We start from the raw sequence: 57,671 nt of genomic DNA on the forward strand, positions 1-57,671 counted from the left end.
GTGAACGCGTAGGCGGCCGCGACGAGCAGCAGCACCAGCAACGTGTCCGGGTTGTTGTCGCGGTTGATCGCCACGGTGATCGGCGTCAGCGCGAGGATCAACGCCGCGAGCAGCGCCACCTTCTCGTCCGACCACAGCCGGACCGTGCGGTGCAACAGGAACACCGCCGCGACGCCCTCGATCACCTGCGGCAGCAACACCGCCCAGCCGTGGAACCCGAAGATCCACACGGCGATCGCCTGCGGCCACAACGACATCGGCGGCTTGTCGACCGTCACGACGCCATAAGGGTCGAACGAGCCGAACAGGAAGTTGGTGAACGACGTGGACATCGACTTCGCGGCGGCCGCGTAGTACGAGTTGCCGACCTGGCCGGCGCCGATCGCCCACACGTACAGAGCTCCGGCCAGCACGCAGATCGCCACCAGGGCCCACGCGGGCCAGCGAGATGGCCGCGCTTCGATCGGTGGGTCAGCCGGAGCTGCCACTTCGGCAGTGGCGGTCATTCGTCGTCCTTTCGGTCGTCCCGGCGGAACACCCAGCTCCGCAACAGGAAGAAACGTCCCACGGTGCCCAGGGCCGACGAGCCGAGCAGCACCACCAGCTCCAGCGAGCGGGAGGGATTGGAGGAGGCCGCTTGAAACAGGAGCAGCGCGGCCGATGTGAACGCGTAGTAGAGCCCGAACACCACGAGGCCCTGCAGATGCGACTTGCCCCTGCCGGTGTTGCGGGCGGTGAAGGTGAAGCGGCGGTTGGCCTCCGTGTTGAACAACGTCGTGATCACCAGCGCGGCCAGGTTCGCCACCAGTACGGGCCACCACGTCCGAAAAACGCCGTACAGAGCCAGGTTCGCGAGCGTGGAGATCACGCCGATCACCGCGAACGACAGCATCTGCCAGGAAAGCCCGCCCTCGCTGCGGCTCAGCACGGCGTCGGGGTGGATGGCCTTGGGTTTTGGCCGTTTCGGCAGCCCGTTGACCAGTGCGGTGCCGTTGGCCTTGGCTCGTGCCACCCGGATCAACCCCTTGATGTCGTCGATCGCCGTGCCGACCACGTCGACCCGGCTGTCCACGTCCTCGACCCAGTCAACCGGCACCTCGTGCACGCGCAAACCGTTGTGCTCGGCCAGGAGCAGCAGTTCGGTGTCGAAGAACCACGCCTCGTCGCGCGCCTGGCCGAGCAACGGCCGGACGACCTCGGTGCGCGCGGCCTTGAAACCGCACTGCGCATCGCTGAACCGCGCGCCGTGCGTGAGCCTGATCAACGCGTTGTAAGCGCGTGAGACCAATTCTCGCCGTGGCCCGCGAACCGTCCGCGAACCCGGTGCGAGCCGCGAGCCGATCGCCAGGTCCGAGTGCCCGTTGAGCAGCGGTGCGACCAGCGGCAGCAGTCCGTCCAGCCCGGTGGAGAGGTCGACGTCCATGTAGACGACGACGGCTGCTTCGCTGGCACCCCAAGACTCTCTCAGTGCGAGCCCGCGACCCTTGCGGTCCAGGTGGTGCACGCGCACCCGTTCGTACTTCGCGGCCAGCTCCTCCGCGACTTCCAGGGTCCTGTCGGTGCTGGCGTTGTCCACGACCACGATCGACCAGTCGAACGGGAACTGCTCGCTCAGGAACCCGTGCAGCACCTCGACGCAGCCGGGCAGCGCGCGTTCCTCGTTGTAGACGGGGATCATGATGTCCACCGTCCCCGTTGCCTGTGCGGTGCTCACCGCCATGTCATCTCCGTTCCACTGTGGACACAGCAAGTGACCGTGTGAAACCGAGCCTGCTGAGGTCGTCGTGAGAACGTCCTTGGCTTCTGCTGAGAGAATCGTGAGAGCGGCGATGCACAGCTGGCTCACAGGATTCGGCCCTACCGTCGCCCGCATGCGACTGCTCGTGGTGGACGACGACCCGGACGTCCGGGACAGTCTGCGGCGCAGCCTCGAGTTCGAGGGTTACGAGGTCACCACCGCCGCGGACGGCGCCGAGGCACTGCCCCTCGTCAGCCGTGCCGACCTGGCCATCCTCGACCTGATGATGCCGAACGTCGACGGTTCGGAGGCCTGCCGCCGGTTGCGTGCGGCAGGGGAGCGCCTGCCGGTGCTGATGCTCACCGCCCGGGACGCGCTCGGCGACAAGGTCACCGGTCTGGACGCCGGCGCCGACGACTACCTGGTCAAACCCTTCGCACTGGAAGAACTCCTCGCCCGCGTCCGCGCTCTGCTCAAGCAGAACCGGCACCGCGCGACGCCACAACTGCTCCAGTTCGCCGACCTCAGGATGGACCCGCGGGCTCGCGAAGTCCTGCGCGGTTCCGATCGTCTTGATCTGACCCCGACCGAGTTCGATCTGCTGGCCGTGTTCCTGGGCGACCCCGAGCGGTTGCTGACGAAGAAGCACCTCAAACACGCCGTGTGGGGTCAGGACCAGGGCACCAACCTGCTCGACGTGTACATCGGCTACCTGCGCCGCAAAACCGAGGCCGGCGCCCGTCCTCGGCTGCTGCACACCGTGCGCGGCATGGGTTACATCCTGCGTGAGGGACCGTGACTGGCCCGGTGCTGCTGCGCCGCAAGATCGCGCTGATCACGGCCTGCGTGGTGGCGCTGGCGATCGCGGGCATCAGCGTCGTCACCTGGCTCGTCACCGAGCACAACCTGCGTTCGCAGCTCGACAAGTCCCTGCTGGCGAGCCTGCCACCGCGGTTGGACCGGATGCCGATGCCGGGCGAGCACCGGGTGTTGAAGATCATCTGTGACGAAGGGCTGCCCAACGAGGGGCTTCAGCAGGTGCTCCAAGGCATCCAGACGCTGAGCACGGCTGGCCGCACCTGCGCCCCGCCCGGCGTCGATCCCGTCGTCACCAGCACCGCGGACTTCGTGCGGACGACCACGTACCGGGACGGCGTGACCAAGTCCGGCGTGTCGGCGCGCGTTCTGCTGCAGCCACTGGACAACGGCGACGTCCTGATCCTCAGCCGCAGCCTCGCGGAGATCGACGACACCCTGGCCGCGCTGGCCGGTGTCCTGGTCAGCGTGTCGATCTTCGGCGCCCTGCTGGTCGCCGGCGTGGGCCTGTGGCTGACCCGCCGCGCCCTGGCTCCGATGGAACGCCTGACCGAAACCGTCGAACACATCGCGCGCACCGAGGACCTCACCACCCCGGTCACCGTCGCGGGCCAGGACGAGGTGGGCCGGTTGGGCCGTGCCTTCACGTCGATGACCGCCGCCCTGGCCGAATCCCGCCGCCGCCAACGAGATCTGGTCAACGACGCCGCGCACGAGCTGCGGACGCCGTTGACGTCGTTGCGCACCAACATCGACCTGTTGGTCCGAGCCGAACGCGCCGGCCGCCCGTTGCCCCAGCGGTCCGAGGTCCTCGACCGCGTGCAGGCCCAGAGCCAGGAGTTCAGCGATCTCGTCACCGAACTCGTCGTGCTTGCCCGCGACGATCGCGAACTCGCCAGCGACCCCGTCGACGTGTCCGCCGTGATCGACCGGGCCGTCAGACGCGCCCGCAGCCGTGCGCACGACCACGTCTTCGACGTCGACCGCGCGGACTGGTCGATCATCGGCGACGCCGGCGCGCTGGAACGCAGCGTGCTCAACCTGCTGGACAACGCCGTGAAGTTCTCCCCGGCGAGCTCCACCATCACCGTCCGCTCCCGGCCGGGCTGGCTCACCGTCAGCGACGAGGGTCCCGGCGTGCCGTTCGAGCACCGGCGGTCGGCGTTCGAACGGTTCTGGCGCGCCCCCGACGCCCGTGGCCTGCCCGGATCCGGTCTGGGACTGGCGATCGTGGCGGACATCGTGGCGGTGCACGGCGGTTCGGTGCGGTTCGTGCCGAGACCGCGCGGTGCGTCCGTTCGCGTTGATCTGCCCGAATTCCGTTAACCAGCAGACGATCGACGGTAGTTCGCACGGGCGGCTCTGCACCACGGTGGTGGTATGGACCGCAGACACCGGCGCCCTGCCCTGCTGATCACCGCGTTCCTCTCGGTCGCGATGTTCACCGCCGGCAACTCAGCCGCAGCCCCTCCGGACGAACCGTTGCACCATTGGCAGTACGACCACTGGCCCCAGCAGCAGCCGTGGCAGCAGTCCCGCGACACCGCCCGCGTGCTCGCGCAGAACGGGTTCCCCGGGCCCATCGACCCGCAGAACTGGGTCAACCCCGACCACATGACCTGGGAACGGGACTACAAGAAGATCCCCGGCACGAACTGGGCCGACCCGGCGGTCAAGGGATCGGTGCGCAACTTCAAGGGCGCGCTGGTCCTGCTGGACTACCCGAACCAGCCGTTCGTCGTCACGCAGGCCAGGAACTCCACGGTGTTCGGCAACCCGAGCGCCGAGGCGAGCAACGTGCCGCGGGCCCAGGTCGGGCAGTTCTACCAGGACTTCCTCAACAAGCCGAACGGTCTCAACCGCGGCCACACCGTGCACGAGTACTGGATGGAGACCTCCGGCGGGCGGTACGGCGTCGAGCTGAAGGCGTTCGGGCCGTACACGATGCCGGGCAAGGACCACGAGTACGCCATGGAGTTCCAGGGCGGTACCGGTTGCCCGGCCGGTGACACGTGCACCCGCAACATCCGCACGGACGGCCGTGCCGCGTGGGTGGCGGACGTCGGCGCGGAAGTGCCCGCGGGCTACGACTTCACCTACTACCTGTCGGCGGGCCAGGACGAGTCCGGCACGTGGCAGGAGTTCGGGATGATGAAGTTCCGGACCAAGGAGGACGTGACCGACGACTTCGGCCCGCCGGACCCAGCGCTGCCGAACTGGTCGAAGACCCGGTACGTGGACTGGACTTCGTGGGCCGCGGGCTCGTCGATCTGGCCCAACGCGGGCGGCGGTTCGTCGACGCAGGCGGAGAGTTCCGGCCAGGGCGTGTACGCGCACGAGCTGAGCCACATCCTCGGCATCGGCGACAACTACAACAACCCGTACGGCAGCCCGCCGCGCCGTGACTACAGCGGTCCGTGGGACATGTTGTCGCGCGGTTCGTTCAACGGCCCCGGCGGCCCGCACTCGCGCTGGACGATCCCGGCCACCGGCGGCGCGTCGCTCGGCGCCCAGCAGACGTTCCGCAACAAGATCAAGCTCGGCATCATCGACGAGAAGAACGTCCTGCGGTTGTCGCGCGAGGCCCTGGCCGGGTCCGGCACGGTGATCGCGAAGATCACCGCCCGCGAGGTCAACCCAGGCTCGAACGGCCTGACCGGCATCAACCTCGCGTTGGGCACCGGCGACAAGACGCCCGCGTGCAACGTGGCCACCAACCCGTTCTGCGACGGCGGCGGCTACAACAACTACACGCTCGAGGTCGTCGACCGGATGGGCGCCGACTCGTTCACCCCGGACTCCGGCGTGATGCTCGCCAAGACCAAGAACGCCGACGCGGCACCGTTCACGTGGCTGATCGACGCCAACCCGCAGGACATCGGCATGACCGACTACGTCCTGCCCGACGGCACCAAGGTCCCGATCACCATCGGCGACTACCGCCAGCTGTCGGACGCGCTGTTCCACGCGGGCACGAACTCGGGCAGCGAGTACGAGTTCGTCGACACGGCCAACCGGCTGCACTTCTACGTGCTGGACCTGCAACGGGACGCACGCGGTGTGTTGTCCTACACGGTCGCCGTCCGATCGCTCGACGGCGCGGGCCCGCAGCAGCGGGGCGTGCGGGTCAACCCGACCGCGGCGCACGCGGGTGCCGACGGCGTGGCGACGTGCCGCTTCCCGCTGACCAACACCGGCCGCACCGCGCCGCCGGGAGGCCAGCACCCGGAGCCCGTCGACCAGTACCTCGACGGTGACGTCTACCGCGTGACGGCGAAGGCGGAGAACGGCTGGACCGTCTCGGTGCCGAACGCGTTGGCCACGGCCAAGTTCGGCGGCCGCGTCGACGTTCCGGTGCACGCCCAGCGCACAGGTGGCCCGATCATGTCGAAGGTGACGCTGACGGCCGTGTCGGAGAGCAACCCCGGCAAGTCCGCGACCGCCACCTGCACGGTGACGGGCCGCTAGCCGGATTCCGTCAGACGGACTCGTCCAGGTGCGCGTCCCACACCGCATGGGCTTCGGTGTGGGACGCGGCACCGACGAAGAACGCCTCGGCCGTCGCGTCGAAGGCCGGGTCCCCGCACCGTGCGTTCATGAACTTGGGCCGGTGCACCGCGAATCCGCGCGGGTCGCCGGCCAGCCGGTACGGCACGGCCAACTGCAACGACTGCCGATAGGCGCCGTACTGGACGGCCTCGACGAGCAACGCGTCGGTCTTGCCCTGCTCCAGGTCGATGTACCCGTCGGCCACCAGGACGGCGCCCACCCAGCTGGGGTCGCCGTCGGCCAGCGCGTCCTGACCGGCGCGGGCACCTTCGGCGTAGTCGTCGTACATCAACCGGTTCATGCCGTACTCGCCGTCGGCGTGCTCGTACCCGAGCAGCGGAACCAGCGTTTCTCCTTCGGACACGCACCAGATCCCGTGAGCGGTGAAGAACCCGGCCAGCCGGGCTGTCTCGATCATGGCGGACACCATGCCAGGCGCGCGCCGCTCGAGTGTCCGGAATGGAACAATCAGCGAACCCGTGTGGAGCGGCCGCGTTGTGGCCGGCGCCGCTGCTGTGGTTGCGGCGCAACAGGTCCGGAGGTCAGCATCACGAAACCCGCGAGCAGCAGGACGGCACCGCAGGCCACCCACGTCCACGTCCGGACCGACGAAACCGGCGCGGACACACCGATGCCGAACAACAACAACGGCATGCCCAGCGCGTAACAGACCCCGGCCGCGAACGTCCGGCCCGTTCCGTTGACGAGCAGCGGGACCGCGGCCACCCCGGCCAGCACCGCGAACGCCAGCCAGCCCCACGTCAGCCCTGAGTGCAGCCCGACGGTGATGTCCAGCCCGTCCTTCGCGCGGATCGCCTGCTCCACCTCCGCCGAGTAGCCGAACCCCACGGCGGCGCGTGTCCCCGCGGCCGCGGCTGTGACCACCAGTGACGCGCCCAGAATCGTGCGTCCACGCCGGACCGGATCGACTCGTTTCCTGGTGTCCACGAACCCCAGTCTGTTGGCAGACGGCCGCAACACCACGGCGCACACGCCAAGGTGCACTCAGTCGTGGTACGGGACGCGCCCACGAGCTCACGCTCCTCATAGGACACGTCCGGAAGTCGTCTGCGCAATTTTATGTAAATACGCGCCCTGACCGGCAGAAATGCGACTCCGGTGGCGTATTGGCAACTTTCAAAACGAAACCGCGGGGTCTCTTTTCGGCTGCCACGAATGTGTCCATTTTTTGTCAACTTTGGACCTGAGTTGGCCAGAAAATGGTGTGGTTCGGGCCGTAACGGTTCGCGGCCGGATGCCGATTGACCACGCATAGCGCCTCTGGCCAGGCCGGTTGTGGGGCGTGACAGCTGAGGAGGACGACCGGCAGTTGACAGATGGTGGTCAAACTGCACCAACAGCCGCACCTGCGGTTGTCGTCAGTTTACCTTTCCCGTGTCCATTGCCTGCCCGCCAAATGTCGTCATCTCGCACTAGGAGAGGCAAACGTGGAGAAATCCTCGTCTGGCATCACCATGTCCATTGCACCTGGTGACCTCGGAACACCAGGCCAGCAGCTGGGCAGAGGTGGCCAGGCGGTCGTCATCGACCTGCCGGACCTGAAACTGCCGGACGTGGCGGGTCAGCTGGTCTACAAGAAGTACCGCGAGCCGCACAGCGACCCGCAGAGCCTGCGCCGGATCGTCGACGCTCGCCACAACCTCGACCTGCCCACCCGCAAGCGGCTCGACGCCGTCACCGTGTGGCCCGTCCGGGTGGTCGAGGAGAACGGCCAGGCGCTGGGCATCGTCATGCCCAAGATCCCGGCGGCGTACTTCGATCAGGTGGTCCTGCCCGGCACGGGCAGCAAGAAGCGGGTGCTGCGCGAGGTGCAGAACCTCTTCATCCCGCCGGAGCGGGCGGCCGAGCTGGGCAGACCGAAGCCGAGCGACGAGCAGCGGTTGCGGATCTGCCGCGACTTCGCCGGCGTGCTGACGCTGATGCACGACACCTTGGGTGTGGTGTTCGGGGACATCAACGCGATGAACGAGCTCTTCCGGCTGGACGACACCCCGATGGTGATGTTCCTCGACTGCGACGGCGTGCGCCCCAAGGGTTCGGTGGCGTCGGTGAAGCAGCTCAACGCGCCGGACTGGGTCCCGCCGGGCAACGAGGTGCTGAGCCGGGCGAGCGACCTCTACAAGCTGGGGCTGTTCGTGTTGCGCTGCCTCACCCCCGGACCCGGCACGTCGGTGTGCACGGACCCGGACACGATCGGTGGCGCGCTCGACTCGCAGGGTCTCGCGATGGTGCGCCGCGCGCTGGGGCCCGACCTCGCCGCCCGTCCGCTCGCCCGCGAGTGGGAGGTGTACCTGCGCCGCACGCTCGGCGAGCCGGTCGCCCCGCCGCGAGTCGGCGCGGTGTCGCTCGACCGCACGATCGTCCTCAAGGGACAGTCGGTGGTGGTCGAGTGGGAGGCGTTCGAGGCCACCGAGATCCGGATCTCCGCCGGACCCGGCCGCACCGAGGTCGTCAAGGCCCGCGGCGCGCACGAGCGCGGGTCGACGCCCATCGCGCCGCTCGAGGCCGCGGTGATCGAGGTGTCGGCGATCAACGCGCTGGGTGCCGACCACCGTTCCGCCGGCCCGGTCGACGTGTTCGAACCGCCGGTGCAGCAACCACTTCCGGTCCCGATCCCCGACCTGCCGTCGCTGCGGGTCGACGTACCCGTCCCGGACGGGATCGACCGGATGCCACCGCTGCCGGTCATCGGGATTCCCCAGCCGCGGCTGGACCTGAGACCGCCCGCCCCGCAGGTGTTCGAGTGGCCGGCGATCCCGGACACCGGCGTGGCGCACTTCCCGATCGACTTCGGCGGCTTCTTCGCCGACGCCCCGCGGTACCCGTTCGATGAGGAGTCAGGACGATGAGCGTGACGCGCTGGCTTGCGCGTGTGTCGGGAGCACGGGCCGACATCCTTCAGAAGGCGCCGGGTGACGTGGTCAAGCACGCCACGATGGGCGGCGTGCTGCTGAGCACCGCCGCGGTCGCCGCCGCCTCGGCGTACTTCGCCATGACCTCGCAGCTCGGCCTGCCGATCGCGATCGCGGCACCGGTGGCGCTCGGCTGGGGCGTGATCATCTTCAACCTCGACCGCATGCTCGTCGTGACGATGACGCGCGGCAACACCAAGTTGCTCAACTTCCTCGTCGCGTTGCCCCGGCTCGGTCTCGCGATCGTCATCGGCACGGTGATCTCCGTCCCGCTGGTGCTGAAGATCTTCGAACCGGAGATCCGCAACGAGCTGGTGGTGATGCAGGTCGAGTCGGTGCAGCGCAACCAGGTGAAGACCGACGAGGCGCTGAAGAAGATCAAGGAGCTGGAGACCGAGGAGAAGGGCCTGCTGGAGATCCTCTCCGGCCGTGCCGTCACCACGGCCGCCGACGACCCGGACGTCAAGGCGGCGAAGACCACGCTCGACAACGCCGAGAAGGTCTACCAGGAGGCGAGCCGCCTGGCGCAGTGCGAGTTCGACGGCAGCTGCGGCACCGGCAAGGAGGGCGACGGCGAGGCGTACCGGCAGAAGAAGGCCGTTGCGGACGAGGCCCGCGGCAAGCGCGACAAGGCGGCGCGGGAACTGGAGGCCACCACCGCTCGCGTCGACAAGCGCATCGCCGACGGCTCGTCCACCGCCAGCACCGCCGCGAGCCAGCGGCTTCCCGGTGTGCAGGCCGAACTGGAGGTGCTGCGCAAGCAGGCGGAGAACTTGCGCAAGCAGGGCTTCGAGGCCGCGGCGGGGGACACCGGTCTGCTCGCCAGGCTCGAGGCGCTCGACCGCATCACCGCCGGCCGCGACAGCGGTGGCAAGGCGGACTTCATGCTGTTCCTGCTGTTCCTCTGCATCGAGCTGCTGCCGGTGATCGTCAAGCTGCTCAGCCTGTTCGGCAAGGAGACGCTCTACGACAGCCTCCTGCGCCGCTCCGACGAGGGTGCGGACGTCGACGACGAGGCGTGGGCCGACCGGGACCGCGATCTCGCGCTGTTGCAGGCGAAGCACAAGTTCGACGAGGAGGAACAGCGGCTGCTCAGCCACGCGGCGATGCAGAAGCAGACCACGCAGGCGGTCGCCGACGAGCAGCTCAAGATCGCGATGAACGCGATCAAGACGTGGAGCGGCGTCGCGCAGCTGCGGGCGGACGAGGCCCTCAACGACTGGTACCAGGCGAACGTCGCCCACTGCGGCGGTCCCACGAGCAGCGGTCCGAAGATCGGCCAGCAGGTCATGCACGGACCGCAGCACACACCCCAGCACACACCCCAGCACGCCCCGCGGCACGCAGCGCAGCCGCCGCACGGACCGGCCAGGACCGTGCAGCTCCCCGCCCACGGTGACCCGAGCGCCACCACGCCGATTCCCCGCTACAACAACGGTTCGAACCACACCCCCAACCCCTGACAGGAGAACTCCGCGTGGAGAGCGAGAAAGCCAAGATCCTGCCCTTCTACGTCCTGATCGACGTCTCGGCGTCGATGTCGGGGCAGAAGCTGGACCAGGCGAACAAGATCATGCCGAAGGTGGTCGACGCGCTCGCGGAAGCGCCGATCCTCGCCGACAAGGTGCGGTTCTGCGTGATCGACTTCGGATCGGACGCCCAGGTGCGCCTGCCGCTGTGCGACGTGCTCGACCAGCACAGTTCGTTGCCCTCGCTGACGATCCGCGGCGCCACCTCGTACGGTGCGGCGTTCCGGACGCTGAAGTCGGAGATCGAGATCAACGTCAAGCAGCTCAAGGCCGACGGGTACCTCGTGCACCGGCCCGCGGTGTTCTTCATCAGCGACGGCGAGCCGACCGACCCCGAACACGAGTGGCGCTCGGCGTTCCAGGAGCTGACCAGCTTCGCGACCTACCCGAACTTCGTGCCGTGCGGTGTGGACTCGGCGAACCCGCGCACGCTCGCGACGCTGATCCACCCGGCGACCGGGCCGAAGCAGATGCAGATGTACCTGATGGAGCAGGGCCAGAACCCGGCGGACGCGATCGCGGCCATCGCGGAGATCCTCATCTCCAGCATGCTCGCGTCCGGGCAGAGCATGGCGCAGGGCAGCTCGGGCATGATCCTGCCGGGCAAGCAGGACCTCCCGTCGGGTATCAACGCCCACTCGTCGGACGACTTCGTCTGATGGCCGCGGCGACGGAGACCGGCCCGGTGGAACCGGCGCCGGAAGCGAAGTGGCAGGGGTTCGTCGAACCGTACGTGGTCGGCGACCCCGGCCGGGCCGCCGCGGGCGTGGTGCCGCTGCCGGACGAGACCGCGTGGGACCGCAAGGACACCGTGCTCGACGCGTTCACGCTGCGCGACGGGCGGACGAAGATCGTCGAGGTGCGCGCGGCGAGCGTGCGCGGGCTGGCACACCGGGCCTACGGGCGGGTGCGCCAGGACGAGTACGCGTGCCGCCGCACCACCGATGGCCGGTACCTGGTGATCTGTGTCGCCGACGGGGTTTCGTCGGGCGAGCTGTCGCACAAGGCGGCCATGATCGCCACGCGGTGGGGTGCGAAGGCGCTCGCGGGCATTCTCGACCGCTCGGAACCGGCCGCCCTGCCGTGGGGACCGTTCGTGCACAGCGTCGCGACGCAGATCGAGCGGTACGGCCGGAAGTTGTTGCGGGGCAGGGAGGACATCGACGCCGAGAAGTGCGATCTGCGCGATGTCGCGCAGAAGCTCGCGACCACGGTGCTGTACGCCGTCGTCGACCTGCGGCCCGCCGACGGAGTGCACGTCGCGCACGTCGTGACGGTGGGCGACACCTCGGCGTGGGTGCTGCGCGAGGGCGGCCGCTGGGAACCGCAGGAGGCCGTCAAGAACGAGGGCGCCGAGGTGTACTCGGCGAGCGTGCAGGCACTGCCGCTGCCGCCCGCCGCCGATCCGGTGCCGGTGCGGACGACCATCCGCGCGGGCGAGGCGTTGGTGCTCATGACCGACGGCGTCGGTGACCCGCTCGGGCAGGGCACCGGGCCGGTCGGCCGGTTCCTCGCGGACGCCTGGACGCGGCCGCCCGCGTCCGGTGTCGAGTTCGCGGCGCAGATCGGCTTCGCGCGCAAGAGCTTCGACGACGACCGCACGGTGGTGGCGGTGTGGCCGGTGAGCCAGCGGTGAGCTCGCACACCATCGGTCTGTCCGCGCTGGGCCCGCTCGGGCCGCAGATCGGCGCGGGTGGCCAGGCGAAGGTCTTCCTGGCACCGGCCATCACGCTCGACGACGTGGCCGGACCGTTGGTGTACAAGCAGTACAAGCCGGACCACGTGCCACCGCACGGGTTGAGCGCAGTCGTCGACAAACGGCTGCGGATGGACGTCGCGACGCGGCAACGACTGGACCGCTGCACCGCGTGGCCGGTGCGGATCGTGGAGCAGGCCGGGGCGGTGAGCGGTGTGCTGATGCCGCTCATCCCCGGCGAGTTCTTCGAGGACAGGGTGTTGCCGAGCGGACAGCCGAAGAACAGCCTGCGGGAGGTGCAGCACCTCTTCATCGACCCGGACCGCGCCCGGCGGCTCGGCATGCCCGCACCGACCCCCGCCCAGCGGCTGCTCATCTGCCGCGACCTCGCCGCCGCGCTGCACCTGTTGCACCGCAACGACCTCGTGATGGGTGACATCAACGCGAAGAACGAGGTGTTCAGGATCGACGGCCGGCCGTGCGTGATGCTCGTCGACTGCGACGCCATCCGGATCAAGGGTTCGTCGGCGGTCGTCAAGCAGCTCAACGCTCCCGACTGGGATCCGCCGGAGGACACGCTCAGCCAGTCGACCGACATCTACAAGTTCGGCCTGTTCGTGTTGCGGTGCCTCGTTCCCGCGTCGATGGGATCGGTGTCGCGCGACCCGGCCAGGGCCAACGCGGTGCTGGCGCCGGAAGGCAGGACGTTGTTGCGCGCGTCGTTGAGCCGCCGTCCGGCAGACCGGCCGACCGCGCAGGACTGGGGTCGTTTCTTCGACGGCCAGCAACCCGTGGTGCGGCGGCAGAGCGCGCCCGCTCCGCCGCCCGCCACGTCCACGCCCGGCTGGAAGCGTGACCCGAAGACCAAGAGGTGGGTGCAGGCCACATGACGTCCTGCACGGTCTGCGGCCTGCCGCCGATGGCCAGCTACGAGATCTCGCTGCACGGCGAGGCGACCTGCGCCACGCACCCGGTCCTGGACAGGTGTGCGCTGTGCGTGCGGCCGCGGCACGCCGGTGAACGGAACTGGTCCCGGTTCACCTCCACGACCGTGCGCTGCCCGACCTGCGTGAGCGTTGCCGTGGACACACAACAACAGGCCAGGAAGCACATCCCGCAGGTGCGCGCGGACATGGCGGCGCTCGGAATCGAGCTGCCGCAACGGGTTCGCGTGACCCTGGTGGACCCGGACGTGATGAACCCCGACACGCGGTCGTTGTGCCTCGGCCGCACGCTGCAACGCGTCTGGGTGGACACCGCGGTGACCGACGTGCTCGGGATCGAGATCGCCGGCGGCCTCACCGAGACCCACTTCTGCGCCACGGTCGTGCACGAGATCGGCCACGCGTGGCTCGCCCAGCGCGGTGCGGTCGACCTCGACCAAACCCTCGAAGAAGGCGTCTGCGAGCTGTTCGCCGGCGCCTGGCTCAAACGCCGGCGCACGCCGTTCGCCGACACCTTGCGGCGGTCCGCGCTGGAGAACCCCGATCCGGTCTACGGCGGTGGCTACCGCCTGGTGCGCGAAGCCGTGGTGCGGCACGGGATCGCCGTTGTGCTCGACCACGTCTGTGCACGAGGAGTGTTGCCGTGAGAGGAAACGACATGAACGAGCCGGTCACCAGGACGTTCCTGGTGGTGGACGTCGAGAAGTCCAGCGACCGGGAGAACGAGGAGCTGCCGCAGCTGCGCCGTGAGCTCTACTCCATGCTGCACAAGGCGATGGAGAAGGCCGGCCTGCTCGGCGGCAGGTGCGTCACCGAGGACAGGGGCGACGGCGTGCTGCTCATCGCCGACGCGGGTGTGCTCGAAGTGACACCGATGGCCCAGATGCTGATCGACGAGCTGGCGCGCTACAACGCGACGATCGAGTCGGAGACGTGGCTGCGGCTGCGCATCGCCGTCCACTGTGGATTCGTGCACCGCGACGCCCGCGGCTGGAGCAGTGAGGAACTGACTCGGACGTTCCGCGTCTGCGACCTCGCCGAGGCGAAGGCGGCGCTCGGTGCCGCACAGCGGGCGCAGGCCATCGTGATCGTCTCGGACCACGTCTACAACACGGTGGTCAAGCACGGCTACGGCAAGCTCCCGCGGGAGAAGTTCGGCGAGCTCAAGAGCAACGTCGCCTGGGCGTGGGTGCCTGGCTACACGACCCCGCCGGTGCCGCAGCCCGTCGCCACGGAAGAGCACGAACCGGAGACGCCCTCGCGGCCGTCGGGCGTGCACAACAGCGTGACCGGCACCGTCGGCGGCAACGTCGTCCAGGCCCGTGACATCGGGCGGGTCGACGCGCGCAACTACTTCCGGGATCCCAAATGAGCGATGCCGACCAGGCCAAGCCCGCGGAGCCGGTCGAGCCGAAACCGGACCCGCCGCCCGCTCCCGACGCGCAGGCGAAACCCGAGACCGAGAAGGCGGAGAAGGCCGAGAAGCAGGAGAAGGAAGAGCAGCCGAACAAAGCGCGCGGCGAGGAGGAACTGCCCGACGCCAAGCGGAACGCCTCCGACCCGCGCAACGCCCGCAAGCTGTTCCAGGACGCCCGCGCGCTGGACCGCTCGGTCGCCGCGATCCTCGGTGACCGCTCGATCGGCAACATCTTCCTGACCAGCTCGATCGGCCTCGTCGACGCGGGCACGCTCGGCCAGCCCGGTGGCGGAACCCATCACGCGGTGCCCAGCGGCCCGATCTCGGCCGAGGTGATCCGGTCGGTCACCGCCACCTTCGTCGCGCCGACGAGCTACGAGACGCTGCGGGAACGGTTGCGCAGTCAGTGGATCGTGCTGCTGCGAGGGCCGGCCGGTTCGGGACGCACGGCGACCGCGCTGCACCTGTTGGGCAGCGAGTGCGCCGAGGGCGTGGACAAGCTCAGCCCGGACACGAGCCTGCGGTCGCCGTCCAGCGCGCTCGACCTGGCCGACGACCACGGGTACCTGCTCGAGTCGCTGGAGGTCGACCAGGCGGCCGCGCTGAGCGAGTACACGCTCGGGCTGTGGCAGCGGCAGCTCGAAAGCGCTCGGGCTCGCATGATCGTGCTGGTCGACGCGGGCACGGCGATGCGCGAGCACGAGCTCGCGCACTTCCTCGTCGACACAGCGCAGCTCGCGGACGGCCGGGCGTTGGTGGCGAGCCACTTCCAGGTGCAGCTGAAGGTCTCCGGCAAGCCCGACCAGGAACTCGGCGACTACCCCGAGTTCGGCGAACTGGTCGAGGAGGTCGTCGGCGCCACTCCGCGTGCCCAGGAACTGGCCGAGTTCGGCCGCGGCCTCTCGCAGATCGTGCTGGGCCAGCGGGACGTGGAAGACCTGCGGCAGAGCTACACCCGCGCCGCGGAGTCGGGGTTCCGCGAATGGTTCGACGGGCTGACCGACAACGAGGAGCGCGCGTTCGCGATCAGCCTCGCGGTGTTCGACGGCATGCCGGTGCAGGTCGTGTCGGAGAACGCGACCAAGCTCGCGAAAGCGTTCCAGGCGGCCGAGATACCGGATCGGCGGGCGCGGGTGCGTGACGTGTTCGCCATGCGCCGGATGAGCCTCGTCGAGCGGGTGCACGCCGAGATCACCACGTCGGTGGAGGAGAGCGACCTCGGCAGCCTGGCCGTCGAGGTCGTCCGGTACCGCGATCGGCGCCGGCCGCGCCGGATGCTCGAACACGTCTGGGGCGAGTACCCGGAGGCGCACCAGGTGGTGCGCGAGTGGTTGTGCGGGCTGGGCAGCTCGCGGGACCGGCAGGTGCGCACCCGAGCGGGTGTCGCGGTGGGGCTGCTGAGCCTCGCCGAGTTCGACTACGTCCGCCAGCACGTGTTGGAACGGTGGGCCGACGAACGCCACGACTGGGAACGTCAGGCCGTGATCGGCGCGCTGCGGCTGGCGATGATGGAGCCGCAACTCCAGCCGTTGATCAACCGCATGCTCACGTGGTGGTTGCGGGGCAAGGAGGCGACCGGTCGCCGGATGGCCGCGGTCGCCGTCCTCGGCACGTTGCCGATCATGGAACCGGCGCGGGTGCTCAAGCTGCTGCGCAAGGCCGCGGACACCGACCAGCCCGCGATGATCATCGCGCTCGCCGACTCGATCACCAACCTGGCGCTCGACCTCGACCGGCTGGGCCTGGTGCTGGACGCGCTGCTGAAGTGGACGGTCGCCCGGTCGCTCCAGGTGCGCATGGTCGGGCTGAACTGCGTGCTGCAGCTGTGCACGTTCCTCGAAGCGGAGGTCGAGGGCAGCGCGGAACCGTGGCCCGGCCTGCTGCGGGTCGCGGAGGGCGAGCACCGGGACGCCGTCGTGACGTTGATCGGCCGGGCGATCCAGGCCCAGTTCTTCATGCCGGAGACCTACGAGGTCGTCCGGCGCTGGGTGAACGTCGCCCAGCGCGATGAGGCGCAACGCGAGCCGTTGGGCGCGCTGCTCGCCGACGTCGCCCGGGCCGCCGGGAACCGGACGTCCCTGCGCCAGAACCTGATCCGCTGGGCGAGAGGCCGCAACGGCCCGGTCGAAGCCGCCGTCGAGCTGATCGCCGTACTCGATCGTGAGGACAACCTTCCGTGACCAACCAGAACCCCGCCGCTCAGCCGCTCATCACCAAGCTGGAGCCGAGCCGCAGCGACCTGTTCCGCGACCGCCCGATGCCGGGCGGCGAACGTGCGACCGTCTACCTGGACCGGCGCGGTCAGCTCTACCAGTCCGACCGGCCGCTGACCGCCAGCGAGATCGCGATCAACCGGCCGCGCTCGGTCTACCTGGTGGACACCTCCGTGCACCCGTACACCCTCGCGCTCGACCTGCCAGCGCAGGAGGACGCGTTCCCGTTCCACGCCGAGGTGACGGCGCGGTGGCGGGTCGGCGACCCGTGCGAGGCGGTGAAGACCAGCCTGGCCGAGGCCGGTCACGTGCTCGCGCCCTACCTGCGGCAGACGTTGCGCGAGATCAGCAACTCCTACGCCATCGAGGAACGGCCCGCCGCGGAACGGGCCATGATCCGGTACTTCTCCGACCAGGGCCCGTTGATGCTCCCGCAGGGCGTGTTGCTGGTGCACTGTTCGGTGTCGTTGTCGTTGGACGGCCCCGCGCTCGAAGAGCTGCAGAACCGCAAACGGCACGAGTGGATCGCGCACCAGCACGCCCGTGAGACCACCAGCATGCGGCAGACAGCCGAGATCGAGAGAGAACAGGAAACGAACCGGCAGGCGCTCGAACGGGCCGAGGCCGAGCACCAGCTGCGCCTCACCCAGCGGCGGATGGACTTCTACCACCGGGCGCTCGAAGGCGGTCAGGAGTCGCTCGTGGCGCTGCAGCTCGCGAGCAGCCCGGCGGAGGTCAACAACGTGCTGGCGTTGTTCATGCAGCGCGACCGGCTGGACTTCGAGACGGCGAAGGAGCTGCTGAGCTCCTTGCTGGACAACGGGTTGGTCACCCACGGCGACGTGCAGGGCATCATGAGCCAGGCGTCGTCCGTCATCGCCAACCAGCTGTCGAGGGCGTCGCTCGGCCTGCCCGCACCCTCGGGCGGGCTCCCGATCGCGGCGCCGCCCCCGCCGCGGCCGCGGATGACGGCGGAGCAGATCTCGTCGGTGCCGATCACCGCGGAGATCCTCCTCGACCTGCCCCCGGACTACGGGGACGACGATGACGACGACTGACGCGCTCGGCGGGCTGCCGTTGTTCGGCTGGCTCGTCGAGCTGCTCCACCAGGCGTTGCTGGACGCGGGGATGAACGCGTGGCTCGCCCAGACCTGCCTGAAGCGGCCGAAACCTTTCGTGATCGCGCTGGTGTTCCTGTTCTTCTTGCTGTGGAACGTGAACACCTGCTTGCCTGGACCCACCGGATGTGTGACCCCCGTGTCCCGGTGGACGACCGACGCGGGCGCGTGGCTCGACGAGCAGAAGGTCAAGGGGGCCTGATGATTCGGCCGTGGGTGCCAGGGTCGATCTTCGACCACCTGTCCGCCGGCGACCGCGAGGTCGTGACGGGTGCAGGGGTTCGGCGCGCGTTCTCGGCCGATGAAGTGCTTCTGCGCCAAGGGGATCCCACCGATCACGTGTTCGTGCTGCTGAGCGGGTGGGTGCGCGTGTCGCTCGCCACCGACGACGGCCGCGATCTGCTGCTGGCGTTCCGCGGCCCCGGTGACGTCGTCGGCGACCTCGCCGCCGTGCACGGCTCGGACCGCACGGCCAGCGTCCGCGCGCTGGAGGAGGTGACGGTCGCCCAACTGCTCCGCGAACAGTTCATCGACCTGCTGCGAACCCAGCCGGCCATCTCGATGGCGATGATCAAACAGCTGGCCGGCCGCCTCGTCGAACTGAGCGAGGAGCGGGCGCTCTTCGCGTCGCTCGACGTGACCCGCCGGGTGGCCGCTTGCCTGTTGCGGCTGGTGGACCTGCACGGAGTGATGACGGACAGGGGCATCATGTTGCGCATCAAGCTCAGTCAGCAGGACGTGGCGAGCCAGGTCGACGCCTCGCCGCGGTCGGTCGCCAGGGCGTTCGCGGTGTTGCGCGATCGCGGTATCGTCACCAGCTCCAGGGCCCGCGTGACGATCGGCCGTCCGGACGTGCTGCGCGCCCTCGTCGGCTACCTGCCAAATGTCAGGTAGCGACCCCGTCATCCGTCGATGCCCCGGCCCAGCGGCCGGGGCATTCTTGTCTTCGAGGTAACCGAGGGGGGAGACCGCGATGACACTCTGGATGTCGATCAGAACATTGCTGAAGGTGGGTGTCCTGATGTTCATCGCGGGCCTTCTCTTCGGCCTTTTCGTCGTTTCCACTTTCTAGTTCTTCTCTTTTTTCGTGAAAGGGGGTGTGGAACGTGGAGAGTCATTCAATCGTTGAGGTTGTTTTGTGTCTGTTGGTTCTGCTCATCTGAAGGCGAGAGAGGCGTGGTGGCCGTGGACGGTCAGCAGATGTTCAACGAGCTCAAGGAGATCCGCAGGGGCCGCGGCCTGCGGGCCGACGATCTGCATGAGCGCGTTGGCCTGTCGCTGCGCACCGCATGCGGCGTGACCGACCTCGACCACCCCGCCCTGGTCAGGCGCAAGATAGTCCTCCAGCTGACCAAGCTGAGCGCGAAGCTGCCGAGCGACCTGCACCTGGCCGCCACGGTGGCGCTGGGCCTGCACCCGGACGCCGCCGGCGAGTTCCTCGACCAGCGCGTCGCCTGGCTCGCCAACACCTACGACCGCGATCCGCGCACCGCGAGACGACGCGTCGACAACGCGTTCAAAATCCTCGCGGAACTGCTCCACGACGCCGGGATGCGTGACCGGAAATCAGGCTCGTACTCCCCGGACGGCTGGTACGTGGAATCACTGCGGGGATTCCTCCGGCTGGACCAGGATCTGCCGACGCTGACCGAGGAACGCCGCATCATCGCCGCCGTCGACGACCTGGACGAACTCATCCTCTCGATGAGCGCGCCACGCGACCCCGAAATCGGCGACGAGTTCAAAATTCGCGCCGAGATGGTCTACGGCGGCGAGATCGTGGCCGAGGAACGGGTGTCGTCGTCGCACTCCCGGTTCATCGTGCGCCTGCCCGCCCCGCTGACCCTCGGCCAGGCGCACAACTACAGCATCGAGTTCAGCGCGTACCCAAGGCGCTGGATGCGCCCGTACTACGTCTTCACGCCGTTGCGCCGGTGCGAGGAGTTCTCGGTCCGCGTGCGCTACGGCTCGCACGCAACCCCAAAACACGTGTGGCGCATCGGCGGCCTGCCGGCCAAGGCCTACGAGGACTTCGTGCCGGGCGACGACTCGCTGACCGTCGACCGGCTGGGCGACATCTCGCTGGAGTTCCACGACCTGCAGCAGGGCCTGAGCTACGGCCTGCAGTGGCTGGAGGAGTGACCGAGGGCCGACCCGCGCGCCGAGCAGTCGGGGACAGGGGGGTCTGCTCGGCGCGCATCCCGGCGTTGATCACGACCCGATGGCGACCACCCGCGCCCACGCTGGTGGCGTGTCCGGCACGTAGTCGGGATTGTTCTCACCCGATCGGCGCGGCCGGGAGAACAGACCCACCACCGCCCGGCAGGGTGGCCGCGCATCGGGCCAGGGCGTCTGGCCGTCGGTCAACACGACGACGACGTCGGGCCGGGGATTGGCGCGCAACGCCTTGGCGAAGCCGGCGCGCAGATCCGTGCCGCCACCGCCCACCAGCGGGATGCCTTCCGCCTGGCACAACGGATGTGTGACGTGAGCGGCGGCGTCGCACGACAGCACCGAGACGAGATCACGCCGGCCCCCGACAGCGCGGACGATCGCGGCGATCTCGATGAGCGCGCTGCCCAGTTCGGCGTCGCTCACCGACCCGGAGGTGTCGACGATGACGACGGTGCGCGGCGGCCGGCGCCGCAGGCTCGGCAGGACCACCCCTGGCAGTCCGGCCGACCTGCGCGCGGGCCGTCCGTAGGTGTAGTCCTCGCTCACCCCGGAGCTGGAAACTGCCGAGCGGACCGCCGCTCCCAGCAGCTCCCGCCACGGTTGCGGCGGGTGGAACGCCTCGTCCGCCCACCGTCGCCAGCCCTTCGGGACGTCGCCAGGGTTGCCGGTGATGCCCTGCGCCACCCGGAACCGGACGGCGTCCCGTTCCTGCTCGGTCAGCCCGTGCGCGCCGTCGGGGCCGAGGTCCCATTCACGCCCCAGCCCGTCGGCGCCGCTGCCGCAGTCCAGCCAGCCGAACGCGTCGGTGTACGGCCCGAGCCGGAACTGGCGCAGGTAGTCCTCCATCAGCTGCCCGGCGTCCAGCCTGAGCAGCGATGGTTGGACGGCGCCCGCAGGGGTCACCAACCCCTCGCCGAACACGTCGTCGTTGATCTCGCAGTCCGCTGCGATGTTCATCCGCAGCCGCTCGCCCCGTCCGGTCAGCTCGTGCTTCGCCGCGAACCGGTCGCTGCGTCCGTGGTGATCGCGGAGCAGGTGCGAGACCTCGTGCACCCAGACCGCGGCCAGTTCCTCCAACGGAGTGCGGTCCACGAACGCCGCAGACACGTAGCAACGCCAGTGCCGGTCCACGGCCATCGTCGGCACCTGCCGCGATTCCACTGTGTGCAAGGCGAACAACGCCGTCGCGAGATACGGCCGGCTCCGGACCGCGTGCAACCGGGCCGCGAACAGCTTCTCCTCGTCGAGGCTCATCTGCCCGCACTCGTGCCGGCCACGGCGCGATCCGCCCGCCGCGACACCGACACCGCCCCGGCCAGCCGCTTGATCGCGGCGGGCACCTGCCAGTCGTCGCGGCGCAGCGCGGCGAGGGTGGACGCCGGTACGACCACGAGATCCGGGGCACCGGTTTCCAGAGCCAGCACCAGCAACGACCACGCCGCGTCCCAGCGGGACTGCTCCGGCCGCTTGCGCACCGCCGCCACCACGCCGTCGAGCACCACCTGGCGCAGGTCGCCGCGTTCGGGCAGAACGGCCGCCGCCGGGTCCGCGAGCAGCACCTCGGGGTCCGGCAGATCCATCCGGTCCATGCTGGACAACAACTCGAGCCCCGGACCGTCACCCACCGTGCCCCGCACCAGCATCGACAGCACCTCCCGCGAGGCGTCCGCCGCGGTCGCGAAAGCGGTCAGCCGCAGCGCCATCTCCCAACTGCGTGGTGAGGGCCAAGGACCGCCGCGGCGAGCTTCGTTCTTCGGCAGTTGATGCACGAGTCCTGGCCGAACCGCCAGGAGTCCGCACACGGCCCGGCGGGCGAACGCCACCGCGTCGGCCAGCCGTCCCGCGGCCAGCCGTGGCAACGTCGCCGTCGGCCACGTCCCACCGAGCCCGCGCACCACGACGTCGTGGTCGTAAGTCCACTGCAGGTGGACGAACCGGTTGGCCAGCGGCGGGCTCAGCTCCCAGCCGTCGGCGGCGGAGGAGCGCGGGTTGGCGGCGGCCACGATCCGCACCCCCGGCGGCAACCGCAGTGCGCCGATCCGACGTTCCAGCACGACGCGCAGCAGTGCGGCCTGAACCGCCGGAGGAGCGGTGGACAACTCGTCCAGGAACAGGAGTCCGCGACCTGCCCGGACCAGGCGCACGGCCCAGTCGGGCGGGGCCATCGGAACGCCCTGGGTAGCGGGATCATCGCCGACCACCGGCAGTCCGGCGAAGTCGGAGGGTTCGTGCACGCTCGCGATCACCGTGGTCAACGGCAGTTCGAGCGCCTCGGCGAGTTGGTTCAGGGCCGCGGTCTTACCGATCCCCGGTTCGCCCCACAACAACACCGGGAGGTCGGCGGACACGGCCAGCGTCAGGGCCTCCAACTGCATGTCGGCACGTGGCTCGGTGGTGGTGTTCTGCAGCAGGGCAAGCAATTCCGCGGCAGCGTCCAGCGCGGTACCAGGCATGTCTTCGATCACCTTTTGGTCAAGTAGGGGCCCCGGCGGGCGCGACGACGTGAGTCCCGAACAGCCGGAGCCGGACCAGTTCCGACGAGTCCGGCGCGGTACAGCCCGTGCACCACCTGGCGTTCCACCGCCGTTTCCAACTCATCGCGCAACGCCCCACTGCGCAGCAGCACGTCCGGCCCGAGCAGGCCTTCGACGACGGCGAGAGCAGCGGCGGTGTCGCCGTGGTCCAGATAGGCACGAACGTCCACAAGGCTTTCCGGGCGCCTGTGTGCCGCGTCGATAGCTTGCAGGCAAGGCAAAGGAGTACCGCCCAACGCGCCCAGCAGCTCCTCGCGGCGGATCTCGTCGGCGTCGTGGTCCAGCGGGACGAGCACCCCGTCCACCACACCGATCCGGTGCGTGACACCACGACACTCCACGAGCCGCGAATTCCCTGAACTGTCAGGACTTCGCGACTTGCCGGCTCGACGTTCGAGCAGCAGCGCCGACGCGACGAGCGGGTGCAACCGATCAGCGTCGATCAACCCGGCGTGCAGCAGCTCCAAGTCCGGCAACACCCAGGTCGCCGCGTCAGGCAGCACCGGCAACGCACTGACATGCCCTCTGGGCACCTCACCCAGGTTCAGCACGAGCCGGCGCCGGGAACCGAGCCGCACGGTGACGGCATCCTCCGCCCGTTCGTCCGCGCGGAGCAGCAGCGCCGCCTCACCCGCCCACCGGTGCACGGCGCAGCTGTTGTGCGGCCCGGAATTCTCGCCAGAGAGCCACTGCGCGGCACCAGCCCGTTCCCGCAGCTCAGCGGTCCGGCGCGCGTCCCACAGGTGCCGGTGCAGATCGAGACGAAACCGCCGGTCAGGCCGAGGATGAGGATGCGCGCCCGCCGACCACGACGGCTCCCAGAGCGCGAGACTGATCCGCTGCCCGGCATCCGCCCAAGCGGGCGGTGTGCGCGCCACGAGATGTGTCGCGGGTGGGTACCGCGCGAGGGAAACGGTGAGGCCCGGCCGCAACAGGCCGTCCGGCCCGGTCCGCGGAAAGTGCCAGCGCAGCAGGTCAGGAGCCAAATGCCGTAGATCGGTACGGACCTGTGCCGCGAACTGCCGGCCATGGCTGCGACCCACCGCGCGCAGGTTCAGATCAACGTCGACACGTGCGGCCGCGCAGGCCCCGGACCAGTCGCCCACGGCACGGCGGGCGGTCGCGGACTCGATCATCGACGGCGGCACGGCGAACTCGCGCACGCGCGCCCACAAGGAAAGGCGGGAGTTCTCGTTCACGCTCAAGGGGTGCATCAGCACTCACCTTTGGTGAACGGGACCCCCGATCTGCTCAAGTTGGTGATCATCGCTCCGAGCGTACCGAGACGGGCAAGAGATTTCGCGGCGCACAAGGAAACCCGGCTTCGTGTTGGTCGTCACGGGTGGTTCTGGGCAGCGGTGAGCACAAAACGCCGTACGGTCGTCATGTTGCGCAGGTGCGAGTGCACAGCGGGGGTGCCATGGGCGCGGGCGTACACAACGAGATGTCAGGCTCGGTTCAGGGGGGTGCGGTACAGGCTGGCGCCATCCACGGCGACGTCCACTTCCACTCGGACGCCACCACGGTGCCGGTTCCGCAGCAGCTGCTCCCGGCACCGGCGCACTTCACCGATCGTGCGTCGGATCTGGCGGAGCTCGACACGATGCTCGTGCCGGGTGAGCGGATGCTCGCCGTGCTGGCCGGGCCGGGTGGCATCGGCAAGACGGCGCTCGCGATCCAGTGGGCACACCGGATGCACGACCGTTTCCCCGACGGGCAGATCTACGTGGACCTCGGTGGGTTCAGCGGCGAAACTCCGATGAGTTCGGAAGAGGCGCTCGGGCTCTTCCTGCGCAGTCTCGGCGTCGCACCGCAGCGGGTCCCCGCGGACCTCGCCGAGCAGTCGGCGCTGTACCGCTCGCTCACTGCGGGCAAGTCGCTCCTCGTCCTCCTCGACAACGCGGGTGCGGCGACGCAAGTGCGCCCGTTGCTGCCGAACTCGTCCTCCAGCGCCGTTGTCGTGACGAGCCGCGCCCGCCTGACCGATCTGGTGGTCGACGGGGGCCGGTTGCTGGACATCCGGCCGCTCATGGCTTCGTCGGCGGTGACGTTGCTGGCGAAGACGCTGGGTGGCAACCGGATCGCGGACGAACAGGATTCCGCGGAAGCCCTGGTCGACCTGTGCGGCGGCCTGCCGATCGCGGTGCGGGTCGCGGCGGCACGCCTCGCCGCGCGGCCGAAGTGGTCGGTGGGGCGGGTGGTCTCCGAACTGGCTGACGAGCAGTTGCGGCTGGCGATGTTGTCACCGTCGCGGGAACTCTCGGTCCAGACGACGTTCGACCTGTCGTACCGCGCGTTGAACGAGCGAACCGCCGTCGTGTACCGCCGGCTGGCGTTGCATCCGGGCCAGACGTTCGGGCCGGCGGTGGCGGCGTCGTTGCTCGGTCATGGACTTGCCGAGGCCCGCAGTCTCGTCGAGGAACTGGTCGACAGCAGCCTGCTCGAAGAGGTCGGGGAGGACCGCTACCGGTTCCACGACCTGTTGAAGCTCCATGCCAGGCAACAAGCCGGCAAGCAGGACCAGCGCGAGGACACGGACGCCGCACTGCGGCACGTGCTCGAGTGGTACCTGGCAGGTGCGATGGTGGCGGACAAGATCGTGACGCCGCACCGGCGCCGGCTGGACTACGCCTTCCGGGCCAACCCGACCGAGCAGCCGCGGTTCGCCGATCGGGACGAAGCTCTCTCCTGGCTGGAACTGGAGCGCGCGAACCTCATCAAGGCGGGGCAGGTGAGCCTGACCAGGGGATGGCCGGACCTTGCCTGGCAACTCTCGGACGTGCTGTGGCCCTTGTTGTTGCACCGCAAGCACTATCACGACAGGGTCGAGATCGACCTGCGAGGCGTCGAGGCCGCCCGCCGGTGGGGGAACGCGTTCGCCGAAGCCGACATGCTGAAGCGACTTGGTCGCGTCTGCACGACGCTCGGCAGGTATCGCGAGGCAGAGGAGCACCTGCGCGGTTCGGTGGCGATCGCGGCAGCCGGTGGCGACCAGCGTGGCGTTGCCGACGCGCGTGAAGGATTGGCACTGCTCTACGCGGACACCGATCGAGTGGCCGAAGCAGCCGCGGAGTTCACGGAACTGGTGGCGCTCAACCGTGCGTTGAGCGCGGACAGGAGTCTCGCACTCAGCTTGATCCATCTCGGCACGGCTTTGAGCCGCATCGGTCGCAACGCCGAGGCCCTGACGCACCTGTCCGAGTCGAGGGTCATCTTCGACCGCCTGCCCGAGCCGGATCCGTACAACAGCGGGCGGGTGCTCGTGGCCCAGGCGTGGGTGCACTGTCGCGCGCAGGACTTCGTGCGCGCGGAAGAAGTGGCTGAAGAGGCACTGGGTGTGATGCGCTACGTCGGTTCGCACGAGGGGCTTGCCCACGCGCACGAAGTGATCGCGGAAGTCGCGCGACATCGCGGTGACACCGTGAACGCGGTGGACCACCTGCAGCAGGCGGTCCACCTTCTCATCTCCCTGGGATCCTCCAGGGCGAGGGTCGTGTCCGATCGTCTGCGTTCATGGGCCGGCGACGACTTCTAACCGCCCGCAGGGGCTTTCTGTTCCGGCTGCCCGATGCCGCGCGCACCACACGGGCAAACCGTTGCGGACGAGCAGGTTCAGATTGAGGCCGGTGCTGAACCACGTGTGCAGCGAGATCGTCACCGACTCGGCGAGCTCGTCCCACGTGACGCAGTCCATCAGCGGCCTGTCGAGGGACAGGTCCAGCGTCCGGCCGTCCTCGGCCACCGCCATCATCATCGGCACTCCTCTGGTGTGATCGTCACTGGTGGCGGCGCACGGTGTTTGCCCTGCACCGGAACGCCCAGGAGCCGGTACATGGCCTCCTTGATCAGGGAGGTCGAGCGGCCGGGCCGCGATGTCAGTCGCTCCACGACCCTGTCCCGCAGCTGTTCCGATCGTGCGCGCGCCTCGTCGAACATGCCGGGCAGGGAGGAATCGTGGCTGTAGATCACGGCGTTGTGCCGCAGGAGGTCCTGTGGTGATCCGCTCGCGGTCACGGCCTGCAGCCCCGGATCCACCAACAGGACCGGCTTCCCGATCGCGGAGGAGTACACCGCGACCGAACCGTGGTCGCCGATGACGAGGTCGGCGGCGACCACGGCAGCCCGCCAGTCGATGTGCGGACCGATCATGACGAGTCCGGCGTCCACGCAGTCGGCGAGCCATGACCTGATCTGGCGCGGCGCGTGGCCGAACCACACAGCCGGATGCATCAGCGCGGCAACGCGGTACCGAGAAGGCAGCTCCTCGAGCAAGCGGGGGAAGAGATCGGCGAACCGCCCGAACAGCGACTGCCCTCCCCAGGTCGAGCTGACCACGACGAGGTCCTGCCCCTCCCGGATGCCCAGGTCCGCCCGGTAGCGGTCGCGGTGCGGCAGGCTCGCGATCATCCGGTCGTAGCCGGGATCGCCTGCGACGACCGCGACGTCGACAGCCGGCGGACACTGGTCGCGAAGCACCTTCAGCTGGTCCTCGTGCGACAACATGATGGCGTCAGGAAGAACCCGGCCGTTGTGGATCAACCGTTGCGCGTCCAGGCCGTAGACGGCGGATGTGCCCGCGTGCGTCTTGCCGAAGCCGGCGCCGTGCGGCACCACGAGCAGCGGCGCGTGCAGGTGCTGGAGCCCTCCGTACCCCGCCGCGACCGCGAGGTCGAACCGCTCGCGGATCACCTGTTCCCACGGCAGGACAAGACCTCCGGTGCTGCGCAGGAAGTCGTCGACGCCGTTGCTGAACACGTCAGGCGCCCTGCTGAAGGCCACCTGCACCCTGGAGTCCCGTTCCACCAGCTCGATCAGCTCCAGCAGCCTCTGGCCACTGGTGACCGTGTGCACGACGACCAGCACGTTCAGCAGGCCGTGCCGTGTCACCCACTGGTGCGCGTCCAGCCCGACCGGCACCTGTAACCAATCCGCACCCGTCATGAAGCCCCCTTGAACAGCAGTCATCCCCGTTGACATCAAGGATGCGGATCGCACTTGTCAGTCGACTTGCTGCGAACTTGCCCCTCCATATGCCTGCTCCCCGCCTCACCGATTCGGAGCAATTGCGAACATTTGCCCTGCTGAAAATCCGGCACAAAGGGCACACTGGAACGCCTGGAGTGCAGGTGGACCAGCGAGGGGTGAGACGCTGGTGGAATTCAAGATCCTCGGGAAGACATCCTTGCTGACGGGTGACGACAGCATCCACCTCGGCACGGCGAAACAACGTGGCGTTTTGGCTTTGCTGCTCCACGACGTCGGTCGTCCCGTGTCCATAGACCTGATCATCAGCGAACTGTGGCTCGGAGAGACTCTGGCGGTCTCAAAAGGACGACTTCATCCCATCATAAGCAGGCTGCGCAAGGTCCTCGCCGAGTCCGGTTCCGGAGGTCAGCTGTACAAGGAAGGCGCTGCTTACCGGCTTGAACTCGATCCGATGCTGGTCGACCTCCACCGCTTCCGGCAATTGGTGACAAAAGCTAGACAAGCTTCCGGAAACGATGACCACTTTTTGTCTAAAACTCTGATTCAGGAAGCACTGGAATTGTGGCAGGGCAAGGCGCTCGCCGATCTCACCGGAACCTGGTCGGATCACTGCCGTGCCCAGATGGAGCAATTCGACCGCCTGCCCGCCTACTACGTGTTGTTCGACAGTCAGCTGCAGTTGGGCGAATACGGCGAAGTGATGAGTGCCGTCGGCCGTTTGGTGTACGAGCACGACACTGAGGAGATGTTCGCCCGCCACTACATGCGGTCGCTCGACGGTATGGGCAAGTACTCGAAAGCACTGGAGTTCTACGCCGACTTCTGCTCCCACCTGGAATACGCGATCGGAGCCGAGCCGGGTCCGGAAATGCGTTCGCTCTACCGGGCCGTCCTCCAGAAACAGGCGGGCACCGCGATCGTCAGCAAGATCGTCCCGGAGCCACCGCAGCAACTCGAGAGGGACATCCACAACTTCACCGGCCGCAAGCAACTCCTCGTCCGGCTGGATGCCCTGCTCGCGACAGCGCAGGGCCAGGTCGTCGCATTGCACGGCATGCCGGCCGCGGGCAAGACGAGTCTCGCAACCCGATGGGCCCACAACCGGAAGTCCCGCTTCCCGGACGGTCAGCTGTTCGTCAACCTGAGCGGCCACGGCCCCACCTCACCCATGGCGCCAGACGACGCGATAGCCATCCTGTTGGCGTCGCTGGGCATCCCGCTCGACAAGCTGACCGTCGACGAACGGCGTGTCCGGCTGCGCAGGTCGCTGAGCGGCAAGAAGATCATTTTGATCCTCGACAACGCTCGCGACACCGCTCAGGTCCGCCCGATCCTCGCCGCGACGGTCGACTGCTGTTGCATCGTGACCAGCCGGGTGGAGCTCAAAGGGCTCACCATCCGCGACGGCGTGCAGACGGTGGAGGTTCCGCCGCTGACGCCGGACGAGTCCACCGGTCTGCTGCTGGCCGAACTGGAGGGAAGAGGCCGGTCGAGCGAGGACGAAGGACTGGCCGCGCTGGTCCGGCTCGCGCAAGGGCTTCCGCTCTGTCTGCGGATCATCGCTCAGCACGCCGTCGACCGGCCCTACACCTCACTGCTCGACCTGGCGCACGAGTTGCGGCAGCACGAGGGCCTGGGCCTGTTGGACTCCGCGGACAGCGATGACGAGTACACGACGCTGTCCACCGCGTTCTCCTGGTCCTACGGAGCGTTGCCGGCCGCCGTCGCGCTGAGCTTCCGCCGCCTGGGCCTGCATCCGGGCCCCGAGTTCGACACGTCGGCCGCCTGCGCCGTCCTGGGTGACGACAAGTCTGTGGTCGTCGAACACCTGAGGATCCTGGTGAAGGCGAACCTGGTCCGGCAGATCTCGGCCAGCAGGTACCGGCTGCACGACCTCCTCTACGGCTACGCCGCCGACCTGGCGCGCCGCGAGGAAGCTGCCAGCGAGCGAGAATTGGTTCTCCGCAGACTCTTTGATTGGTACTTGGTATCTACGTGGAACGCGGCGCAGTGCGTCACGCCTGGGCGGAGCGCCGTACCCATGTTGGAAGGAATTTCCTGGCGCGGCGCGCTGGAGTTCGAGACGGTGGATGCCGCCCTTGATTGGTTTGCTCGCGAGCAGACCAATCTCGCTTCTGCTGTTTCCCATGCGGCTCGACAGGGATTTCATCAGCATGTCTGGCGTCTAGCCGCGAACATGAATGAAACCTATGATCGTCTCGGGTTCTACACGGACATGAGGCTCAGTCACGAGATCGCATTGTCTTCGACGCGTGAGGTGGGCCACAAAGAAGGTGAGTGCGGCACGCTCATCAACCTTGGTGTCATGTTGTACAAGCTTGGCCGATACGACGAGGCGCGACAGCTGCTGTCCGCCGCCGCGGCGCTCGCCGACGAACTCGGACACCGCGAACTGAGTGTCGTGAGCAGGCAGAACCTGGGAAGCGTGCACCTCAAGATCGGCCAGGCTCGTATCGCCGTCGCGATTTACGAGAAGGTACTCGAACTTCTCGGGGGGATGGGTGCCCGAATCATCGAGGCGTGCGCCCTGGATCAACTCGCGAATGCGCATCACCAAATGGAGCTTGATGATATCGCGTTAGATTACCACGAGCAGGCGCTGGTAATCCGGGAGGAAGTCGGTGACACCCGCGGGCAGGGTGCAACTCTCACGGAACTGGCCAAGATATACCACGAACACGGGGAAAGTGACGATGCGCTGAGATGCAGTGAGCGGGCTCTGGAGGCTCATCTGCGCAGCGGCGACAGGTCGGGTATGGGCGAGGCATTTCTCGTGATGTCCGAAACTCTCTACGACCGCGGTTGTTTCGTGCAGTCTGCTGACGCTGCGGAAAAAGCGACCAGCCTTTGCCATCGTCCCAATGCCCAAGCCCGTGCGTGGCACGTGCTTGGCCACGTCCGTGCGGTCGAGAACGACCTCGGCTCGGCGGAGAGTTGCTGGAGTCAGGCCGTTGACCTGCTCCTCAGTGCACCTGATCATGGTGATGACCACCTGCTGGCGCATCTGAGGGGACACAGTGACGCGCAGAGGTTCATCCCGGATCCCCGGACCGAAGGCGTGATTACGTCGAGCGAGTCCGATTTATCCGTGCGTAACCAACCCGGTAGTGATCACTCGATCGAGTGAACGCGGGCACTGATTTGCCGTATGGTGACCGGTTGAGTGTGCAGACCCTAGCGTTTCAGGCACCCCAAGGGCTTGTCCGCCACTCATGAGTGTTATGTTGTCGATCATGCTAAAACTTGCGGCGGCGGCCGCTCTGGCTATGACTATGGTTCTGGCTCCGGTGTCATTGCGGCCGGATTGGGCGGGCATCATTTACGGATCGCCTGCCGCCATCTCGCAGGTATTTCAGGCCTGAGGCTCGCCTTCGGTCGAGCGGGCTCGATTGAGACGCTCGGATGGCACTCGTCGTGCCATCGCAAAAGAACTCACTCGTTCTTTTGGGGAAGACAAATTCGGTTCCGAACGAGGATCTGACCAGTTGCTCCCTGGGCGGCCGCCTGTGGCGGCCGCCCAGTGCTGTACGGGTCGGCTGTCGTCCGGGTCACCTTGCGACTCGGTCAGCCGGCACTTGCGCTCCGATTGAATTATGGTCATACTTCAATCGGGACGCAGGCCGCCGCAGCAGTCGCTGAGCGCGGAACCCGACACGCGGAAGGAACCGCCATGAGCGACACGCAGGAAGCAGGACTGTCCTATCGGGACTCGCAGACCCGCACCATCTCAGCGGGCGGGGTGGACTTCGCCTACCGCGAGCTGGGCCCGAAGACCGGGGTTCCGGTGGTCTTCCTGACCCATCTGGCCGCGGTCCTGGACAACTGGGACCCGAGGGTGGTCGACGGTGTCGCCGCGGAGCGCCGGGTCATCACGTTCGACAATCGCGGCGTGGGTGCGTCCACCGGCTCGACGCCGGACACCATCGAGGCGATGGCCGCGGACGCCGTGACGTTCATCAGGGCGTTGGGGCTGACCGAGGTCGACCTGCTCGGCTTCTCGATGGGCGGCATGATCGCCCAGGTGATCGCGCGGGACGAGCCGCAGCTCGTGCGCAGGATGATCATCGCCGGTACGGGGCCCGCCGGCGGCGAGGGCATCGAGAACGTCACCAGGCTTTCGCACCTGGACACCGTCCGAGGGTTGCTCACGCTTCAGGATCCGAAGCAGTTCCTCTTCTTCACCAGGACCCCGAACGGGCGCAGGGCGGGCAAGGAATTCCTGGCACGAATCAAGGAACGCACCGGCAACCGGGACAGGCCGATCTCCCTCAAGTCCTACTTCACCCAGCTCAAGGCCATCCACCGGTGGGGTCTGGCGCGTCCGGCCGACCTGTCGGTGATCCACCAGCCGGTGCTCGTCGCCAACGGCGAGAGCGACAGGATGGTGCCGACGAAGAACTCGGTCGACCTGGCGCGCCGCCTGCCGAACAGCGAGCTGGTGATCTACCCCGACGCCGGCCACGGCGGCATCTTCCAGTATCACGACCAGTTCGTCGCCAAGGCTCGCGAGTTCCTCGCCCGCTAGCCGGGCGTCAGCCCATGAACGTGAGGGCGTTCTGGACGCCCTCCTCGAGAACCCGGTCGGCGAAAGCCGGATCGGACAGGGCGCGGGACAGCTGGAGTGTCCCCACCATCATGGTGAAGAGCCCGATCGCCTTGCCTCGTGCGGATTCTGGATCAGTGGGAGCCAACCGGGTGGCGATCTCGTCCACAATGGACCGTGCTCCGTCGGTGTAGGCGTGCCTGGTCTCGTTCGCGCAGCGCCCCAGCTCCTCGAGCAGGGCGGCGGAGGGGCATCCCACACCGGGCTGGTCCCGGTGCTCGGGTGTGAGGTATGCGCGGATGAACTCTTCCAGGCCCGCACGGCCGGGCCGCAACTCGCTGAACGTCGTGGCCTGTGCCTTGAGTTGATCGGCGACGACGCTGGCGACAAGGTCCTCTTTGGACTCGAAGTGGGCGTAGAACGCGCCGTTGGTCAGCCCCGCGTCGGCCATCAGCGTGGCGACACCGGAACCGTCGATGCCGTCCTGCTTGAACCGGCGCCCGGCCGCCTCGATGATCCGCTGCCGCGTCACCTGCTTGTGTTCCTTGCCGTAGCGCGCCACAGGGCGCCTCCCTTCACTCCCCGTTCCAGCCTAATCCATGACCTGACGTATGTAATATTATGATCGTAAGTCAAAGGAGTCTTCGATGGACCTCTCCACCAGCACCGTCCTCGTGAGCGGAGCGAATCGCGGGTTCGGCCGGGCACTCGCCGCCGAACTGCTCGAGCGCGGCGCCACCGTCTACGCCGGTGCCCGCGATCCCGGCTCGGTCGACCTGCCGGGCGCCAAGCCGATCGCGCTCGACATCACCGATGCCGCCTCCGTCCAGGCCGCCGCGCAGGCCACCGGTGACGTCACCGTCCTGATCAACAACGCCGGCGCGTCCACCGGTGCCGACCTGCTCGCGGCCGAACTGGACGACATCCGGCTGGAGATGGACACCCACTACTTCGGCACCCTGTCGATGGTCCGGGCCTTCGCCCCGCAGATCGCCGCCAACGGTGGTGGCGCGGTGCTGAACGTCCTGTCGGGACTGTCCTGGATCAGCTTCCCGGAGATCGGGGCCTACTGCGCCGCCAAGTCGGCGGCGTGGTCGCTCACCAACTCCCTGCGCGTGCAGCTCGCCGGCCAGCGCATCCGGGTGTCAAGCCTGCACGTCGGCTACATGGACACCGACATGGCGGCCGGGGTCACCGCTGAGAAGTCCGACCCCGCCGACATCGCCCGGATCGCCCTGGACGGCATCGCCGCCGGCGACTACGAGATCCTCGCGGACAACGTCTCCCGTCAGGCGCAGGCCGCGCTGGCCGCGGGCGTCTCGGCGATCTACCCGCAGCTGCCGTGAAGGCGTTCATCGTCGACCGCTACGGCAGCGGAGACAACGTGCGGTTCGGTGACATGCCGGAACCGGAAGTGCGGCCTGACGACGTACTCGTCCAGGTGCACGCCGCGGGGGTCAACCTCCTGGATTCCCGCATCAGGGACGGGGCCTTCAAACTGATCCTGCCGTTCCGGCTGCCGATCGTCCTGGGCAACGACGTCGCCGGTGTCGTCGTTCGCGTCGGATCGCGGGTGCGGCGGTTCAAGCCCGGTGACGAGGTCTACGCGCGACCGGACCAGAACCGGATCGGCACCTTCGCCGAGCTCATCTCGATGAAGGAGGACGACCTCGCGCTCAAGCCGGAGACGCTCCCGATGGTGGCAGCGGCCTCCGTTCCGCTGGCCGCCCTGACCGCCTGGCAGGCCCTGGTCGAGAAGGCGAACCTGAAGAAGGGGCAGAAGGTCTTCGTCCAGGCGGGTTCCGGCGGCGTCGGCACGTTCGCGATCCAGTTGGCGAAGCACCTCGGCGCGACCGTGGCCACGACCACCGGACCGACGAACGTCGAACTGGTGAAGGGCCTCGGTGCCGATGTCGTGATCGACTATCGGAAGGAGGACTTCGAGAACGTCCTGCGCGACTACGACGTGGTCCTCCACAGCCAGGACGAGAAGACGCTCAGGAAGTCCCTGCGGGTGCTCAAACCCGGCGGAAAGCTCATCTCGATCACCGGCCCGCCCGACCCCGCGTTCGCGAAGGAACTCGGCTCGCCGTGGATCCTCCGGCCGGTCACTCGGATGCTCAGCTTCCGGGCCAGGCGAGCGGCGAAACGACGCCAGGTGGACTACTCGTTCCTCTTCATGCGGGCGAGCGGTGATCAGCTGCGCGAGATCACCGCGCTCATCGACTCCGGAGCCATGCGTCCGGTGCTCGACCGGGTCTTCCCGTTCGAGTCGGCCAAGGAAGCCATGGCCCACGTCGAAAGCGGTCGCGCCAAGGGCAAGGTCGTCGTCGAGGTGGTGTGAAACTTGAGGTACGCCAAGGAACACAAGCAGGTGACGCGGCAGCGGATCATCGAGGCGGCCGGGCGCCGGTTCAAGCAGGACGGCATCGACGGTTCCGGTGTCGCCACGCTGATGGCCGACGCGGGACTGACCAACGGCGCGTTCTACGCCCACTTCGAGTCCAAAGAGGACCTTGTCGCCAGCGTCGTCGCCGACCAGTTGCACGGTCAGTGCGAAGGTCTGCGTGCGTCCGGTGGAGTCGAGCAGATCGTGCGGCAGTACCTCTCGGTCGAGCACCGCGACAACCCTGGGCACGGCTGCCCGTCCGCCGCCCTGCTCGACGAGATCAGCCGAAGCGCCGACGCCACCAGACACGCCTACACCGACGGTGTGCTGGCCGTCATCGACGAGGTCGCCGCTCTCCTGGCCCCGCACGACCCCGCGTCGGCCCGCCTGAGAACACTGACGATCTACGCCGGAATGGCCGGGACACTGCAACTCTCCCGTGCCCTGACCGACCCGCGGCTCGCCGACGCGGTGCTCGGCCAGGGCATCGAGAACGCTCTGGCGCTGCTGGACGCCGGTTAGCTGTCCGAGCAACCGTTAGGAGTGCGCTCTGTCACGATGGCCGGTCGTGGTCGTGAGCAAGAACGTCGTACGGATGACGGCGGACGCGAACGAGGAGGCCAGGTGACGGCACGCGCACTGAAGCGGGCGTCTCGCCTGCCGCCGTGGCGTGCCACAGCTCAACGGTGACCTTGTCTCGGTCGACCTCGATGACGACGTAGTCCGCGGCGGTCAGCTGGCCAGTCCCGTCATCGCGTGCGGCCCTACCGCCGGTTCGAGCAGCGACAACGTCCGCTGCTGCGCATCGAGACCGACGCGGATGCCGACCGGCATCGGCAGATTCGGGCCGGCATGCCCGAACTCGACGTTGCCCAGGACCGGGATGTCACGGTCGCCGAGGACGTCGAGGACTATCTCGGGCAGGGTCGGGGAAGCGCCGGGCTCGAGTCCACTGATCTCGCGCGGAACGCCAACGACCATGCCGGAGATCCGATCGAGGATGCCGCAGTGTCGCATCACCTGCAGATAGCTCCACACGTGCGATGCCAGGCCGCCCATCTCCTCCCAGAACAGCACCGCACCATCGAACCATTCGAGCGGCAGCGCGAAAGGCGTCGCCTGCGCCAGCACGATGCGATTGATCACCCCGCCGATCAGCCGACCTTCGACACGACCAGGACGCCAGCACTCCCACGACGGGCTCGCAGGCAGCGCACCGATCGCCGCGGTACCGGTCAGCAACCTGGAGTAGAGCTTCTCGAGTTCCGCTTGGCGCGCCACGGGCGCAGACTGCCAGTGCCCGCCGAAGCCAGGGACCGCCATGTCGGCGTGGAACCCGACTAGACCCGTGCGCGCATAGAGCACCAGATGCAGCAGCGAGATGTCGCTGTAGCCCAGGATCGGCTTGGGGTCGGCCCTGATCGCCTCAACGTCGATCAGGTCGAGGTAGCCGAGCGCCGTCTGGCCACCGTCACTCGCGATGATCGCGCGCACCTCGGGATCACGCAGAAGACCGTTGAGCTCCCCGGCGATCTCCGCCGGCGTAGCCGCGCTCCACCAATGGCGCCGCCCTACTTCGAGTAGCGGAGCCCGACGCACGCGGAATCCCAACCGCTCGAGCACAACCACCGTCCGCTCGACGTTGGGCTCGTAAGCGGCCGGCAGCGGACCGGACAGCGATGCGATGACAACGAGATCTCCTGGCCTCAGGGCACGCGGTCGAAGCAGTTGAGGCAGTGCAGAACCGGTCATGGCGTCAGTGTCGCCAGTGCCCTTTGGCAGGGTCACGCGATTTTCGCCGGCCTTTGAGGAACGATCGTTCTTGACTGATCGTTCCTCAAAAGGCTACCGTCGTGGCATGGGCAGGAAAAGGGCGTTCGACGAGGACGAGGCGGTGCGCGCCGCCGTGGGGCTGTTCGGTGGCCGCGCGTACGACGGGGTGTCCATCGACGACCTCGTCAACCACCTCGGCGTGCACCGCAACAGCCTGTACAAGACGTTCGGCAGCAAGCGCGGCCTCTACCTGGTCGCCTTGCGCCGCCACCTCGCCGACGACGTCCGCCCCTTGGCCGAAGCACTCGCCTCGGCACCGGATGCCGCGACCGCGCTACGGCTCATCACGTCGGCCGACCTCGGTCTGCTGCTGCTCGCCGCGGTCGAACGGGCACCGGCCGACGAGGAGGTGGCCGCCGAGGTGGCCACGGCGTTGGCCGCCGTCGACCAGGCGATCGCCGACGCGCTCGACATTTCCACCGACCTGGCCGCCGCCCTCACGGCTGCCGCACTGGGCATTCTCCTGCGCGGCAACCCCGACGGTGCCGGCACCGCGCTGACCCAACGCCTCGATTCCCTTCACTGACAGGAAACCCGACATGGCACTGGTCCACATCGACGGCGACGACCTCGTTGTCGTGATCGAAGGTCTCGACAAGCTCTGGGCCTTCAAGAGCAGCCTGACCATCCCACTGGCCAACGTCCGCGGCGCGACCGCGGACCCCGGCATCGCCGCCGATCCCAAGGGAATCCGCGCGCCGGGCGCCCACCTGCCCGGCGTGATCACGGCCGGCACGTTCCACCTCGACGGCGAAAAGGTCTTCTGGGACGTCAAGGACGCGTCGAAGGCCGTCGTGATCGAACTCGCCGACGAGCGCTACGCCCGCCTGGTCCTCCAGGTCGACGACCCGCGCGCGACCGTCGCGCTGGTCGAGAACGCCCTGCGCTGAAAGAGGTGAGCCGATGTTCTCCCGCCTCTGCGCGGCCGTGATGGCGTTGGCCGCCGTGACCGCCACCCCGGCCGAGGCGACGCCCGGCCTCGTGCCCGCCGCCGACCGCGAGGTCGTCTTCACCGTCGAAGGAACGACGACCTACGGCACCCTGCACGTTCCCGCGCACCGTGCCGGGCAACGGTTGCGCGCCGCACTGCTGCTGCCAGGCAGCGGACCCACCGACCGCGACGGCAACCAACCACTGATGTCCCCGAACACCCTGGCGCAGGTGGCCGACGCGCTCGACAGCGACCGGGTCGCCACGCTGCGGTTCGACAAGTACGGCACCGGCCGCACCGGGCTCGGCGCCTACCGCGACCACCCGGAGACACTCGACTACCCGGCGTTCGTCCGTCAGGCGAAGGCCGCCTACGAGTCGTTGCGCGATCAGCCGGAGACCGACCCGCACGCGCTGATGGTCGTCGGGCACAGCGAGGGCGCGATGACCGCGCTGCTGCTCGGTGGCACCGTCCGCCCACGCCCGACCGGCCTGGCACTGCTGCAACCGCAGGCGATCCGCCTGCTGGACCTGGTCGCGCTCCAACTGCACGCCCAGATCGCCGAGGCGACCCGGCAGGGTCAGTTCACCCCGGACCAGCAGCGCGCGATTGACGCGGCGATCGACGCCGCCGTCACCGCCCTGCGCGAACACCGGCCGGTCGACACCACCGACCTGCCGTCCGCCATCGCCCAGCTCTTCACCGCCTTGCAAGGGCAGAGCAGCCGGTTCGTGCACAGCGACGACGCCATCTATCCGCCGGCCACCGCCGTGGCTCTGCGGCAGGGGACCAGGGTGCTGCTGACCTGCGGCACGAACGACGCCCAGGTCCCTTGCGCCACAACGGACGCCCTGACCGCCGCCCTGCGACGCGCGCACGTCGGCGAACCGGGCCGGGTGCCACTGCTCGGAGTGGACCACCTGCTGCACGACGCCGACCACCCGAATACCCCCGCCCTGGCCGTGCTCGATGCCCTGCACCGGTTCGCGGGGCGCTGAGGTAGACCGACGCCGAACCCCGAACCCGTGCGAGACGGGACCAACCGGCGGACAGGCGGCGATCACGGGCGGTGCCGTCCGTGCCCCGGCAGGGCGTTGCACAGACGGTTCCGACCCACGACAGGTCCGGGGGCGAAGCCCCGGCTGGGGTCTGGGGGCGTCTGGTCGTCGAGCACGTGAACGGTCGTGATCGGCTGGAGACGGCCATGAACGGCCGGACACACGAGTAAGGCCCTTGACCGCGTTCGCGCTGGTCAAGGGCCTCTTGGTGCTGGTCGACCTTGGTGCCCCCGGCAGGATTCGAACCTGCGCACCCGCCTCCGGAGGGCGGTGCTCTATCCCCTGAGCTACGGGGGCCGTAGCTATGTGGAAGATCCTAGCGCACGTTCGAGCCCTGTTTGACACGGACCCCAGCGGGACGGCCGAAGGTGGGATTCGTCACCTCCGCCGCAGGTCAGGAATAGCGTCGATTGCACTCATGCGCATGTCGCTATATGTTCCAAGTCATGGGTCACGGGCATGGGCACGGATCGGCGTCGGCGAGCGGGCAGCACGCCGGCAAGCTGTGGATCGCGTTCGGGATCGGCGCGGCCTTCATGGTGGTCGAGTTCGTCGTGGGGTTCGCGACGTCCTCGCTCGCGCTGATCTCCGATGCCGCGCACATGCTCACCGACGTGCTCGGGGTCGGGATGGCGCTGGCCGCGATCGTCGTGGCCAAGCGGGCCAAGGCCGGCCGGAACCGGACGTTCGGGTTCTACCGGGCCGAGGTGCTGGCGGCGCTGGCGAACGCGGTGCTGCTGTTCGGGGTCGCCGGGTACGTGATCTACGAGGCGGTCGGGCGGTTCCAGGACCCGCCGCAGGTGCCTGGCTGGCCGGTGCTGATCGCGGCGACGCTCGGGCTGGTGGCCAACCTCGTCAGCTTCAGCGTCCTGAAAGAGAGCGCTAAGGACAGCATCAACGTCAAGGGTGCGTACCTGGAGGTGCTGGCTGACCTCGTCGGGTCGGTGGGTGTGCTGATCTCCGCGCTGATCACGATCACCACGGGCTGGAAGTACGCGGACCCGATCATGGGTGTGCTGATCGGGGTCTGGGTGCTGCCGCGGACGTACGGCCTGGCCAAGAACGCGCTGCACATCCTGTTCCAGCACGCGCCGGAGCGGCTTGACGTGACCGAGATCCAGAAGGCTCTCACCGAGCTGCCCGGTGTCACGGAGGCGCACGACCTGCACGTGTGGACGCTCACCAGCGGGATGGAGGTGGCTTCGGCTCACCTCGCGACCGCTGAGGACGCCGATCATGAGAGCGTGCTCAAGGCGGCGCAGTCGTTGCTGGCCGCCAAGTACCACATCGAGCACGCGACGCTGCAGGTCGAGGGCGGCTCGTCAGCGCAGCGGTGCCGGGAGCTTTCGTGGTGAGGCGGGCAGGTCGCGGATCTCGTCCTTGGTGGACGGGGTGCCGGTCCGTGACGGAACAACCGGTTTGCGGGGTTGCGGCACGGCGGCCCAGACACGGCCTCGCTCGAACGGCACCACAACAGCCTCCCAGTCACCGCAGATGAATTGCCAAGATCTCATCGGAGTATGTCTGAAGGGGATAGATCCTTTCAGGTGAATGAGAAAGGCCGCGCTCCGTGACGGAACGCGGCCTTTCGGTGTGAACGAGTCAGTTAGGCGTTACAGCCCAGTGCACTGTCCTGCCTTCGGACCCTTCACGTCGTTCGTGAAGCCGTTGTTCGACGGCTCCGGGGTGTTGCCCGTGCAGGACAGCGGACCGCCGACCGTCGAGAAGGCGACGACCGACCTGGTCCTGTTCGACGTCAGTGACACCGGGCCGCCGACCGCGGTGTTCTCCACCGCGACTTCCGACGAAGAACCGTGGACCGACACCGGACCGGCCACGCGCGTGCCCACGAGCACCACGGAGGCCGCGTCCGCCGCCGAGATCGGACCCTTGATCTCGCCGCCGAAGACGTACAGCGTGGCGCCGCGGGCGACGGTCACCGGGCCGTTCACCGTGGCACCGTCCACATAGGTCACGCCATTGACCTGCAGCGGGCCGTTGACCGTGCCCGTCACGGTGGTGGTGGCCGCCGGCAGCGGCTTCGACAGCAGCTCGAACTCCGCCAGCGCGACGTCCTCCGAGAACTCCACCCGGTAGAAGTTGTAGCGGCCCGGCGAGGCGATCTTGAACGACCGGGTGTACTGCTGCCACTGGAAGTTCTCGCCGGAGCGCTTGTCGACGGTCGCCCAGGTCTTGCCGTCGTAGGAGGCCTTCAGCTCCCACGACGACGGGGACTTGCCCGTCTTCGCGTTGGTCAGCGTGTAGAACTCCGCCTTCTCCTTGGCGTCGGCCGCCTTGAAGTCGAACGAACGGACCACGGCGGACGTCGTGGAGTTGTTGTCCACCAAGGCACCGACACCAACACCGGTCGCGACATCGCGCAGCGGCGTCGGGACCGCGTCACCGGTGGTGATCGAGTCCGGCACGTCGTTCACGCCCGTGCCCCACTTCGACGGCTGGGGGCCCATGTCGAAGTCGATCGTGGCACCGGCCGCGAGCACGTCGTGCGGCAGCGACGTCTTGTTCCACGCCTTGCCGTTGACCTTCACGCCCTGCACGTAGATGTTCTTCGCGCTGTTCTTCGGCGCGTTGATCACGAGCTTCTTGCCGTTCTCCAACCGAACCGTCGCCTTGGTGAACAGCGGCGAACCGATCGCGTAGGCAGGCTTGCCCATCTGCAGCGGGTAGAAGCCCAGCGACGAGAACAGGAACCACGCCGACATCTCGCCGTTGTCCTCGTCACCGGCATAGCCCTGGCCCTGCTGCGAGCCCACGTACAGGCGCGACAGGATCTCGCGCACCTTCTCCTGGGTGCCGGAGGGCTTGCCCGCGTAGTTGTACATGTAGGCGATGTGGTGCGACGGCTGGTTGGAGTGGCCGTACTGGCCCATCCGCACGTCCCGCGCCTCGATCATCTCGTGGATCACGCCGCCGTAGCCGCCGGGGAACTTCGCGGTCTCCGGCAGGGTGAAGAACGAGTCGAGCTTGGCGGCCAGCTTGTCCCGCCCGCCGTACAGGTTCGCGAGACCCTGCCCGTCGTGCGGCACCGTGAACGCCATGTTCCAGCCGTTCGTCTCGGTGTAGTCGTAACGCCAGTCCTGCGGGTTGTACTTCGCCGGGTCCTCGACGCGCCACGAGCCGTCGGTGTTGCGTCCCTGGAAGAAGTCGATCCGCTTGTCGAACGTCAGCACGTAGTTCTGGGCGCGGTTGAGGAAGTACTCGTACTCCTCGGCGTACCGCTTCTCGCCCGTCTTCTCGTGCAGGGCCTTCGCCATCGACGCGATGCCGAAGTCGTTGAGGTAGCCCTCGATCGCCCACGACCACGCCTCGGAGTCCATCTGGTCGTGGCCGGTGTAGCCGAGGAACACCGACCGGTCCATGCCCTTGCGGCCGACCGCGCTGTTCGGCGGCAGCACGGACGCGTTCTTCACCGCGGCGTCGTAGGCGGCCTTGATGTCGAAGTTGTTGACGCCCTTCAGGTACGCGTCCGCGAACGCCACGTCGGAGCTCGTGCCGGTCATCAGATCCGCGTAACCGGGGGAGGACCAGCGCGACACCCAGCCGCCCTGCCGGTACTGCTCCACGAACCCGTCGGCCATCTCGCCGGCCTGGGAGGGGGTGAACAACGAGTAGGCGGGCCAGGTCGTGCGGTAGGTGTCCCAGAACCCGTTGTTGACGTAGATCTTGCCGTCCACGATCTTCGCGCCGGTCTTCGTCGGCGTGTTCTCACCAACCGGCGGCGACACCGGGGACGCGTACTGCACCTTGTCGCCGACCTTCTCGTAGCCCGAGTTCGGGTAGAGGTAGAGCCGGTACATGTTGGAGTACAGCGTGATCAGCTGGTCCTCGGAGGCGCCCTCCACGGAGATGATGCCGAGGATCTTGTCCCACGCCGCCTGCGCGCGGTCGCGCACGGCGTCGAAGGAGTCCGATGGCTTGATCTCCTGGTCCAGGTTCGACTTCGCCTGGTCGACCGAGATCAACGACGTGGCGATCCGCAGCTCGACGGTCTTGTCACCGAACGAGAAGTAACCGCCGACGTTGTCCCGGCCGGCCCCGGTGAGCCTGCCGCTCGCCGTCACCGGCCTGTCCACCTTGCCGTAGACGAACAACCGGGTCGTACCCGCGGACCCGATCCGCACGTCCGAGAAGCCCGTGACGACACCGTTCGCCGCGTCCAGCGTGAGGCCGCCGGAGTTGTTGACGTTGTCGAACACCAGGTTCTTCTGCGCGCCGTCGGTGAACGTGAAGCGGAAGACCGCCGCGTGGTCGGTCGGCGCGATCTCGGTCTTCATGCCGTTCTCGAAGGTCACGCCGTAGTAGTGCGCCTTCGCGATCTCGTTGTCGTGCTTGAACGGCAACGCCCGCAGCGCGCGGTCCTGGGTCGGCGCCTGGTCGGACGGCATCACCTGGAACGTCTGCCGGTCACCCATCCACGGGCTCGGCTCGTGCGACGCGGTGAACGCCTGCAACGTCGTGAGGTTCTGCGCGTTGTTGCGCTGCTGGTACTCGTACAGCCAGCTGGCCGAGCCCGCGTTGGTCATCGGCGTCCAGAAGTTGAAGCCGTGCGGCACCGCGGTCGCCGGGAAGTTGTTGCCCCGCGAGAACGAGCCGTTCGAGTTCGTGCCACGCGTGGTCAGCACGTAGTCCGAAGGCTTCGCGTACTGCGTCTTGACGACGTCACCGATCTTGATGTCGTCGAACCAGGCGCCGAACTCCGTCGGACCCTTGGGACCGTCGTAGGCGACGAGGATCCGCTTGATCGTCTTCCCGGCCGCGACGGCACCGATGGTGGACGCCACCTTGTTCCACTGGTTGGCGTACAGGAACTTGCCCGCGCCCTGGCCCTGTGGCGACAGCACCGCGCCGTGCTGGTCGGCCGACTTGAGGTCGCTCAGGTACGTGCCGTCGGAGAACGCCAGGTCGACCGCCGAGTACGTGCTCGGGTAGTTCAGGTTGTCGGTCACGAAGTCCGGGAAGATCATGTACGAGAGCTCGGTGGTCGGCTTGACGGCGATGTCGACGTCGAACACCTTGTTGTAGCTGTAGCCGCGGCCCTCGGCGAGGTGCCGGCCTTGCGCCCGGAACGCCCGCGTGCCCGTCCAGCCGACGCGGGACTTCGACGTGTAGCCGGTCGTCGGGCCCTTGCCGGCGGCGCTGCGCATGTTCGGCGGCGGAGGGTTGTCGGAGCCGTCCGAGAGCTGCACCTCGGCCAGCTGCAGGATGTTGGCGGCACCGTTGTTGAGCGTGATGTCCAGCTTGTAGTGCGCGTACGTCGCCGGCGCCGCGAGGTCGTAGACGTTGGTGGTGAGGCGGTCGGCGAACGTTTCACCGGTGCGGGTGTCGAGCACGGTCCAGTCCGTGCCGTTGGCCGAGCCCTGCAAGGTCCAGTTCTTCGGGTCGCGCCCCGGCACGTCGTTGGCCGACGTGAGCGAGTACTTCTTGATCAGCTGCGGCTGGGGGAACCGGAACGTCGCCCAGCCGGTGCTGGTGAAGGTCAGCCACTTGGTGTTGACGCTGCCGTCGACGAGGTTTTCCTTCACCTCGTTGGAGTCCTCGTACTCGCTGTTGGCCTTGACCTCGAGGACCCGCTCGGACACGTTGCCGGGGATGTCCGTGCCGTTCGAGCCCGTCACGCCGGCCGACTTCGGCTTGCCCGCCGCGTCGGTCTCGACCGTGTTCGCCCACGACGGTTGTGGTTGACCGTCCTCAAAGGACGAGGAAAAGCCCACGCCTTGCTCCTCTGGTGCGGCGGCCGCGTAGCCGTTGGTGACGCCGCACACCAGTGTCGCAGTGATCGCAACGCTCAACAGAGTCCTGGTTCGTCTTATCCCCAGTTGCCTCATTGCAACCCTTCCGCCGCCAAGCCTGCCCCGTTTGGGAGGGAGCGTTTCGGCACGTGACATCGTTGTCAAGTGACCGGACAGAAACTGTCTTCGAACCTGTCCTATCAACAGTTGCGCGCGTGCACCAGTGGTCAAGATCTAGACTCGATCGGTGACCGACCGCAAGCCGCCAGAGGTGGGTACACCAGCGGGCATGCGCGTGCTCAACCAACGCGCTGTGCTGGATCGGTTGCGCCGTCTGGGTGCCGCGACCCGGCCGCAGATCGCCAAGGACACCGGGTTGTCCAAGCCGACGGTCGGACAGGCCCTGCTCGATCTCGAACGCCACGCGCTGGTGCGCCCGATCGGCCGAACGACGGCGGGTCCCGGCCGTTCCGCGGTGGTCTACGAACCGAACCCGGCCGCGGGGTACGTGCTGGGCGTCGACATCGGCCGCGAACGGATCCGGGCGGCCGTCGCCGATCTGGGCGGGTCCGTGGTGGCCCGTGTGGACGAGCGCAACCGCGCCCGATCGGCGGCCACCCTGGTGCGGACGGTGACCGAGCTGGCGTCGCGCACCGTGGCGGACGCGGGGCTCGCCCTGACCGACGTCGTGGTGAAGGTGATCGGCAGTCCCGGCGTCATCGACCAGCGCTCGCGGGTCGTGCGGCACGCGCCCAACCTGCCGGGCTGGGAGTCCGCCGGCGTGCTGGACGGGCTGGAGACGTCGCTCGGGCCGGTCGTGGTCGTGGAGAACGACGCCAACCTGGCCGCGCTGGGGGAGTACGTCTACGGGGCGGCTCGCGACGCACGCGTGTTCGTGTGTGCGACGGTCGGAACCGGTGTGGGCATGGGGATCGTCGTGGACGGCGCGCTGTTCCGCGGCGCGCACGGGGCGGCGGGCGAGGTCGGCTTCCTGCCGTTCGGGAAGTCCGCTTCGGACGTCCGATGTGGACAGTTCGAGGACGCGGCCGCGGCGGAGTCGGTGGTGGCGCTGGCCCGTGAACGCGGACTGCCGGCGCGCTCGGCTCGCGAGGTGTTCGCCGCCGCGCGTTCCGGTGACACGCAGGCACTTGAGGTCGTGCGGGTGGAGGCGGAACGGCTCGCGTTCCTCGTGGCCTCGGTGGCCGCGGTGATCGATCCGGAACTGGTGGTGTTCGGTGGCGGCGTCGGGTCGAACGTGGACTTGCTGCTGTCTCCTTTGGAGGCCGCGCTGCGCACGATGACGCCGCTGGCGCCGCCGATCGTGGCGGGCTCACTCGGTGACGGCGCGGTGCTCTCCGGAGCCATCGCGATGGGCCTGGAAGCCGCTCGTGAATTGGTCTTCGAAGTTACTCTCTGAGAGTAGTTGAGTGTGTCTCACCTGGTGATTCACTCATATGTCGTATCTGTGAACGGCGATTTGTGGCTTAGCGTTACCGACACCTCCACCTGGAGGGTGTTGTGTCCTTCCGTTGCAAGGGGAGTCGGTAGGGGGATGCGGGGGACGTAGCCCCCTACCGGCCGTGCACTGGGCAGGTGCCGCGCCCGCACCATCAGCCTGCCCAGTGCAGTTAACGGCCTAGCGCGGCGTCGGACGATGGACGTTCGTCGCCGTCGATTCGCGATGCGCCGAATCCGCGATCCACCGCCCCGGGATGGACGCGTCGATCACGCCGTCCTCCAGCCACGTGTAGTCGCCGTCCATGACCTGCCTGGCCAGCACCACGTCGCTGTCGTCGGTGTTCTTCCACAGCTTCTCGAACAGCTCGTCGACCCGGATCCGCGCCTGCTTGGCGAAAGCGTCCGCGAGCAGCTGCGAGTTGGGGTTCTGGTCCTGCGCGGCCCGCACGCACGCGGCGCTGATCGCGAACAGCTCCGCGCCGATGTCCACGATCCGGCTGAGGAACCGCTGCTTGCGCTCCATCTTCCCCTGCCACCGCGACATGGCGTAGAACGTCTGCCGCGCCAGCTTGCGCGCCGACCGTTCGACGAACCGCAGATGCTTCGCCAGCGGCCCGAACTCCGTGTACCCGGCCGGACTCTGCCCCTTGCCGACCACGAGCGTCGGCAGCCACTTGGCGTAGAACCCGCCTGCTTTCGCCGCGGCCTTCATCTTCTTCTGGCGGTCGGCGTCCGGATCGATGATGTCGCCGGCCACGGACAGGTGGGCGTCGACCGCTTCCCTGGCGATCAGCAGGTGCATGATCTCGGTCGAGCCTTCGAAGATCCGGTTGATGCGGAGGTCGCGCAGGACCTGCTCGGCCGCGATGCCGCGTTCTCCGCGCGCTGCCTGGCTTTCCGCCGTCTCGTACCCACGCCCGCCGCGGACCTGCACGAGTTCGTCGGCGACCAGCCAGGCCTTCTCGCTCGCGTAGAGCTTGGCCAGCGCGGCCTCGATGCGGATGTCGTGACTGCCGGCGTCCGCGAGCTCTGAACTGAGGTCCAGCACGGCTTCCAGCGCGTAGGCGGTCGCCGCGATGTAGGCGATCTTCCCGGCGATGGCCTCGTGCTTGCCGACCGGGAGCCCCCACTGAATGCGTTCGGTGGACCACTCACGGGCGATCTTGAGGCACCACTTGGCACTGCCGGCGCACAGGGCGGGCAGGCTGAGGCGACCGGTGTTCAGGGTGGCCAGGGCGATCTTGAGGCCGGCGCCCTCCCTGCCGATCACGTTCTTCTTGGGCACGCGGACGTTGTGGAACCTGGTCACGCCGTTTTCGAGGCCCCTGAGCCCCATGAACGCGTTGCGGTTCTCGACGGTGATGCCCTCAGCGCCGGCTTCCACGACGAACGCGGTGATGCCCTTCTCCGGCACCTGGGCCATCACGACCAGAAGGTCGGCCACGACACCGTTGGTGGTCCACAGCTTCACGCCGTTGAGGACGTAGTCGTCGCCGTCCTCGACCGCGGTGGTCCCGAGCCGCGCGGGGTCACTTCCCACGTCCGGCTCGGTGAGCAGGAACGCGGTGATCTCACCCTTGGCGCAGCGCGGCAGGAACTCCTGCTTCTGCTCCGGGCTGCCGAACATCGCGACTGGCTGCGGGACGCCGATGGACTGGTGCGCGGACAGCATCGCGCCGATCGCGGGGCTGGCGCTGCCGACCAGCATGAGGGCCTTGTTGTAGTAGACCTGGGTCAGGCCGATGCCGCCGTACTCGGGCTTGATCTTCATGCCGAACGCGCCGAGGTCCTTGAGACCCTTGAGCACGTCGTCGGGGATCTGGGCATCCCGCTCGATCACGGTGTTGTCGATGCTGTTTTCGGTGAACTCGCGGAGCTTCTGGAGGAAGGCCTCGCCGCGTTCCCGGTCTTCGGCGGTGCCACTCGGGTGTGGGTGGATCAGGTCGATGCGGAAGTGACCGAGGAAGAGCTCTTTGCCGAAGCTCGGTCGCTGCCAGCGGGTTTCCCGTGCTTGTTCGGCGACCTGCCTGGCCGCGCGCTCGTCGACGGTCATGGTTACCTCCGAGTAGGGGTGTGACCCACGTTACTCAGCGGTAGGCGGATGTCCACCTGTTCAGGGGTGAAACGATGAAGGGCACCTTCATCCACGTCAGGTGGATGAAGGTGCCCTTCATCGAGAACGAATGCCTGGCTACGGCAGCGGGGCGGCTCCGCGCTTCGCCAGGTAGTCCTTCATCAGCTCGGTCTCGGCTGACTGTGATTTCAGCATGTTTTCGGCCAGGGTGCGCACGAACGGCTGGCTGGCCCGTGTCGCCGCGTACTCCGCCATCGGTGCGCCGCCCATGTGGTGACGGAGCATGAGCTGGAGGAAGTACACGTCGAAGTCACGGCCGGCCGGCATCGTGCGCAGCTTGGTCAGCTCGTCGGTCATGGCCATGCCCGGCATCAGCGGTTTGCCGGCCTCTGGCGTGGTGGCGCCGTGGCCGTGCACGCCGGCGTCGTTCATCCAGGCCATGTAGACGCCGGACACGTTCTGCTCGTGCTCGTTCCACATCATCAGCCAGCCCTTCATGCGGCCGACCTGTTCGAGCTGGGTCGAGGCGATGTCGAACGCGAGCTGGCGCACCTCGGGATCGGACGAGCGGTCCCTGGCCATGTTGGCCATCTGGATGCCCTGCAGGTGGTGCTGGGACATGTCCTGGCAGAAGCCGACGTCCGCGGAACCGGAGGCCGGCACCGCGGACGACGTCGAGCCCGGCAGCTTCACCAGGAGGCCGACAGCGGCGCCGAGCAGCAGTACGGCGAGCACGGCCGCGCCGATGACGAGGGTCCGAGCGACCCCGGAGGGACGCTCGGACTCGGTGTCAGAAGCCATCAGCTGGACGGCGGCGTCGAGACGGAGTCCGACGGAGGCATGCTGGCGGGAGGCTGCTGGCCCTGCTGGGCCTCGGTCTTCGACTCGTCCGTGCCACCGTCCATCGGCACGGCGTCGGCGCCGGGCTTCTCGGCGACGAACGGGGCCGGGTTCGACAGGAACTGCGGGTTCTCGCAGGACGCGCCGACCTCGGGGTAGGTGTTCGAGTTGCGCAGCAGCGACGAGATGAACTGGTCGACGCGCTCGTCGTCGGCCTTCTCGACCTTCAGCTGGTGGCCCCAGGACTGCAGCGAGATCGGCTTGTCGAGGCCGGGGTACGGCGACATCATCATGTACGGGATGCCCTCGACCTTGACCTTGAGCTTCGCGAGCGCGTCGTCCTTGACCTGGTCCGGGTTGTACGCGATCCAGACGGCGCCGTGTTCGAGGCCGTGGACCATGTTCTCGGTGCGCACGGCCTTGTCGTAGACGACGCCGGTGCAGTCGGCCCACTGGCCGTCGTGCGGACCACCGAAGGCGGGGGTCTGGTCGTAGGCGACGCGCTGAGTCGGCTGGACGTGCTTGGAGCCCTTGTACTCCTTGGTCACGATGCCCGCGAGCTGCTGCGACGGGTCCTTGTTCGTGTCCGAGGGCTTCCACTTGGCCAGGGCGGCCTCTTTGACGTTGTTCGCGTGGATCTGCGAATACGCATATCCGAACACGCCGCCGGCCAGGCCGAGAACTGCGATCACCGCGATGATCGTGCCCCACGGCTTCGGCTTGCTCGCCACCACGGAGGAACGGGCGGCCGCCACGCTGCTGCGTGTGGCCTTCGTCTTCTTGCCGCTTACCATGTCCGCCTCAGTTGTCGTCCTGGTCAACCGGCGCCAGTGTAGGGACATCGTGTCTGATCACTGTCAGCGCAGGGCGATACCACGTGCGCGTTAACACTTGCCGTCTCACCCTCCGAGACCCGGTAACCCGGTCGAGACCTGCGACAACGCTTCTCTAAACTCATACGTCGTGACCCCTGAAGCGCTCGCCGATCTCGTCCGGACCACGGTTGCCCAGTTGCTGGCCGACCGACGTCTGGACGCCACCGCTCTCCCCGAGCAGGTGACGGTCGAGCGGCCCAGGAACCCCGAGCACGGCGACTACGCCACGAACATCGCGCTGCAGCTCGCCAAGAAGGTCGGTGTCGCCCCGCGCGACTTCGCCACGTGGCTCGCGGACGCCCTCAGGGAACAACCCGCCATCGCGAAGGCCGACGTGGCCGGACCGGGCTTCCTGAACCTCACCATCGCCACCGAGGCCCAGGGCGCGATCGTCGCGGACGCGCTGAAGGACGGCTACGGCACCGGCGCGGAGCTCACCGGCCAGAAGATCAACCTGGAGTTCGTCTCCGCGAACCCGACCGGCCCCATCCACCTGGGCGGCGCGCGCTGGGCCGCCGTCGGTGACGCGATCGGCCGGGTGCTGCAGGCCCGTGGCGCCGAGATCACGCGTGAGTACTACATCAACGACGCCGGTGCGCAGATCGACCGGTTCGTCCTCTCGCTGATCGCCGCGGCCAAGGGCGAGCCCGTGCCGGAGGACGGCTACGCGGGCACGTACGTGGGCGAGATCGCGGCCGAGGTGCTGCGCCGCGAGCCCGGCGCGCTCAGCGACCCCGCGCTCGTGCGGCGCGTGGGCCTCGAGCTGATGATCGACGAGATCAAGCGCAGCCTGGACGGCTTCGGCACCCACTTCGACGTGTTCTTCTCCGAGCTCACGCTGCACCAAAGCGGCGCGGTCGCCGACACCGTCGCGAAGCTCAAGGCGAACGGCTCGCTGTACGAGAAGGACGACGCCTGGTGGCTGAAGTCGACCGACTACGGCGACGACAAGGACCGCGTCGTCATCAAGGGCGACGGCAACCCGGCCTACATCGCCGGTGACATCGCCTACCTCGCGGACAAGCGCAGTCGCGGCTTCGACCGCTTCATCTACATGCTCGGCGCCGACCACCACGGCTACACCGCACGTCTCAAGGCGGCCGCGGCGGTGCTGGGTGGCGACCCGGACAGCGTCGAGGTGCTGATCGGCCAGCTCGTGAACCTCGTCAGCGGCGGCCAGCCCGTGCGGATGAGCAAGCGGGCGGGCACCGTCATCACCATGGAAGACCTGGTCGAAGCGGTCGGTGTGGACGCCGCCCGGTACGCCATGATCCGGTCGAGCGTCGACTCCAGCCTCGACATCGACCTCGACCTGCTGCGCAAACACAGCAACGACAACCCGGTCTACTACGTGCAGTACGCGCACGCCCGCATCTCCGGTGTGCTGCGCAACGCCGCTGACCTCGGCGTCACCCAGGGAGACGACCTCTCGCTGCTGGTGCACGAGCGCGAGGGCGACCTGATTCGCACCATCGGCGAGTTCCCCAGGGTGGTGGCCACCGCGGCTGAGCTGCGCGAACCCCACCGGGTGGCAAGGTACCTCGAAGAACTCGCGGGTTCCTTCCACCGCTTCTACGACCGCGAGCGCGGCTGCCGCGTGCTTCCCCAGGGCGACGAGGAGACCACCCCGTTGCACCAGGCGAGGCTGACGCTCTGCGCCGCGACCCAGCACGTTTTCGGAGCAGGCCTCGGCCTGCTCGGCGTCACCGCACCGGAGCGAATGTAATGCGAGCACATCCCGCTGGACCTCGGCACGCTGACGTCCTGGCACCCGGCAACACCGCCGGCGACCGCCCTTCCACCGCAGACCAGCTCGACTACCTGCACCCGACCGTCTGGCCGCGCAACGCCTCCCGCAACGACGCCGGTGTCGTCGAGCTCGCGGGTGTGGACGTGCGCGGGCTCGCCGAGCAGTACGGCACGCCGCTGTTCGTCATGGACGAGCAGGACTTCCGCGCGCGCTGCCGCGAGCACGCCGAGGCGTTCGGCGACCCGACGCTCGTGCACTACGCCTCCAAGGCGTTCCTGAGCGTCCAGGTCGCGAAGTGGGTGGCCGAAGAGGGCCTCTCGATCGACGTCTGCAGCGGCGGCGAGCTTGCCATCGCTCTGCGCGCGAACTTCCCCGCCGAGCGCATTGCGTTGCACGGCAACAACAAGAGCGTTCCCGAACTGGTCGCGGCCGTCGAGGCCGGCGTCGGCGGGATCGTGCTCGACTCGTACCACGAGATCGCGCGCCTCGACCAGATCGCGCGCGAACGCGGTGTGGTGCAGCCGGTGCTGATCCGCGTGACGGTCGGCGTCGAGGCGCACACGCACGAGTTCATCGCGACCGCGCACGAGGACCAGAAGTTCGGTTTCTCGCTGTCCTCCGGCGACGCGGCCGAGGCCGTGCGCCGCGTGCTCAAGGCCACCGGCCTCAAGCTCGTCGGCCTGCACAGCCACATCGGCTCGCAGATCTTCGACGCGTCCGGCTTCGAGGTCGCGGCCCGCCGCGTGATCGGCCTGCTCGCCGACGTCCGCAAGGAGCACGGCGAGATCGACTCGCTGACCGTCGTCGACCTCGGTGGCGGCCTCGGCATCGCCTACACGCCGGACGACGACCCGCCCCCGCCCGCCGAGCTGGCGCGGCAGCTGCACAACATCGTGCAGAAGGAGTGCGAGCACAACGGCTTGGAGATGCCTCGCATCGCGGTCGAGCCCGGCCGCGCGATCGTCGGCCCCGGCACCGTCACCGTGTACGAGGTCGGCACCATCAAGGACGTCGAGCTGGACGGTGGCGCGCGGCGCCGGTACGTCAGCGTCGACGGCGGGATGAGCGACAACATCCGCACGGCGCTCTACGACGCCGTCTACGACTGCAAACTGGTCTCACGTGCCGCGGAGCCCGAGTCGCGGGCCGTGCTGTGCCGCGTCGTCGGCAAGCACTGCGAGTCGGGTGACATCGTGGTGCGCGACTGCTGGTTGCCGGACGACCTCGCGCCGGGCGACTTGGTGGCGATCGCCGCCACGGGGGCCTACTGCTACTCGATGGCGAGCGGGTACAACCGACTTCCACGGCCCGCGCTCGCCGCGGTGACCGACGGAGAGGCGCGGCTGTTGCTGCGTCGCGAGACCGAGGACGATCTGTTCCGTCTGGAGGTATGAACGGTGCCGGAGAACAAACCGATCCGGGTCGCGCTGCTGGGTTGCGGCACGGTCGGCACGGAGGTAGTCCGGCTGCTGACGGACCAGGCCGAGGACCTCACCCAGCGCGTCGGCGCGCCGGTTGAGCTCGTGGGTATCGCCGTGCGCAGGCCGAACAAGCACCGCGAGGTGCCGGAGCACCTGCTGACCACGGACGCCGAGGCGCTCGTGAAGTCGGACGACGTGGACGTGATCGTCGAGGTCATCGGCGGTATCGACCCGACGCGCGGCCTGCTGCTGGAAGCGCTGCGCAACGGCAAGTCCGTCGTCACGGCGAACAAGGCGCTGCTCGCCGAGCACGGCCCCGACCTCTTCGAGGCGGCCGACGCGTCCGGTGCGGACCTCTACTTCGAGGCCGCCGTCGCCGGCGCGATCCCGTTGCTGCGCCCGTTGCGGGAATCCCTTGCGGGAGACCGGATCACCCGCGTCATGGGCATCGTGAACGGTACGACGAACTTCATCCTGTCCGCGATGGACGCCACCGGCGCGGGCTACGCCGAGACGCTCGAAGAAGCCTCGCGCCTCGGTTACGCCGAGGCGGACCCGACGGCGGACGTCGACGGGTTCGACGCCGCGTCGAAGGCCGCAATCCTTGCGTCCCTTGCGTTCCACACGCGTGTGACGGCTTCGGACGTGTACCGCGAGGGCATTCGTTCGGTCTCCGCGGCGGACATCGCGGCGGCCAAGGGCCTTGGGCGCACGGTGAAGCTGCTCGCGATCTGCGAGCGGGTGGTCAGCCCGTCCGGCCAGGAGTCAGTCGCCGTTCGAGTGCACCCGGCCATGATCCCCAGGACGCATCCGCTGGCCAGCGTCAACGGTGCGTTCAACGCGGTGTTCGTCGAGGCCGACGCGGCGGGGGAGATGATGTTCTACGGGCAGGGTGCCGGTGGCGCCCCGACGGCGAGCGCGGTGCTCGGCGACCTGGTCGCCGTGGCGCGCAACCAGGTCGCGAGCGGACGTGGTCCGCGCGAGTCGGCCTACGCCGCGCTTCCCGCGCAGCCCATGGGGAACACGCCCACGCGCTACCACATCAGCCTCGACGTGGCGGACAAGCCCGGTGTCCTCTCGCAGGTCGCCGCGGTGTTCGCCGAGCACGACGTGAGCATCGCCGCGGTGCGTCAGGAAGGCCGTGTCGAGGACGCGAGCCTGGTGATCGTCACGCACGCGGCGACCGACGCCGCGCTGCGGTCCACTGTGGACAAAATCGGTGGCCTCCCCGTGGTGCGGGACGTCGTCAGCGTCATGAGGGTGGAGGGCGAAGAGTGAGTGCTGTCAGAGCGGGCTGGCCCGGTCTCATCAACGCCTATCGGGACCGCATCGAGATCCCCGAGGGTGCCGAGGTCGTGACGCTGCACGAGGGCGGCACGCCTCTGGTGCACGCCAAGCGTCTCTCCGCGGCCACCGGGTCGGACGTCTGGGTGAAGGTCGAGGGCGCGAACCCGACGGGTTCGTTCAAGGACCGCGGGATGACCGTGGCCATGACGTACGCGCTCGCGTCCGGCCTGAAGGCGGTCATCTGCGCCTCCACCGGCAACACGTCGGCGTCCGCGGCCGCCTACGCGGCCAAGGCGGGGCTGACGGCGGCCGTGCTGGTGCCCAGCGGCAAGATCGCGATGGGCAAGCTCGCGCAGGCCGTCATGCACGGCGCGAAGATCCTGCAGATCGACGGCAACTTCGACGACTGCCTGGAATTGGCCTCGAAGACCGCAGCCGAGTACCCGGTCACGCTGGTGAACTCGGTCAACCCGGTGCGGCTGATCGGCCAGCAGACCGCCGCGTGGGAGGTCTGCGACGTGCTCGGCCAGGCGCCGGACGTGCACTGCCTGCCGGTCGGCAACGCGGGCAACATCACCGCGTACTGGAAGGGCTACACGTCGTACGACAAGGGCCTGCCGAAGATGTTCGGCTTCCAGGCCGCGGGCGCGGCTCCGCTGGTCAGCGGCGAGCCGGTGGCGAACCCGGAGACCATCGCGACCGCCATCCGGATCGGTTCGCCGGCGTCGTGGACGGGTGCGATCAACGCCCGTGACTCCTCTGGCGGCTTGATCGACGCCGTCACCGACGACCAGATCCTGGCCGCGTACCGGCTGCTGGCGTCGTCCGAGGGCATCTTCGTGGAGCCCGCGTCGGCCGCGTCCATCGCCGGTCTGCTGATGACCGCCGAGGACGGGCGGCTGCCCAAGGGCTCGACGGTTGTGTGCACCGTCACTGGTCACGGTCTGAAGGACCCCGACACCGCGTTGCTCGGCACCACCGAGGTCGAGCCGGTCCCGGTCGACCCCGGAGCGGTCGCGCACGCGCTGGAGCTCGCGTGAAGTTCCTCGTCTCCGTCCCCGCGTCGACCGCGAACCTCGGTTCGGGGTTCGACGCGCTGGGCCTGGCGCTCGGGATGTACGACGACGTCGAGGTGGCCGGCGGCGACGGTGTCGACGGCCTCTCGATCGTCGTGGAGGGTGCCGGATCAGGTGAGGTTCCGCTCGACGAGACCCATCTCGTCGTGCGGGCCGTCCGCGCCACCGGGTACACCGGCGGGCTCGCCCTGCGCTGCCGCAACACCATTCCGCACGCACGTGGACTGGGCTCGTCGGCCGCCGCGATCGTGGCGGGTGTCGTAGCCGGATTCACCCTGATGGGTCGCGAGTTGGACACGGACGCGTTGCAAATCGCTGCCGAGTTCGAAGGTCACGCGGACAACGCGGCTGCTTCCTTGTTCGGCGGCGTAGTCGTTGCGTGGTCTGAAGGAGAGAGCTACCGCGCGGTCCGAATGGAGCCCGACGCACGGGTGCGCCCGGTCGTGCTGATCCCGTCGCAGGAGTCGTCCACCAAGACCACCCGTGGCCTGCTTCCGGCCGAAGTACCCCACGCGGACGCCGCGCACGCCGCGGGACGGGCTGCCCTGGCGGTGCACGCGCTGACGTCGGATCCGGCCGTTCTCCTTGCCGCGACTGAGGATCGCCTCCACCAGAACTACCGCGAGCCCGCGTGGCCCGACACCGTTCGGGTGATCAACGATCTTCGCAAGCTCGGTGTTCCCGCTTGCGTGTCCGGAGCGGGACCCACCGTGATCGCGTTCGGCGAGATCCCGGCCGAGGTCGACGTGCACGGCTTCGACGTGCGGAGACTCGACGTCGACACCGCCGGGGTGCGCGTTCGGCCATTGGACTGACACGCCCGACCCCGGTTGTTGCATGCCGGGGGACCGGCGTCTACCCTCGGGGGCGATCAGTCACCGCGCGCACGGGCGCCGGTGTCGCGCTCGGACACTCGTTCCGAGTCGCAATCCTTTTGTGTTCCGGCTCTGTGCCGTGCGGGCGGGGCGGACGCAAAAGAGGCACCCGATCGCCGTGTGACCTGAGAAAAGTCCCGTGCTTGCCGGAAGCCGTGTGTGCTTCCGTCTGCATCGGACTTGACCGTCGTTCCCCAGTTGAAGTGGGAAGACGGGTCCGCTGGGCCGCGTAGGAGGCGGGGCCTGGTCAGGAAGGACTTGTGTGAGCAACACCGATTTGCTGAGCAGCGACGTCGCAGCTGCATCTGGTTCTGGAGCCGAGGAGAACGCTCTGTCCACCCCTTCGAACGGCACGACGCCGCGCCGCCGCGCGGGTCTGTCCGGCATGGTGCTCGCTGAGCTTCGTGAGCTCGCCGGCCAGCTGGGCATCACCGGAACCGCAGGCCTGCGCAAGGGCGACCTGATCGCGGCCATCAAGGAAAAGCAGGGCGCCGGTGCCCCTGCTGCCAGGGTGGCCGAAAAGAGTGAGAAGCCCGCGAAAGCCGAGAAGGCCACCGCGAAGGCGCCCGCTGAGAAGCCGGCCGCTGTCAAAGTGGTCGAAAAGGTCGCTGAAAAGCCTGTTCAGCAGCAGCTCGAGGTAGCCGACAAGCCGGCCGCCGCCGAGCCAGCCGCTGCCGACGACGGCGGCCGCTCCTCCGAGGACGGTGGGCGCCGTGGAAACCGCCGCCGCCGTTCCGGCCGTGGCGGCGGCAACGCCGAAGCGGGCGAGGGCCAGCCGCAGCAGGAGCAGCAGCAGCGTCCCGAACGCACCGAGCGTCCCGAACGCGCAGAGCGTCCCGAACGCACCGAGCGTGCGGACCGCGGTGAGCGTTCCGACCGCGGCGAGCGCCAGGAGCGCGGTGAGCGTTCCGACCGCGGCGAGCGTTCCGAGCGCCAGGACCGCGGCGACCGCAACGACCGGGGCGGCCGTGACCGCAACCGTGACCGCGGCGACCGTGGTGACCGCAACGACCGCCAGGGTGGCGGCCCGCAGGGCGACGACGACGGCGATGGCCGTCGCGGCCGCTTCCGCGACCGTCGCCGTCGTGGCGGCCGCAACGAGGGCGGCGAGCGTCAGGACCGCGAGACCGAGGTGCGCGACGACGACGTCCTGCTCCCGGTCGCGGGCATCCTGGACGTGCTGGAGAACTACGCGTTCGTCCGCACGTCCGGCTACCTGGCCGGCTCGAACGACGTCTACGTCTCCCTCTCGCTGGTCCGCAAGTACGGCCTGCGCCGTGGCGACGCCCTCACCGGCGCCGTCCGCCAGCCGCGCGACGGTGAGCAGCAGCGCCAGAAGTTCAACCCGCTGGTCCGCGTCGACAAGATCAACGGCCTGGACCCGGAAGAGGCGCGCAACCGCCCGGACTTCACCAAGCTGACGCCGCTCTACCCGAACGAGCGTCTGCGCCTGGAGACCGAGCCGCACATCCTCACCACCCGCGTCATCGACCTGGTGATGCCGATCGGCAAGGGCCAGCGCGCCCTGATCGTGTCGCCGCCGAAGGCCGGTAAGACCTCTGTTCTGCAGTCGATCGCGAACGCGATCACCAAGAACAACCCCGAGTGCCACCTGATGGTCGTCCTGGTGGACGAGCGTCCGGAAGAGGTCACCGACATGCAGCGCTCGGTGAAGGGCGAGGTCATCGCCTCGACCTTCGACCGCCCGCCGTCGGACCACACCACCATCTCCGAACTCGCCATCGAGCGGGCGAAGCGGCTGGTGGAAATGGGCCACGACGTGGTCGTGCTGCTGGACTCGATCACCCGCCTGGGCCGCGCCTACAACCTGGCAGCCCCGGC

48 protein-coding genes and 1 tRNA gene (1 of these 49 running past the window's edge) are annotated in these 57,671 nt (G+C 68.3%); 32 read left to right on the forward strand and 17 right to left on the reverse strand.

Features of this window, described 5'->3' with window-relative positions; all coding sequences use genetic code 11:
- Together B0F77_RS42750 and B0F77_RS42755 are read right to left on the reverse strand one after the other, a co-directional pair.
- On the reverse strand, nucleotides 1-506 hold a 506-nt coding region (locus B0F77_RS42750; RefSeq protein WP_211294315.1), incomplete at its 3' end, for an ArnT family glycosyltransferase.
- Nucleotides 503-1,720 carry a bifunctional glycosyltransferase family 2/GtrA family protein gene (locus B0F77_RS42755; RefSeq protein ID WP_086668798.1) on the reverse strand — a complete coding sequence of 406 codons (1,218 nt, stop codon included), beginning with the start codon at nucleotides 1,718-1,720 and terminating at the stop codon, nucleotides 503-505. The genes B0F77_RS42750 and B0F77_RS42755, both read right to left, overlap by 4 nt.
- Nucleotides 1,721-1,871: 151 nt before the next feature.
- On the opposite strand from B0F77_RS42755, the gene B0F77_RS42760 reads away from it, so the two are divergent.
- From B0F77_RS42760 to B0F77_RS42770, 3 genes are read left to right on the forward strand one after another with little or no spacing between them, the layout of a single operon-like run.
- Entirely contained in the window at nucleotides 1,872-2,537 is a 666-nt protein-coding gene (locus B0F77_RS42760; RefSeq protein WP_086668799.1) for a response regulator transcription factor, read from the forward strand.
- The gene (locus B0F77_RS42765) at nucleotides 2,534-3,880 is read left to right on the forward strand and encodes a HAMP domain-containing sensor histidine kinase (RefSeq protein ID WP_086668800.1); all 1,347 of its coding nucleotides are present in this window, start codon (nucleotides 2,534-2,536) and stop codon (nucleotides 3,878-3,880) included. Before B0F77_RS42760 ends, B0F77_RS42765 begins: the two co-directional genes overlap by 4 nt.
- 54 nt (nucleotides 3,881-3,934) lie before the next feature.
- Entirely contained in the window at nucleotides 3,935-6,022 is a 2,088-nt protein-coding gene (locus B0F77_RS42770; RefSeq protein ID WP_086668801.1) for a M6 family metalloprotease domain-containing protein, read from the forward strand.
- A gap of 10 nt (nucleotides 6,023-6,032) precedes the next feature.
- Here B0F77_RS42770 and B0F77_RS42775 read toward each other — a convergent pair whose 3' ends face one another.
- Nucleotides 6,033-6,521: a hypothetical protein gene (locus tag B0F77_RS42775; RefSeq protein WP_143467213.1), complete on the reverse strand. Its 489-nt coding sequence runs from the start codon at nucleotides 6,519-6,521 to the stop codon at nucleotides 6,033-6,035.
- A 50-nt stretch (nucleotides 6,522-6,571) separates the two neighbouring features.
- Nucleotides 6,572-7,051 carry a hypothetical protein gene (locus tag B0F77_RS42780; RefSeq protein ID WP_143467214.1) on the reverse strand — a complete coding sequence of 160 codons (480 nt, stop codon included), beginning with the start codon at nucleotides 7,049-7,051 and terminating at the stop codon, nucleotides 6,572-6,574.
- A 500-nt stretch (nucleotides 7,052-7,551) separates the two neighbouring features.
- Between B0F77_RS42780 and B0F77_RS42785 the strand changes: the two genes are divergently transcribed.
- The 12 genes from B0F77_RS42785 (at nucleotide 7,552) to B0F77_RS42840 (ending at nucleotide 20,095) form a co-directional block, all read left to right on the forward strand.
- A complete protein-coding gene (locus B0F77_RS42785) occupies nucleotides 7,552-8,973 on the forward strand; it encodes a hypothetical protein (protein ID WP_143467215.1) in 1,422 nt (473 codons plus the stop codon).
- On the forward strand, nucleotides 8,970-10,499 hold the full coding sequence (locus B0F77_RS42790; protein WP_086668805.1) for a DUF4407 domain-containing protein: 1,530 nt from the start codon (nucleotides 8,970-8,972) through the stop codon (nucleotides 10,497-10,499). The genes B0F77_RS42785 and B0F77_RS42790 overlap by 4 nt, the downstream gene beginning before the upstream one ends.
- 14 nt (nucleotides 10,500-10,513) lie before the next feature.
- Nucleotides 10,514-11,224, forward strand: a complete 711-nt coding sequence (locus B0F77_RS42795) for a vWA domain-containing protein (RefSeq protein ID WP_086668806.1) — start codon at nucleotides 10,514-10,516, stop codon at nucleotides 11,222-11,224.
- On the forward strand, nucleotides 11,224-12,201 hold the full coding sequence (locus tag B0F77_RS42800; protein ID WP_086668807.1) for a protein phosphatase 2C domain-containing protein: 978 nt from the start codon (nucleotides 11,224-11,226) through the stop codon (nucleotides 12,199-12,201). The genes B0F77_RS42795 and B0F77_RS42800 overlap by 1 nt, the downstream gene beginning before the upstream one ends.
- Nucleotides 12,198-13,151: a protein kinase family protein gene (locus B0F77_RS42805; RefSeq protein ID WP_086668808.1), complete on the forward strand. Its 954-nt coding sequence runs from the start codon at nucleotides 12,198-12,200 to the stop codon at nucleotides 13,149-13,151. Before B0F77_RS42800 ends, B0F77_RS42805 begins: the two co-directional genes overlap by 4 nt.
- Entirely contained in the window at nucleotides 13,148-13,852 is a 705-nt protein-coding gene (locus B0F77_RS42810) for a protein DA1 (protein WP_086668809.1), read from the forward strand. Before B0F77_RS42805 ends, B0F77_RS42810 begins: the two co-directional genes overlap by 4 nt.
- On the forward strand, nucleotides 13,849-14,577 hold the full coding sequence (locus B0F77_RS42815; RefSeq protein WP_143467216.1) for a nucleotidyl cyclase domain-containing protein: 729 nt from the start codon (nucleotides 13,849-13,851) through the stop codon (nucleotides 14,575-14,577). The genes B0F77_RS42810 and B0F77_RS42815 overlap by 4 nt, the downstream gene beginning before the upstream one ends.
- Nucleotides 14,574-16,802: a hypothetical protein gene (locus B0F77_RS42820; RefSeq protein ID WP_086668811.1), complete on the forward strand. Its 2,229-nt coding sequence runs from the start codon at nucleotides 14,574-14,576 to the stop codon at nucleotides 16,800-16,802. Before B0F77_RS42815 ends, B0F77_RS42820 begins: the two co-directional genes overlap by 4 nt.
- Nucleotides 16,799-17,893 (forward strand): SPFH domain-containing protein, encoded by a 1,095-nt coding sequence (locus tag B0F77_RS42825; RefSeq protein WP_086668812.1) that lies wholly within the window; start codon nucleotides 16,799-16,801, stop codon nucleotides 17,891-17,893. The genes B0F77_RS42820 and B0F77_RS42825 overlap by 4 nt, the downstream gene beginning before the upstream one ends.
- Nucleotides 17,880-18,155 carry a hypothetical protein gene (locus B0F77_RS42830; protein ID WP_086668813.1) on the forward strand — a complete coding sequence of 92 codons (276 nt, stop codon included), beginning with the start codon at nucleotides 17,880-17,882 and terminating at the stop codon, nucleotides 18,153-18,155. The genes B0F77_RS42825 and B0F77_RS42830 overlap by 14 nt, the downstream gene beginning before the upstream one ends.
- The gene (locus B0F77_RS42835) at nucleotides 18,155-18,847 is read left to right on the forward strand and encodes a Crp/Fnr family transcriptional regulator (protein WP_158102987.1); all 693 of its coding nucleotides are present in this window, start codon (nucleotides 18,155-18,157) and stop codon (nucleotides 18,845-18,847) included. Before B0F77_RS42830 ends, B0F77_RS42835 begins: the two co-directional genes overlap by 1 nt.
- Nucleotides 18,848-19,129: 282 nt before the next feature.
- Entirely contained in the window at nucleotides 19,130-20,095 is a 966-nt protein-coding gene (locus B0F77_RS42840) for a hypothetical protein (protein WP_245849437.1), read from the forward strand.
- A gap of 69 nt (nucleotides 20,096-20,164) precedes the next feature.
- Here B0F77_RS42840 and B0F77_RS42845 read toward each other — a convergent pair whose 3' ends face one another.
- Genes B0F77_RS42845 through B0F77_RS42855 form a run of 3 tightly spaced genes read right to left on the reverse strand, consistent with a single transcriptional unit; the run spans nucleotide 20,165 to nucleotide 23,876 of the window.
- A complete protein-coding gene (locus tag B0F77_RS42845) occupies nucleotides 20,165-21,382 on the reverse strand; it encodes a vWA domain-containing protein (RefSeq protein ID WP_086668815.1) in 1,218 nt (405 codons plus the stop codon).
- On the reverse strand, nucleotides 21,379-22,581 hold the full coding sequence (locus B0F77_RS42850; protein WP_086668841.1) for an AAA family ATPase: 1,203 nt from the start codon (nucleotides 22,579-22,581) through the stop codon (nucleotides 21,379-21,381). Before B0F77_RS42850 ends, B0F77_RS42845 begins: the two co-directional genes overlap by 4 nt.
- An 8-nt stretch (nucleotides 22,582-22,589) precedes the next feature.
- Nucleotides 22,590-23,876, reverse strand: coding sequence for a hypothetical protein (locus tag B0F77_RS42855; protein ID WP_086668842.1), 1,287 nt, complete (start codon nucleotides 23,874-23,876; stop codon nucleotides 22,590-22,592).
- A gap of 230 nt (nucleotides 23,877-24,106) precedes the next feature.
- Between B0F77_RS42855 and B0F77_RS42860 the strand changes: the two genes are divergently transcribed.
- Nucleotides 24,107-26,197 (forward strand): tetratricopeptide repeat protein, encoded by a 2,091-nt coding sequence (locus B0F77_RS42860; RefSeq protein ID WP_158102988.1) that lies wholly within the window; start codon nucleotides 24,107-24,109, stop codon nucleotides 26,195-26,197.
- Here B0F77_RS42860 and B0F77_RS42865 read toward each other — a convergent pair.
- Nucleotides 26,174-26,416, reverse strand: coding sequence for a hypothetical protein (locus B0F77_RS42865; protein WP_143467217.1), 243 nt, complete (start codon nucleotides 26,414-26,416; stop codon nucleotides 26,174-26,176). The two genes, B0F77_RS42860 and B0F77_RS42865, sit on opposite strands and share 24 nt — an antisense overlap.
- Entirely contained in the window at nucleotides 26,413-27,603 is a 1,191-nt protein-coding gene (locus B0F77_RS42870; protein WP_086668818.1) for a hypothetical protein, read from the reverse strand. The genes B0F77_RS42865 and B0F77_RS42870 overlap by 4 nt, the downstream gene beginning before the upstream one ends.
- A gap of 211 nt (nucleotides 27,604-27,814) precedes the next feature.
- Between B0F77_RS42870 and B0F77_RS42875 the strand changes: the two genes are divergently transcribed.
- Both B0F77_RS42875 and B0F77_RS42880 read left to right on the forward strand, forming a co-directional pair.
- Nucleotides 27,815-30,796: an AfsR/SARP family transcriptional regulator gene (locus B0F77_RS42875; RefSeq protein WP_086668819.1), complete on the forward strand. Its 2,982-nt coding sequence runs from the start codon at nucleotides 27,815-27,817 to the stop codon at nucleotides 30,794-30,796.
- Between the two features lie 543 nt (nucleotides 30,797-31,339).
- Nucleotides 31,340-32,194, forward strand: coding sequence for an alpha/beta fold hydrolase (locus tag B0F77_RS42880; RefSeq protein ID WP_086668820.1), 855 nt, complete (start codon nucleotides 31,340-31,342; stop codon nucleotides 32,192-32,194).
- Nucleotides 32,195-32,201: 7 nt separating this feature from the next.
- Here the strand turns inward: B0F77_RS42880 and B0F77_RS42885 are convergent, their stop codons facing one another.
- Nucleotides 32,202-32,774, reverse strand: coding sequence for a TetR/AcrR family transcriptional regulator (locus B0F77_RS42885; protein ID WP_086668821.1), 573 nt, complete (start codon nucleotides 32,772-32,774; stop codon nucleotides 32,202-32,204).
- An 85-nt stretch (nucleotides 32,775-32,859) separates the two neighbouring features.
- Between B0F77_RS42885 and B0F77_RS42890 the strand changes: the two genes are divergently transcribed.
- From B0F77_RS42890 to B0F77_RS42900, 3 genes are read left to right on the forward strand one after another with little or no spacing between them, the layout of a single operon-like run.
- The gene (locus B0F77_RS42890) at nucleotides 32,860-33,558 is read left to right on the forward strand and encodes an SDR family oxidoreductase (protein WP_086668822.1); all 699 of its coding nucleotides are present in this window, start codon (nucleotides 32,860-32,862) and stop codon (nucleotides 33,556-33,558) included.
- On the forward strand, nucleotides 33,555-34,556 hold the full coding sequence (locus B0F77_RS42895) for an NADP-dependent oxidoreductase (protein ID WP_086668823.1): 1,002 nt from the start codon (nucleotides 33,555-33,557) through the stop codon (nucleotides 34,554-34,556). The genes B0F77_RS42890 and B0F77_RS42895 overlap by 4 nt, the downstream gene beginning before the upstream one ends.
- A 3-nt stretch (nucleotides 34,557-34,559) precedes the next feature.
- A complete protein-coding gene (locus tag B0F77_RS42900; protein WP_086668824.1) occupies nucleotides 34,560-35,123 on the forward strand; it encodes a TetR/AcrR family transcriptional regulator in 564 nt (187 codons plus the stop codon).
- Between the two features lie 210 nt (nucleotides 35,124-35,333).
- Here B0F77_RS42900 and B0F77_RS42905 read toward each other — a convergent pair whose 3' ends face one another.
- Complete coding sequence (locus B0F77_RS42905; protein WP_086668825.1) at nucleotides 35,334-36,353, reverse strand: S66 peptidase family protein; 1,020 nt, start codon at nucleotides 36,351-36,353, stop codon at nucleotides 35,334-35,336.
- 106 nt (nucleotides 36,354-36,459) lie between these two features.
- Here B0F77_RS42905 and B0F77_RS42910 point away from each other — a divergent pair, with 106 nt between their 5' ends.
- Genes B0F77_RS42910 through B0F77_RS42920 form a run of 3 tightly spaced genes read left to right on the forward strand, consistent with a single transcriptional unit; the run spans nucleotide 36,460 to nucleotide 38,363 of the window.
- Nucleotides 36,460-36,960, forward strand: coding sequence for a TetR/AcrR family transcriptional regulator (locus B0F77_RS42910; RefSeq protein ID WP_169731064.1), 501 nt, complete (start codon nucleotides 36,460-36,462; stop codon nucleotides 36,958-36,960).
- Nucleotides 36,961-36,973: 13 nt separating this feature from the next.
- Nucleotides 36,974-37,324 (forward strand): hypothetical protein, encoded by a 351-nt coding sequence (locus B0F77_RS42915; RefSeq protein ID WP_086668827.1) that lies wholly within the window; start codon nucleotides 36,974-36,976, stop codon nucleotides 37,322-37,324.
- Nucleotides 37,325-37,337: 13 nt separating this feature from the next.
- A complete protein-coding gene (locus B0F77_RS42920) occupies nucleotides 37,338-38,363 on the forward strand; it encodes an alpha/beta hydrolase (RefSeq protein ID WP_086668828.1) in 1,026 nt (341 codons plus the stop codon).
- Between the two features lie 282 nt (nucleotides 38,364-38,645).
- On the opposite strand, the gene B0F77_RS42925 is transcribed toward B0F77_RS42920, so the two are convergent.
- Nucleotides 38,646-38,720, reverse strand: a tRNA-Arg gene (locus B0F77_RS42925).
- Between the two features lie 149 nt (nucleotides 38,721-38,869).
- Between B0F77_RS42925 and B0F77_RS42930 the strand changes: the two genes are divergently transcribed.
- Nucleotides 38,870-39,778 (forward strand): cation diffusion facilitator family transporter, encoded by a 909-nt coding sequence (locus B0F77_RS42930; protein WP_086668843.1) that lies wholly within the window; start codon nucleotides 38,870-38,872, stop codon nucleotides 39,776-39,778.
- On the opposite strand, the gene B0F77_RS47475 is transcribed toward B0F77_RS42930, so the two are convergent.
- Together B0F77_RS47475 and B0F77_RS42935 are read right to left on the reverse strand one after the other, a co-directional pair.
- Complete coding sequence (locus B0F77_RS47475) at nucleotides 39,746-39,937, reverse strand: hypothetical protein (protein WP_143467218.1); 192 nt, start codon at nucleotides 39,935-39,937, stop codon at nucleotides 39,746-39,748. The genes B0F77_RS42930 and B0F77_RS47475 overlap by 33 nt on opposite strands.
- 99 nt (nucleotides 39,938-40,036) lie before the next feature.
- Nucleotides 40,037-44,269, reverse strand: a complete 4,233-nt coding sequence (locus tag B0F77_RS42935; protein ID WP_086668829.1) for a GH92 family glycosyl hydrolase — start codon at nucleotides 44,267-44,269, stop codon at nucleotides 40,037-40,039.
- Between the two features lie 151 nt (nucleotides 44,270-44,420).
- On the opposite strand from B0F77_RS42935, the gene B0F77_RS42940 reads away from it, so the two are divergent.
- On the forward strand, nucleotides 44,421-45,590 hold the full coding sequence (locus tag B0F77_RS42940) for an ROK family transcriptional regulator (protein ID WP_169731065.1): 1,170 nt from the start codon (nucleotides 44,421-44,423) through the stop codon (nucleotides 45,588-45,590).
- A 219-nt stretch (nucleotides 45,591-45,809) separates the two neighbouring features.
- Here B0F77_RS42940 and B0F77_RS42945 read toward each other — a convergent pair whose 3' ends face one another.
- From B0F77_RS42945 to B0F77_RS42955, 3 genes are all read right to left on the reverse strand, one after another.
- The gene (locus tag B0F77_RS42945; RefSeq protein ID WP_086668831.1) at nucleotides 45,810-47,684 is read right to left on the reverse strand and encodes an acyl-CoA dehydrogenase family protein; all 1,875 of its coding nucleotides are present in this window, start codon (nucleotides 47,682-47,684) and stop codon (nucleotides 45,810-45,812) included.
- A 138-nt stretch (nucleotides 47,685-47,822) separates the two neighbouring features.
- Nucleotides 47,823-48,506, reverse strand: a complete 684-nt coding sequence (locus tag B0F77_RS42950) for a DUF305 domain-containing protein (protein WP_086668832.1) — start codon at nucleotides 48,504-48,506, stop codon at nucleotides 47,823-47,825.
- Nucleotides 48,506-49,339 (reverse strand): thioredoxin-like domain-containing protein, encoded by an 834-nt coding sequence (locus B0F77_RS42955; RefSeq protein ID WP_086668833.1) that lies wholly within the window; start codon nucleotides 49,337-49,339, stop codon nucleotides 48,506-48,508. Before B0F77_RS42955 ends, B0F77_RS42950 begins: the two co-directional genes overlap by 1 nt.
- A 169-nt stretch (nucleotides 49,340-49,508) precedes the next feature.
- On the opposite strand from B0F77_RS42955, the gene argS reads away from it, so the two are divergent.
- From argS to rho, 6 genes are all read left to right on the forward strand, one after another.
- On the forward strand, nucleotides 49,509-51,146 hold the full coding sequence (gene argS, locus B0F77_RS42960) for an arginine--tRNA ligase (protein WP_086668834.1): 1,638 nt from the start codon (nucleotides 49,509-49,511) through the stop codon (nucleotides 51,144-51,146).
- The gene (gene lysA / locus B0F77_RS42965; RefSeq protein WP_086668835.1) at nucleotides 51,146-52,564 is read left to right on the forward strand and encodes a diaminopimelate decarboxylase; all 1,419 of its coding nucleotides are present in this window, start codon (nucleotides 51,146-51,148) and stop codon (nucleotides 52,562-52,564) included. Before argS ends, lysA begins: the two co-directional genes overlap by 1 nt.
- 3 nt (nucleotides 52,565-52,567) lie before the next feature.
- Nucleotides 52,568-53,869 carry a homoserine dehydrogenase gene (locus B0F77_RS42970; protein ID WP_086668836.1) on the forward strand — a complete coding sequence of 434 codons (1,302 nt, stop codon included), beginning with the start codon at nucleotides 52,568-52,570 and terminating at the stop codon, nucleotides 53,867-53,869.
- Nucleotides 53,866-54,918: a threonine synthase gene (gene thrC / locus B0F77_RS42975; protein ID WP_086668837.1), complete on the forward strand. Its 1,053-nt coding sequence runs from the start codon at nucleotides 53,866-53,868 to the stop codon at nucleotides 54,916-54,918. The genes B0F77_RS42970 and thrC overlap by 4 nt, the downstream gene beginning before the upstream one ends.
- Nucleotides 54,915-55,769: a homoserine kinase gene (thrB, locus tag B0F77_RS42980; protein ID WP_086668838.1), complete on the forward strand. Its 855-nt coding sequence runs from the start codon at nucleotides 54,915-54,917 to the stop codon at nucleotides 55,767-55,769. The genes thrC and thrB overlap by 4 nt, the downstream gene beginning before the upstream one ends.
- 322 nt (nucleotides 55,770-56,091) lie before the next feature.
- On the forward strand, nucleotides 56,092-57,671 hold the 5' portion of the coding sequence (gene rho / locus B0F77_RS42985) for a transcription termination factor Rho (protein WP_086668839.1). The gene runs 442 nt beyond the window's last position; the window shows 1,580 of its 2,022 coding nt (coding positions 1-1,580); it begins with the start codon at nucleotides 56,092-56,094; the stop codon falls past the right edge of the window.

This window comes from Lentzea kentuckyensis, assembly GCF_002150765.1.
GTDB classification, from domain to species: Bacteria; Actinomycetota; Actinomycetes; order Mycobacteriales; family Pseudonocardiaceae; genus Lentzea; species Lentzea kentuckyensis.

Coding starts and splice junctions, on each gene's coding strand:
- B0F77_RS42820 (WP_086668811.1), top strand. CDS start 14,574: ATGAGCGATGCCGACCAGGCCAAGCCCGCGGAGCCGGTCGAGCCGAAA.
- B0F77_RS42890 (WP_086668822.1), top strand. CDS start 32,860: ATGGACCTCTCCACCAGCACCGTCCTCGTGAGCGGAGCGAATCGCGGG.
- B0F77_RS42930 (WP_086668843.1), top strand. CDS start 38,870: ATGGGTCACGGGCATGGGCACGGATCGGCGTCGGCGAGCGGGCAGCAC.
- B0F77_RS42920 (WP_086668828.1), top strand. CDS start 37,338: ATGTTCTCCCGCCTCTGCGCGGCCGTGATGGCGTTGGCCGCCGTGACC.
- B0F77_RS42915 (WP_086668827.1), top strand. CDS start 36,974: ATGGCACTGGTCCACATCGACGGCGACGACCTCGTTGTCGTGATCGAA.
- B0F77_RS42835 (WP_158102987.1), top strand. CDS start 18,155: ATGATTCGGCCGTGGGTGCCAGGGTCGATCTTCGACCACCTGTCCGCC.
- B0F77_RS42845 (WP_086668815.1), bottom strand. CDS start 21,382: ATGAGCCTCGACGAGGAGAAGCTGTTCGCGGCCCGGTTGCACGCGGTC.
- B0F77_RS42775 (WP_143467213.1), bottom strand. CDS start 6,521: ATGATCGAGACAGCCCGGCTGGCCGGGTTCTTCACCGCTCACGGGATC.
- B0F77_RS42870 (WP_086668818.1), bottom strand. CDS start 27,603: ATGACGGGTGCGGATTGGTTACAGGTGCCGGTCGGGCTGGACGCGCAC.
- lysA (WP_086668835.1), top strand. CDS start 51,146: ATGCGAGCACATCCCGCTGGACCTCGGCACGCTGACGTCCTGGCACCC.
- B0F77_RS42955 (WP_086668833.1), bottom strand. CDS start 49,339: ATGGTAAGCGGCAAGAAGACGAAGGCCACACGCAGCAGCGTGGCGGCC.
- B0F77_RS42910 (WP_169731064.1), top strand. CDS start 36,460: ATGGGCAGGAAAAGGGCGTTCGACGAGGACGAGGCGGTGCGCGCCGCC.
- B0F77_RS47475 (WP_143467218.1), bottom strand. CDS start 39,937: ATGAGATCTTGGCAATTCATCTGCGGTGACTGGGAGGCTGTTGTGGTG.
- B0F77_RS42760 (WP_086668799.1), top strand. CDS start 1,872: ATGCGACTGCTCGTGGTGGACGACGACCCGGACGTCCGGGACAGTCTG.
- B0F77_RS42945 (WP_086668831.1), bottom strand. CDS start 47,684: ATGACCGTCGACGAGCGCGCGGCCAGGCAGGTCGCCGAACAAGCACGG.
- B0F77_RS42950 (WP_086668832.1), bottom strand. CDS start 48,506: ATGGCTTCTGACACCGAGTCCGAGCGTCCCTCCGGGGTCGCTCGGACC.
- B0F77_RS42905 (WP_086668825.1), bottom strand. CDS start 36,353: ATGACCGGTTCTGCACTGCCTCAACTGCTTCGACCGCGTGCCCTGAGG.
- B0F77_RS42860 (WP_158102988.1), top strand. CDS start 24,107: ATGTCAGGCTCGGTTCAGGGGGGTGCGGTACAGGCTGGCGCCATCCAC.
- B0F77_RS42880 (WP_086668820.1), top strand. CDS start 31,340: ATGAGCGACACGCAGGAAGCAGGACTGTCCTATCGGGACTCGCAGACC.
- B0F77_RS42855 (WP_086668842.1), bottom strand. CDS start 23,876: ATGCACCCCTTGAGCGTGAACGAGAACTCCCGCCTTTCCTTGTGGGCG.
- B0F77_RS42865 (WP_143467217.1), bottom strand. CDS start 26,416: ATGATGATGGCGGTGGCCGAGGACGGCCGGACGCTGGACCTGTCCCTC.
- B0F77_RS42850 (WP_086668841.1), bottom strand. CDS start 22,581: ATGCCTGGTACCGCGCTGGACGCTGCCGCGGAATTGCTTGCCCTGCTG.
- B0F77_RS42830 (WP_086668813.1), top strand. CDS start 17,880: ATGACGACGACTGACGCGCTCGGCGGGCTGCCGTTGTTCGGCTGGCTC.
- B0F77_RS42790 (WP_086668805.1), top strand. CDS start 8,970: ATGAGCGTGACGCGCTGGCTTGCGCGTGTGTCGGGAGCACGGGCCGAC.
- B0F77_RS42770 (WP_086668801.1), top strand. CDS start 3,935: ATGGACCGCAGACACCGGCGCCCTGCCCTGCTGATCACCGCGTTCCTC.
- B0F77_RS42810 (WP_086668809.1), top strand. CDS start 13,148: ATGACGTCCTGCACGGTCTGCGGCCTGCCGCCGATGGCCAGCTACGAG.
- B0F77_RS42935 (WP_086668829.1), bottom strand. CDS start 44,269: ATGAGGCAACTGGGGATAAGACGAACCAGGACTCTGTTGAGCGTTGCG.
- B0F77_RS42755 (WP_086668798.1), bottom strand. CDS start 1,720: ATGGCGGTGAGCACCGCACAGGCAACGGGGACGGTGGACATCATGATC.
- B0F77_RS42800 (WP_086668807.1), top strand. CDS start 11,224: ATGGCCGCGGCGACGGAGACCGGCCCGGTGGAACCGGCGCCGGAAGCG.